The organism is Serratia nevei, from assembly GCF_024160145.1.
Lineage (GTDB): Bacteria > Pseudomonadota > Gammaproteobacteria > Enterobacterales > Enterobacteriaceae > Serratia > Serratia nevei_A.
Genome location: NZ_JAMYWQ010000021.1, coordinates 1 through 54,709, shown reverse-complemented (window position 1 = coordinate 54,709; position 54,709 = coordinate 1). Strand labels below are relative to the sequence as shown.

The following is a 54,709-nucleotide window of genomic DNA, read 5'->3' as shown; positions in this document are numbered from 1 at the left end:
TCACTTGCTCTACGCGCTGTTCGAAACGCGCTTCCGCCTGTTCGGCGCCGGTTTCATGGCCGGTGATCTCACCGAGCTCGCTGGCCAGCTGCTGCCAGCTTTTGTCGCCATAGTCGAGCACCAGCGTCGGCGCAATGGCCGACAGCTGATCGTACAGTTTCAATGCCGAATCACCGCCGGTTGCAGCGACGACGATCAAATCCGGCGCGGCGGCGGCGACGGCTTCGGCATTAGGTTCCACCTGATACAGCCGTTCGACGTGGCGCTGTTTGGCCACTTCGCTCCACTGGGTAAAGAAGCCTTGTTCATCGGCCACCAGGGGATTCGGGCTGGTGGCGGCGCTGGCGACTACCGGGGCGTCGATAGCCAGCAGCGTGCCGGTGATGGTGACGCTGGTGGACACGATGCGCTGCGGCGGTTTTTCCAGCGTAAATTTCCCTTTGGCGCTGTCGATGGTGCGTGGCCAACTGCTGTCGGCTGAGGGGGCGGACGGTTTCTGCCCGTCACTCTTGTCGTCCGGGCCGCAGCCGCTGAGCAGCAGGCTGGAAGTAGCGATAAATGCAATGAACAGCTGGCGTAAGGATAGGATCATGAGCGGGCTCTTTCTTTCCTTGAACTAAGGCGTATCAATCCGGCGGCGGATTGGCTGTGTGGTGGATGCCCGTTAATTTACCATTCAAGCCGCCAAAATGATAACCATTCGTATCTCAGCAAGTGGCGAATGAATAAAGAAGAAAGGGGAGGCGAACGGCAGATGCGAAAAAAGCGCCAAAAGGCGCTTTTTTCTGAATGGGTGGGTCGTGCAGGATTGATTCGGCCTGTGGCCTCACCCTGCGGGCAACGCTGCGCGTTGTCGTATCGCTGCGCGATGCTCGAACCTCTACGGTTCTTCATCCTGCACGACTCGGTGAACTCTGTCGGCAAGAAGATTAAGTCGGGTTTAGGTGGCGCAGAAACGAAAAAAGCGCCAAAAGGCGCTTTTCTCTGAATGGGTGGGTCGTGCAGGATTGATTCGGCCTGTGGCCTCACCCTGCGGGCAACGCTGCGCGTTGTCGTATCGCTGCGCGATGCTCGAACCTCTAAGGTTCTCATCCGGCACGACTCGGTAAATTATGTCGGCGAGAAGATAAAGTCGGGTTCTGGCGTGCAGATGCGAAAAAAGCGCCAAAAGGCGCTTTTTTCTGAATTGGTGGGTCGTGCAGGATTCGAACCTGCGACCAATTGATTAAAAGTCAACTGCTCTACCAACTGAGCTAACGACCCGCAGAAGTGGTGGGTGATGACGGGCTCGAACCGCCGACCCCCTCCGTGTAAAGGAGATGCTCTACCAACTGAGCTAATCACCCACTTCAGGACTTCCAGGTTACTGCTAAACGAGAGAATGATGGTGGGTGATGACGGGCTCGAACCGCCGACCCCCTCCGTGTAAAGGAGATGCTCTACCAACTGAGCTAATCACCCTCATTCGTTCTCATTTTTCTCAACAAGATGGTGGGCGATGACGGGCTCGAACCGCCGACCCCCTCCGTGTAAAGGAGATGCTCTACCAACTGAGCTAATCGCCCCGTCTTGTTGGAGTCGCATTATAGGGATAGTTCAAAGTGAGTCAACGGTTTTTAAAATGATTTCAATCGTTCGCCGCAAATTTAGGCAGGGCGCGATAATTATCGCCAACGGCGCTGATTCTTTGCGCAACGTTATGCGGAACTCGCCGCAAAACGCGCGAAATCGGCCGGTGCAATATCGTGTCGGCGTTGAGGAATTAGCGCGTGGTGATACAATGTCGTCCACTCTTTTTTCAATTCCGAGCAATCGTCGGCAACCGCCGACACGCGTTGCGTAATAAGGCAGTGAACCCAATGAAAATCAAAACCCGTTTTGCACCGAGCCCGACCGGCTATCTTCACGTCGGCGGCGCGCGTACCGCACTGTATTCCTGGTTGTTCAGCCGCCATGCGGGCGGTGAGTTCGTTCTGCGTATCGAAGATACTGATCTGGAACGCTCCACCCAGGACGCGATCGACGCAATTATGGATGGCATGAACTGGTTGAACCTGGATTGGGATGAAGGCCCGTATTTCCAGACCAAGCGTTTCGATCGCTACAACGCGGTCATCGACGAGATGCTGGAACAGGGCACCGCCTATAAATGCTATTGCTCCAAGGAACGCCTGGAAGCGCTGCGCGAGAAGCAGATGGAAAACGGCGAGAAGCCGCGTTACGACGGCCACTGCCGCGACAGCCAGTGCAGCCACGCCGACGACGAGCCGCACGTGGTGCGCTTCCGCAACCCGCAGGAAGGTTCGGTGATCTTCGACGACAAGATTCGCGGCCCGATCGAATTCAGCAACCAGGAGCTGGACGATCTGATCATCCGCCGCACCGACGGTTCGCCAACCTATAACTTCTGCGTCGTCGTCGATGACTGGGACATGGAAATCACCCATGTGATCCGCGGCGAAGACCACATCAACAACACCCCGCGCCAGATCAACATTCTCAAAGCGCTGGGCGCGCCGGTGCCGGAATACGCGCACGTGTCGATGATCCTCGGCGACGACGGCAAAAAGCTGTCCAAGCGCCACGGTGCGGTGGGCGTTATGCAGTACCGCGACGACGGCTATCTGCCGCAGGCGCTGCTGAACTACCTGGTGCGTCTGGGCTGGTCCCACGGCGATCAGGAGATCTTCTCCATCGAGGAGATGAAAGAGTTCTTCACGCTGGAAGCGATCAACAAATCCGCCAGCGCGTTCAATACCGAGAAGCTGCAGTGGCTGAACCACCACTACATCAACCATATGCCGGCGGAAGAAGTGGCGGTGCATCTGGCGTGGCACGTTGAGCAACTGGGCCTTGAAACCCGCAATGGCCCAGAGCTGAAGGACATCGTCAAGCTGCTGGGTGAACGTTGCAAAACGCTGAAAGAGATGGCGGAGTCTTGCCGTTACTTCTATGAAGACTTTAGCGAGTTCGACGCCGACGCGGCCAAGAAACACCTGCGCCCGGTGGCGCGTCAACCGCTGGAAGCGGTGCGCGCCAAGCTGGCCGCCATCACCGTCTGGACGCCGGAAAACGTGCACGACGCCATTCAGGGCACGGCGGATGAACTGGGTGTCGGCATGGGTAAAGTCGGCATGCCGCTGCGCGTCGCGGTGACCGGTGCCGGCCAGTCGCCGGGCATGGATGTAACCGTGCATGCGATCGGCCAGAAGCGATCTCTGCAGCGCATCGACATGGCGCTGGCCTACATCGCCGAGCGTGAGGCACAAGCCTGATTAGGCTGATACGCCATAAATGAAAAAGCCCCGTGGAGCGATCCCGGGGCTTTTTTCATGGCGGCTTGTCAGGCTTGCTCGCTGGCCGGCAGTCCCGGACGATAGGCGAGGAAATACATCAGCCCGACAAAGCCGGCGCCCCCCAGCGCGTTGCCGAGAAATACCGCGGCGAAATTGGGCAGATACTGCTCCCAGCCCATGCCGCCGGCAAAGATGGCCGCCGGAATGATGAACATATTTGCCACCACGTGCTGGAAGCCGATGGCGACAAAAGCCATGACCGGGAACCACATGCCGATCACTTTGCCCGGCACATCCTTGCTGGCGAAGGCTAACCACACCGCCAGGCACACCAGCCAGTTGCAGCCGACGCCGGAAATGAAGGCGTGCAGGAAGTCCGCATCCACTTTGGCCTGCGCGATCGCCAGCGTCTTATGCAAGAACGCGCCTTCGGTCAGGCCCAGCAGATGACCGAAGAAATAGGCGACGGCCAGGCTGCCGGCCAGGTTGGCCAGGGTGACCCAAAACCAATTGCGCAGCACGGCGATGGCGGGGATTTCGCGGGCGAACCAGGCCATCGGCAAGGTCATCATATTGCCGGTCAGCAGTTCGCCGCCGGCCAAAATAGTCAGGATCAAACCGATAGGAAAGACCGCGGCACCCAACAGGGCGCCGAAAGAGCCCCATTCGGCCGGCAGGGTGCCGATGACGTGAATATCCAGCAGAAAGCCGGTGGCGATAAAGGCGCCGGCGAGAAAGCCCAGAATCAACAGATTAGCGAGAGGGGCGCGGCTTTTGTTTACCCCGGCCTGAACGGCGAGGGCGGCGATTTCTTTTGGTGAATGCAAAGACATGACGGACTCGGTTTATAGTAATGAAATTTATGGCGCGGGCAGTCTATGCCGCTCGGGAGTCCGACTCAAGCGCATTTCGCTAACATTCCGTTAATTAAAAATCAACGTGATATGCAGGGTCTTTTGCCATTTTGAGATATAGCGCGCAAAATGGATGAACTCTGCGCGAAGTGATGATTTTTTGGCGCCAAACATGCTGATTTGGCGGCTTTTTCAACGCTTGATTCAGTAATTCAATTTAGCCGTTGACAGCTTAGAGCGGGTTTCATATTATGCGCCCCGTTCACAGCACAAAGTGATTGTGGAACGGGGCTATAGCTCAGCTGGGAGAGCGCTTGCATGGCATGCAAGAGGTCGACGGTTCGATCCCGTCTAGCTCCACCAACCTTCTTCTCAGAGAGGTTGGGGAATACCGTAACGCCGGTCAACGCGTACCACTTTTGTGGGGCTATAGCTCAGCTGGGAGAGCGCTTGCATGGCATGCAAGAGGTCGACGGTTCGATCCCGTCTAGCTCCACCACCATTTAAAAAGCCGACCTCAGGGTCGGCTTTTTGCTTTATGCGTGCGTCTAATGCTTGCCTGACGCTTGGAAAAATGACTCTGGCTTTCCGATAGATAGGAGTTATACCGCCAGTTCACCAAAACTAGCGATAGGATACGGTGAACTGCGCCACGGCATTGACTTCTCCTGGCGTAACTTTTTCTTCCGTTTGATAATATTGCACGCTGAGCGGGATTTCATTTATACCTACCAGCGTCTGGTTCAGCATGCCTACTTTAGCCCCCAACTCAAAGGGAATGCCGTTACGCAGTATCTGCAGACCAACGCCGGTGGCCGCCTCTTTTGATGGGATAACCGCCAATACCTGACGATTGCCATTAGCCATGTCACCGCGTATTTCCAGATCGACTTTAGTGTTGACATTGCAGTCCATCGCGATGTTAAAAGGAGTATTTCCCGCCGTGCCCCCTATACCAGAGAGCGTTCGCCGGTTGATTTTTGCCAGAAAAACCTGTTTCGACGGCGTGCTGAGGCGGCAACCTTCCACTGCGATATTGACGGCAGGAAAATAGGTTTCACCCAGCCGTCTGGCGTTGGTTGCTCTCAAGCAGGTATAGTTAAAGGAGAAAGGGGAAAATGCAGACATGGCACCAGGTTGTATGTCGCCGGTCTTGATCAGATAATATTTGAAGTTTCCGCCAACAACATAGTTCACGGGGGTATTACGCGGCGCATAAATATCCCAAAGCCCCGGCTGGTCATTGAGCGACATAGCAATGCCGACCCCATGCCAACCAGTCTGATAGACGGGAATACCGTGGTATTGTAATGCTGTCGCAGTCAAGTGGGTATAGGCTTGCAACACCAGATCGCCGGGTTCGCCAAAGGAGAACTGTATGGCATTCGCCAACAGCCTGACGGAAAAGTAAGATTCCCCACGACCGATAAGATCGCCGACCTTAGCGCCTGCCGGGACGGTAATGCCGGATTGCTCGATTTTTAGCGGATGATGCCATATCGCATAGCAATCGCCCTCACTTTGGGCTGAAAAGGAAAATAATAAGGCCAGGATGCCAGCGATCCTGGCTATAGCTGTTGTTTTAAATAGCGTTGGCATATTCACTTTTCCTATTAGATATTGCGCGAACTGTGCATAGTGTTATTTTTATCTATCAATTTTTTTATATAAACGATGGCCGCTCATCCTTCGGCTATCATGTAGTTTTCTAGCGTTAGTTGTATGAATATTTTTGATATGACTGATATTGCATACTGAAGCACTGGGCGCACGGAACAGAGGCGCCGTTTATGCGCCAATGTGGCTTGGAGCCCCTCTTGTTCCACAGAGGGCTATCGATATGAAACGGTGAATTGGGCGATGGCACTCACGTCTCCCGGCGTTATGTTCGCCTCCGTTTGGTAAAATCTTGCCAGAAAAGAAAGCGAATTCTGTCCGAGCAGCGTTGTATCTAATGCATTAATTTTGTTGCCTAAATCAAATGGAACGCCGTTGCGCAGAATCTGCAATCCGACGCCTTTGGCCGCTTCGTCAGTATGATTAATCGCCAATACCTGGCTGTTTCCACTCACCGTTTGCCCTTTGATTTCCAGGTCTACTTTGGTATTTGAGTTACACTCTAAAGTCATATCGAATGGCGTTTCGCCAGTGGTACTTCCAATGCCGGAGAAATCTTTTTTATTAACTTCTCCCAAATGGACGTATTTGGTTGGTGTGGTTAATCGACAACCTTCTACTGAGACGTTGGTAGCGGGAAACTTTGGATGCCCGAGTCTAAATGCTCTGCCGGCAATCCGCAAGCATGCATAGTTCATCAGAAATGGCTCAAACTGCGGCATCACACCCGATTTAATATCTCCGATTTTTACGAGGTAGTATTTAAAATTGGCCGAAAGTATATAATAAGGTGGCGTTGGATTAGGCCCAGAAAACTCTGGAATGCCGGCATGATTATTTAATGACATTGCAATGCCTATGCCTTCCCAAGAGGTTTTATAGACAGGGATACCATTGTGTTTAAAACCGGTTGAGGTCAGGTAGGTGAACGGTTGCACCACAAAATGGCCGTATCCCAGAATCGCTTCGCCATTTGACAGTACTTTAACGGAAAAATTGAATTCGCCTTGCCCCAGCACCGCCCCGTTTGGCGCATCTGCCGGAACAACGATCGGACTCTGGCTAATATATGGCGGTATATGATACATTGCCCGACAGTCTTCATCTCCGGCATAAGTCTTTTCTGAGTATAAAAAAACCAGAGCAATCGAGATACTTCCGTTCAATATTAACTTTGCTCTATTTAATAATTTTCTTCCTATCATTGTCTTTTCCCTTTCAACCGCTAATGAAGCGTTTACCATGCAGTGATGAAGATAACAACGGTTCGGCTGACATGGTGTCTCTATTGAACTCTTGTGGGGCATTTTTTTTGTCTTGAATGGGATTGCAAGATTGCTCACAAAACCAGTAAGTGTTTATATTTGATAATATCAACAGAACAGATGCGAACATCAGTATGTAAATAATCACGGCTGCTTTCATCATGTCGTTTCTCTACGCTATGCTTTTTGATTATAAACACGCCTTGGTTGCCTGACGTTTAGCTCATTGCGGGCTGCTCGAGTATTAGCCGGAAAAATCCTGCGATTTTTATCCTGCATGTGACACAATGTGCTTTTATCGATAATTCAAAGCTATTTACATATCATATTGAGCATTTTTATTTTTGATTCAGACTCTTTAGCTGTAATAGCATAACTGCCTTGGCAGCGTTGCTTCCCCTCCCAATGAACCAACACCTTTCCTGAGTCAGGCATGCCGCTCATATAAACGCTATTATCATTTCCTACGATCCCCGTCTTTTCATTTTCTCCTTGCAGCGTAGCGACGGCACCGAATGGGATTGCGTCGGTATTGTGTTGCAGCTTTAAGATGATTCTATTGCCGATGTTAGATTTAAAGTGGGCAGTTACAACAGCGCCTTTGGTCGGGATGACAATCTTGCTGTTCTTTGCTATTTCAATGTCATCGCCAAAGCTTTGCGGATTTAAGGAAATCCGATTCTTATGATAACTGCTGATGTAAGGTACTACCGCATAGCCACGAGAGTCAGTTTTGACGCCGACACTGTTAATCACTTCAATATTATGGGCATTGGGTACTTTAACTAAAGCAACAGTATCACCCAGCGATTGCGATAATGTAATGCCGTTGCTATGGACGATGGCGCCGCCGCGTAGGCTGTAATTAACCCGCTGCATATTTTGATCAAAGCTGTATCCGGCCCCGACTTCACCATACCCGCCGCGATAGTAAGCAGAGCCGTTGCCGGAGGGGCCGGATCTGGTGCTGCTTTGTGAGGCCGAGACGTTATAACTGAGCTGGTTATTTTCCAGGGCCGTTCCGCTCAAACCTAATTGCTGATTGAACTTGCCCTTGCTGTTCTTGCTGGCGGTATAGTTAGCCCAGCTGTTCGATTGCCATTTGTTCAGCGGGATCTGAACGTTAAGTGTGGCAATCTTGTCGGGTTTATCCGTATAAGGGCCGCTATTGTAACTCAACGCAAGATTGTAGCTAATGCCACGCTGACTGGTTGAGAACCCAAGCAGAAAATTCTTCTCAACGCTGCTGTTATGCCAGTAGTTCTGTTGATAACCGTTGAGGTAGAGACTACCGAAATCGCGAATGGGTTGGTTAATATTGAGTACCAGCTTGCTTCTTTTTATGTCACGCGCAAGCCACTTTTTCTCAAGGTTGGTATTCATGTCGCTAAATTCAGAAAAGTTTAAATAGCCCGATGTCGAGTATCGATATCCTGCAAGCGTGAAGTTAGTACCCGTGGTTTCAAGGTTTTTTGCGTACTGGATCCGATATTGTTGCCCCGAACGGGCAGTGCCCGTAATGAGCCGGCTTTTAGTATGGGTGACATCGGCTGAAAATGATCCGAGCTTTTTCAAGCTGCTGCCGATGCCGGAAGAGATTCCCTGGTGTTTTTCTGAGATGATTGCGCCCCCATAGAGCGTTTTATCGTCTCTAAGACCATAAATTAATGACTGCTGAAGAAATTTATATTTAGATTTATCGTGTTGTGCAGTGCGGTACTCGCCTAGCGTTAATTCATTTTTTTTCATGCCTTCTCGCAGCATGATGGGCACTGCGGAAAAGGGTTGAAAGAAACTGCGTTCTGAACCATCTGCCTCCTTGATGATTACTTGCAGCCCACCGCTGGAAGTGGTGGGGTAAATATCTGTTATTTCAAAACTTCCTGCGGGCACATGAGTTTGATAAATGATGTAGCCATTTTGCTTCACAATGACTTCGGCATTGCTTTGCGCGACGCCTCGCACCGTGGGGGCGAAGCCCCGTTGGCTGTCAGGGATCATTGAGGGGTCGCTCGCGAGTTTCAGGCCGCGAAATTGAAAACTGTCAAAGACGTCGCCAGAGGTTGAACTATCACCCACGGTCAAAGTGCTTTTACTGTCTCTAAACCCTCGCTCAGCATAGGAATTGATGCTTTTCCATTTGGTGCTGTTTTGGCTTGAGTAGGTGGAGTAGTTTCTCAATCGCCAGGCACCGAAGTTTGCACCGCTGCGCAGGTTCAAATATTGATTGTCACCGGTCTTTGCATTCCCATGCTGCCATGATTCGGTGCCGCTGAAGCTGTAATCCATCAGGAAGGCGTTTATGCCATCATCCCAAAGCGTCGGGTTTACCCAATCCCGCGGCTGGTTTTTAAGATAAGCCTGAGGAATGTTTAAGTCTAATCTTTGGCGATTGAAGTCAAATTTTGCATAGCTGCCCGGAATCATCTCATTGATAGGGTGAGAGGCTATACTGTTTTCACTCGTCGTTACTTTCAATGCGTCAAGTTGGATGCCGAAATTTTCAAGATCGTTTCGATGGATGCGAGGTTGCAAAGCACCGGCAACGCGAAAAAACGCCACTTTCTGATTAACAAAAAAAGCGTTGTTTAAATAGATATCCACCCAATACTCACCAGGCAATTGATCGCTCGGATTGTTGAAATGGGATAAGTCAGCAACTTTCTGATAATTTCTGTTTAATGCAGAAGGCTCAAAGTAGTCCTCTGCCAGTGCAACCGGTGAGGATAAAAAACAGAAAAACAGCACCGACTTTTTGTTGTTGGCGATACTTGGCATAATCATTTTTGCATCCCTTTACATGTTGTTATAACGATGCTTTTATTTCCTGGGTTACGCCTCCATAGTCGTTAATGGCTTGCCATTTTATTTCAGAGCTGCGTGTTCCGTTTGGTATGGCCCATTGTTTTTTACTTTTTGGTGCGACCATATCGGCTTCCTTAAGCTCTTTTTCGCCAACAACGAGAGAATAAAATGAGACATAAAACGGCGTTGGATTACTCACAATCAACATGTTTTTTTCTCGTGAGAATTTTATTTTTTTGTATGCGTCACTTGCCTCTTTGTTTGACAGGGCGCTGGGCCGGTAGATTATTTTTATTCTGTTTTGTACGGTGATGAGTAGTTTGTTTTCCTTGGTTTTTTTCGTTGATGGTATCGATCTTACGCTAAGCCAATATACAGTTTCTTCATGCTGTGGCAAGAGCTTGCCGGCATGGATGATTCTAATAATATTATCCTGTTCCGGTTCCAACCTGAATAATGGCGGAGTAACAATGAATGGGACTTCACTGTTGTCCCCGGGGAGATAATTTTCCGCCCAGGTTTGGATGAGTACCGGAGAGTTACTGTCTTGATTACTTACTGAAATATTCGATTCTTTTCTGTTTTCTTCATAAATAACTCGCGTTCCTCCCAGGGTTACGCTGGCGACAGTATTGAAAGAAAAAGAAAATAATAGCAGAAAGTAAAAGCTTCTTTTTTTTATCATAGTTATACCCGTGGCGATTTTAATTGTCTGGCCGGCGTTGTCACCGGCCAGATAAGAGAGTTTTATTAATTATATGAGATGCTGAATTGTGTCGTGGCATTTGCCGGGCCGACGGTAACCGTGCCGGATGTAGACATATATTTTGCGACATAAGTAAAGACGTTCCTGATGTCTTTTTGCACGCTTTGCGCATTAGAGAATGACGCCACTGGGATTTGCGTTGTGCCATCGGCCTCATAGAGCGCAACGCCGATGCCTGTCGCGGCGTTAGTTTCTTTATTGAGCGACAGCAGAGTTGTGTTGCCATCTGCGTAAATACCATCGAACTTGATAGACGCTTTTTTGACCGTATCCGGGCAGCTGACTAAGGCGATATTGAATTTTGTCGGTAGCGCTGTATCGCCAATGCTTCTAAACGCTTTGGCGCTGACATTGCCCATTGGGATTGTCTGGTTGGCGCTGCCCGCCTCAACCGTGCAGGTTTGGTCTGTCACCGTGCCGGTAAAGTTTATAGTACCGTCTGCGGCGTATGATGCAGATGATATGACTAGATAGGCTCCGGCTAACAGCATGGTTCTCTGGATGCGTAATTTCATATTTTCTATCCTTTTATAACTGTATGTAAATCATAGTTTTTTAAATCAGTCCCTATGGTTCTTGAATACGCGATAAAACTCCCTTTTTCAGGTGATTGATGCTTATAAATGTGTGTTAGTTTGAATTTGAAAACTGCAATTCTCGCTTTTATTGGTTTTTAATGCTGTCAGGTGATTTTTCTCCGGTCGCTATTTGTTAACGAAATTTAGTCTATATGAAAAAAAGTTATTCAGTGGTAAAGATCATAAAAAGTGCTTTTTTCAGAGTAAAATTCTATTATTGTAGTTTTTTATGCTATTGGTCTGAGTGTGTATCCTGAATTTAAGCAATCCTAATAGTTTGATCCTCTGATTAATCTTGTGATTGTTAATGTGCTAATTAATGTTGGTGATGGGTATGTGTTGACATTGATATTGTTTTCTTGATGAAACTATTGTCATTGTTTCACCATCGTTGGATGAGGTTATCCATGAAAAAAAATAAAAATATCGCAATTGTTGGTGGTGGCGGGGTAACGGCGGTGATGACGGCCTTGGCCTGTGCGAGGAAAGGGATCTCCGTTGATTTTTTTCTCGATGAGATGAATTACGACGAGTTCAAGACCTCTTTGGGCAACCATTGTCTATGGCGAAGCGTTCATGAAGATAATCTGCGCCTGAGTCGATTTGCGGCCCAGTCTCAATGGATATGGGAAAAATTTATTTTGGCTTCTAGCGGTGAGTTTGGCCGCAAAGAAAGAATGGTACGCGTGGTTGAGCGTGCGGAACTCAACCAGCTGATAAAATTGTATGAGCTGTATAATTTACCCTATGAAGTGAAAAACTGTGGTGATGATGAATCAATTGTATTACCGCCTTTCCTTGATTGTAAGAATAAATTTGTCTTCGTGAGTTATGATTCTATTTTACTTAACGTTGCTGAAATATTTTCATATTTTAGTGATGAATTGGCATTTTTCACGAGTGTGAATGTTTTCAGAAATAAAAATATTGGTGGATTAGGTAGCATTGAAGGCGGTGTGATTTTTGTTGACGAAAAGAAACATCTGTATGATATCGTGGTTAAGTTTACAAATGATTTTAAAATCAATGAGATGAGTTCTTTCGAGACCGTAGATGTCGAGGCTAAAACGATTTTTAAAGACTTTTATCTGTCAGACAACATCGGCCATTTCACACAGCCCATATGGATTTCTGAAAATGAGTTTAATATATGGCTCATACCCTCTGTCGATGGACGTGTTATCAGGGTTGGCATGGATGTTCACTTCCCTCAATCGGCAGAGGTATTGGCGCGAAATTTAAATATTGATGCTTATTTATCAAGAAGTAAAATTGACGTAATGTCCAGTTCGATATTTTCAATTAGCTCATGTGGCGTCTCTTCTGAAGATGCCAGGTCAGTGATTCCATGCTGGACAGTCAGTGATGACAATAAAAAGATAGTCGTCGTTGAAAGTGTGGACTCCTACTACAATGCCTCACCTGCTGTTGCGGAGGAGATCACTACGCTATTAACGCTGATTATCAACTGATTGTTTGTTTTATGGCGCGCGCAGTTAAATGCAGCGCCGTATGGCGTGTCAAAAGCGTTCTGTTGTAAGGACAAAAATCGACCTGTTCTGACTACGCAGATTGTTGCCACAACCATTCCATTTTATGCAGAAGCATTATTGTTGGGGGAAGTTTAGCCGAGTGGCTAATGCTTATTTTCTGTCAGCATGCGCCAGTGCAGGCGGCCAGGATACAGGCATAAAAAAGGCGCCCGCAGGCGCCTTGTTATCGCAGTCGGTTCGAGGCTTAGCCCAGTACCAGGCCCGCGATGGACGCGGACAGGATGCTGACCAGCGTAGAGCCGTACACCAGCTTCAGGCCAAAGCGCGACACCACGTTGCCCTGGTGTTCGTTCAGGCCCTTGATCGCACCGGCCACGATGCCGATGGAAGAGAAGTTGGCGAAGGACACCAGGAACACCGACAGGATCCCCAGGCTGCGCGGCGACAGTTCGGCCGACACTTTCTGCAGTTCCATCATTGCCACGAACTCGTTGGAAACCAGCTTGGTGGCCATGATGCTGCCAACCTGCAGGGCTTCGTGTTTAGGAATCCCCATGATCCAGGCGAACGGATAGAAGAAGTAGCCGAGGATTTCCTGGAAGCTCAGGCCGAAGATGGCGCTGAACACACCGTTGAGCGCAGCGATCAGGGCGATGAAGCCGATCAGCATCGCGGCAACGATAATCGCTACTTTGAAGCCGGCCAGGATATATTCACCCAACATTTCGAAGAAGCTCTGGCCCTCGTGCAGGTTGCCGAGGTGCAGCTCTTCTTCTTTATTGGTGTCGTACGGGTTGACCAGCGACAGCACGATAAAGGTGCTGAACATGTTCAACACCAGCGCCGCCACCACGAACTTGGCGTCCAGCATGGTCATGTAGGCGCCGACGATCGACATGGAAACCGTAGACATCGCGGTCGCCGCCATGGTGTACATGCGCTTTTCCGACATCTTGCCCAGGATATCCTTGTAGGCGATGAAGTTTTCGGATTGGCCCAGGATCAGCGAGCTGACGGCGTTGAACGACTCCAGCTTGCCCATGCCGTTCACTTTCGACAGCACGGTACCGATAATGCGGATGATGAACGGCAGCACCTTGATGTACTGCAGAATACCGATCAGCGCCGAAATGAAGACGATCGGGCACAGCACCTTCAGGAAGAAGAACGCCAGGCCTTTATCGCCCATGCCGCCGAATACGAAATCAGTCCCTTGTCCCGCAAACCCGAGCAGTTTGTCAAACAGCGCGGCAAATCCTTTTACGAAGCCCAAACCCGCTTCCGAATGCAGGAAAAAGTAGGCCAGCAGTACTTCGATAACCAATAGTTGAATAACATAGCGAATGCGGATGCTTTTGCGATCGCGGCACACCAACAGGGCCAGGATCGCCACCACCACTATCGCCAACGCAAAGTGCGCAATATGGGACATGTTTGCTCCAAATTTGAGGCAGGCTGAATTTCGGCTGTCATTTTATGTAACGCTACGTTTAAAAACGAGACTTCTATTGCAAATATGGAAAATCATAGTGGGAGTTCTCCTAAAGTGTTGCGTAAAAGCATAAAAAATCAAGATGTTAAAGCAGCAATAGGAAATTCGTATTCTTGTGCTAACCTGTCTTTCAGGGGTATTGCAGCCCAAATCCCATCAGAAAAGCACGGAAATCGGCAAGCTCCGCGCTGAACCCTTCGATAAAACCGTTAATGTTGGCTATTACAGAGATAAGTTTTACCGCTCTAAATGCGCTTGATAATTATTATCATTTATATAGAGTGGAGATAAACGTAATTTCAGTAAGGGTTCAACATATGCTGAACAGTCGCGTGGTTGAAACCACCTCCGGGCGCTCCGCCAGAAAAATCAAACTCTCGCTGATGGGGCCCGCCTTCATCGCTGCTATCGGTTATATCGATCCCGGTAACTTCGCCACCAACATCCAGGCCGGCGCCTCGTTCGGCTACAGCCTGCTGTGGGTGGTGGTTTGGGCCAACGTGATGGCGATGCTGATCCAGCTGTTGTCCGCCAAGCTGGGCATCGCCACCGGGAAAAACCTGGCCGAGCATATTCGCGATCGCTTTCCGCGGCCGGCGGTGTGGGCTTATTGGGTACAGGCGGAGATCATCGCCATGGCGACCGATCTGGCCGAGTTTATCGGCGCGGCGATCGGCTTCAAGCTGCTGCTCGGCGTTTCCCTGTTGCAGGGCGCAGTGCTGACCGGCATCGCCACCTTTTTAATCTTGATGCTGCAAAAGCGCGGGCAAAAACCGCTGGAGCTGGTGATTGGCGGCCTGCTGCTGTTCGTCGCCGCCGCTTATATCGTCGAGCTGGCGTTCTCCCAGCCGCAGCTCGCGCCGCTGCTGAAGGGCATGGCGCTGCCCGATCTGCCTAACGGCGATGCGGTATTTCTGGCCGCCGGGGTATTGGGCGCCACCATCATGCCGCATGTGATCTACCTGCATTCTTCGCTCACCCAAATCGGCGGCGAGCACGACAAGGCGGAGCGCTATGCCGCCACCAAAGTCGATGTCGCCGTGGCCATGACCATTGCCGGTTTCGTTAACCTGGCGATGATGGCCACCGCCGCCGCCGCGTTTCATTTCAGCGGCCACAGCGGCATCGCCGATCTCGACGTGGCTTACCTGACGCTGCAACCGCTGCTCGGGCAAGCTGCTGCCACCGTATTTGGCCTGAGCCTGGTGGCCGCCGGCCTCTCCTCTACCGTGGTGGGCACCCTGGCGGGGCAGGTGGTGATGCAAGGGTTCGTGCATTTCCATATCCCGCTGTGGCTGCGGCGCGCGGTGACCATGCTGCCGTCGTTTATCGTCATCATGCTGGGGATGGACGCGACGCGCATTCTGGTGCTGAGCCAGGTGCTGCTCAGCTTCGGCATTGCGCTGGCGCTGGTGCCGCTGCTGGCTTTCACCGGCAATCGGGCGCTGATGGGGGAGATGGTCAACGGCCCAGTGGTGCAAAACCTGGGCAAGCTGATCGTGCTGGTGGTGGTGGGATTGAACGGCTACCTGCTGATCGGTAGCGTGCTGTAAGGCAAAAAAAGCGCGGGCCGGCATGGCGCCGGCCCGTCGTCGTTAATCACGGTCGTCATCGCCGTGGCGGCGCCAGCGATCATGATCGTGGTGGTGTTTTTTCTCTTTCTTCCAGCCATGCTTGTCGCAACGGCGGTCGCATTTGTAATAACGGCCATCGCGAGAGTAGTAGTATTTGCGCCAATAGTCGCGGTCGCGCCAGCGATAGCCGTCCCAGTAATAGCCACGCGGGCTGCGATCGCCGAGATAGCGGCCCTGATGGCCTTGCCACCAGTCGCGATCGCGCCAGTCGTAACCGTCCCAGTAACGGCCGCGATTGTCCCGATCGCCGATGCGCAATGAAACGCCCGGCATCAGATCGATGCTAAGCCCTGCGGCGTGAGTCTGCTGTGCGGCGGGCAACGCCGTCGCCGCCAAGATGGCGGCCAAGAGCAGAGGTTTAAACATGACTTCTCCTTTCCGCTTGCGCGGCCTGGCCGTTAATCACTTTATGAAGCGCGTTCATCAGTTTAAAAAGCGGCCTTATCGTTATTTTTGCTGCAATATCGGCATCATAGCGCCGGCGCATTGGGTTGAATCTGAGAGGGAATCTGAAAACGGCAGCGGCATCGGGATTTGAGATTTTTCTGGGGCATCGCCGCTCGGTGGAGCGGCGGTATTGGTAAGCGATTACAGTAGGATTCGTTCGATCTGCACCAGCTCTTCTTCACTGAAATGACGATTGGCCAGCATGCCTACTGCGTCTTCTATCTGCGCATTCTTGCTGGCGCCGATCAGCACCGAGGTGACGCGATCGCCGCGCAGCACCCAGGCCAGCGCCATTTGCGACAGCTTCTGCCCGCGTTGCCGCGCCAGCGCATCGAGGCGGCGCACCTTGTCCAGCCGTTCGGCGGTCAGTTGCTCCGGCTGCAGGAAGCGGCTGCCGCTGGCGGCGCGGGAATCTTGCGGGATGCCGTGCAGATAGCGGTCGGTTAGCAGGCCGCCCGCCAGCGGCGAGAAGGCGATCGACCCGACGCCATGCTCCGCCAGCGTCTCCAGCAGCGCCGTCTCCGGCCCGCGTTCCAACATCGAATACTTCGGCTGGTGGATCACGCACGGCGTGCCAAGCCGTTGCAGAATGTCGAACGCCTGCCGCGCGCGCTCGGCCGGGTAGTTGGACAGGCCGACATACAGCGCTTTGCCCTGCCGCACCAGCAGATCCAGCGCCGCCATGGTTTCTTCCAGCGGCGTGTCCGGATCCGGCCGGTGGTGATAAAAGATATCCACATACTCCAGCCCCATACGCTTCAGGCTCTGATCGAGGCTGGCGACCAGGTACTTTTTCGAGCCCCAATCGCCGTAGGGGCCTGGCCACATGGTGTAACCGGCTTTGGACGAGACGATCAGCTCGTCGCGCCAGGCCCGCAGATCGCCGTTGAGAATGCGGCCAAAGTTTTCCTCGGCGGCGCCGGGCGGCGGGCCGTAGTTGTTGGCCAGATCGAAATGGGTAATGCCGCGATCGAAGGCGCAGCGGATCAGGCCGCGGGCGTTGTCGTACAGCGTGGCGTCGCCGAAGTTGTGCCACAGCCCGAGCGAGACGGCGGGCAGCTTCAGCCCGCTGCGGCCGCAGCGCCGGTATTCCATATCTTGATAACGCGTAGGGGAGGCTTGGTAGGACATAGTTACCCTTGTCGGCGCAGAGGTGAAATGCCTTGAGTGTATACGCTTTCACACCGTGCTGCCGGGGGAGCGATCACAGCGCCGGCATGTAACGCCAGGTTGCCGATCGAGGCAGGCGCGTTTGTTCGAAATTTGAACGGCATCTTCGATACTTAAGATAATCGCTCCAGCTGCAGGCAGGTGATGATCATGACTCAGACCTATACGGTGGCCGATTATCTGCTCGATCGTCTGGCCCAAATCGGCATTCGTCACTTCTTCGGCGTGCCGGGGGATTACAACCTGCAATTCCTCGATCACGTTCTCGCTCATCCGCAAATCACCTGGGTAGGCTGCGCCAACGAGCTGAACGCCGCCTACGCCGCCGATGGCTATGCGCGCTGCAAGCCGGCGGCGGCGCTGCTCACCACCTTTGGCGTCGGGGAGCTGAGTGCGCTGAATGGGGTGGCCGGTAGCTATGCCGAATATCTGCCGGTGATCCACGTGGTCGGCACGCCGGCGCAGCGCGCCCAGCGCGCCGGTGATTTGCTGCACCATTCGCTGGGGGATGGCGACTTTACCCACTTCGCCCGGATAGCCAAAGAGGTGACCGTCGCGCAGGCCAACCTGACCGCCGACAACGCCGCGGTGGAGATCGACCGTCTGATCGGTGCCGCCTTGCTGGAGCATCGCCCGGTTTACCTGATGTTGCCCAGCGAGGTCGCGGAGGCGCCGCTGGCGGCCAAACCGGCGCCGCTGATGTTGCGCCAGGCCAGGCTGTCGCGCAGCGCATTGCAGGCATTTATCGCCGCCGCGCGCGAAAAGTTGCTGTCGGCGCGGCGGGTATCGCTGCTGGCGGACTTCCTGGCCGATCGCTTCGGCGCCGAAGCGGCGCTGGACGAGTGGCTGCAGGAGGTCGATATCCCGCACGCGACGCTGCTGCTCGGCAAAGGCGTGCTGGATGAGAACCGAGCCGGGTTCGTCGGGATCTACTGCGGCGGCGCCAGCGATCCGGCGGTGAAACAGCTTATCGAAAACGCCGATGTGGTGATCAACGTCGGCGTGCGTTTGACCGACACCATTACCGCCGGTTTCACGCATCATTTGCCGGCGGAAAAATGCATCGACATTCAACCGTTCGAAGCCTGGGTCGGGCGGCAGCGCTTTAGCCGCATTCCGATGCGCGAGGCGGTGCAGGCGCTGCACCGTCTGAGCCTGTCGCTGGCGTCACGCTGGCCGTTGCCGCCGATCGTCCGCCCGACGCTGCCGGAAGCCGATGGGGAAGGGCTGGATCAGCACGCCTTCTGGCGGCAGATACAGGATTTCCTGCGGCCGGGGGATATCGTGCTGGCCGATCAGGGCACTGCCTGTTTCGGCGCGGCGGCGCTGACGTTGCCGCGTGGCTGCCGCCTGATCGTGCAGGCGCTCTGGGGATCGATCGGCTATACCCTGCCGGCGACGTTCGGCGTACAGACCGCTGAACCGCAGCGGCGGGCAATATTGCTGATCGGCGACGGCGCCGCGCAGCTGACCGTACAGGAACTGGGATCGATGCTGCGCGACGGGCTTAAGCCGGTGATCTTCGTGCTGAATAATCAGGGTTACACGATCGAGCGCGCGATCCACGGGCCGGAGCAAAGTTACAACGACATCGCGCGCTGGAACTGGACGCAGCTGCCGCCGGCGCTGGCCGGCGAGCGGCCGGTGAAGACGTTGCGGGTCAGCGATCCGGACGGACTGCGCCAGGCGCTGCGCGAGGTAGCGGACGACGATCGGCTGGCCTTCATCGAAGTGATGCTGCCGAAGATGGACATGCCGGAACTGCTCGATACCGTCTCACGCGCCATTCAGGCACGCAACGCTGCCGCTTAAGGCAGGCTATCGCCCAGCAGGCGATCCAGCATCCAGAACCCCGCCGGGCCTGGCGGGGTCAGTTTGGACCAGACCGCATCCACCGAAATCAGTTTTGGCCAACCGCGCGGCCGCAGCTGGGTGAGTTTGCCGTGGCCGTATTGTTGCACCAGCCAGTGCGGCAGCACCGCCCAACCGAACCCCTGTTCCGCCATCTCCAGCAACAGCAGATAGCTGGGCGCCGACCAGACCAGGCCACCCTGTCTGGCCGCTTCGGCGCCGGTGTAGGTATTCAGGATCAGCTGGCGGATGCTGGACAGCTGCTCCGGCGTCGGCGCGGCGACCTGGGCCAGCGGGTGCTGATGGGCGACGAACAGCCCCATTTCGGTCTGTTCTGGCAGCCGGGAGAAGGCGATATCCGGCGGATAACTTTTTTGCACTTCCACCATGCCCAAGTGCGCGCGGCCGCTTTGCAGCAGATCGATAACGTCGCCTTCCTCGGCGATCATCCATTCCAGCTCAATCTCCGGGTAGCGCTGTTCGAACAGCTGCATCAACCGATCGTGATGTTTGGGCTGGTAGGTATCGGAAAACACCATGCTCAGGCGAGGTTCAACCTCGCCCGCCAGCTGAATGCTCAGGGCGTCGAGCCGTTCGCTGGCCGCGAGGATCGCCTGCACATGCCCCAGTACCTTGCGGCCGGCGGCGGTGAGCACCGGTTGGCGTGCGCTGCGATCGAACAGCGTCAGCGCCAGGTCGGCCTCCAGATTGGCGATGGCGGTGCTGACGGTGGATTGGCTTTTGCGCAGCTTGCGCGCGGCGGCGGAAAACGAGCCGAGGGCGGCGGCTTCGACAAACGCATGCAGCGCTTCCGGAGAATAGTGCATAACCTATCTACTTTATCGATGAAATCTATTTTTAACCTACCCGAAAAAACGATGATAATCACCTGGCTTTCGCAACAACTGTTGAAAAAAGGTGATGTATGCAACTGCAAAACAAGTCTCTCATTGAACGTATCGTCCACGCCGTCGGTTTCGAGGCCATCGCCGTGATGGTTTGCGCCCCGCTGGGCGCGTGGCTGCTGAACCGCTCAATGGTGCAGGTCGGTGCGTTGGCGGTGATGCTCTCCACCGTCGCGATGCTGTGGAACATGGTTTACAACACGGTGTTCGACCGCCTGTGGCCGGTCAGCCGGGTGGTGCGTAACCTGAAAGTGCGTGCGCTGCACGCCGTCGGCTTTGAAGCCGGTTTTATCCTGATCGGCGTGCCGATCGCCGCCTGGATGCTGAGCATCTCCTGGGCACAGGCGTTTATGCTGGAAATCGGTTTCTTCCTGTTCTTCCTGCCGTACACCATGGCTTATAACTGGCTGTACGACACGCTGCGCCAGCGCTGGTTCGAAGCGCGCCAGCCGATCAATTCCGGCGTCAAATAAGGCGTCGTCAGCCCGGCGATTCTCCGGTAAGGTCAGAGGATCGTCGGAAATGCTGAGGAACGAATGATGAAAGTGTTGGGCTTGCTGGGTGGCATGAGCTGGGAATCCACCATTCCTTATTACCGCACTATTAACGAGCAGGTAAAGGCGCGCCTCGGCGGGCTGCACTCGGCCAAAATCGTGCTCTACAGCGTCGATTTTCAGGAGGTTGAACGCTTGCAGCACCAGGGCGATTGGGACGGCGCCGGCCGGCTGCTGGCCGCCGCCGCAGCGGCTTTGCGCGCCGCCGGCGCCGAAGCTATCGTGATCTGCACCAACACCATGCACAAGGTGGCAGAGGCGATCGAGCAGGCCAGCGGCCTGCCGCTGATTCACATCGCCGATGCCACGGCGCTGCAGGTGCGGGAAAAAAACATTCGCCGCGTCGGGCTGCTGGGCACGCGCTTTACCATGGAGCAGACCTTCTATCGCGGCCGCCTGCAGGCATTGCACGGCATCGACGTGGTGACGCCGGTCAGCGCCGATCGCGACATCGTACACCGCATCATCTATGACGAACTGTGCCTGGGTAAAATTCGCGACGCCTCGCGCGACGAGTATCGCCGGATCATCAGCGATCTGGAGCAGCAGGGCGCGCAGGGGATTATTTTTGGCTGCACCGAGATAGGCTTGCTGGTGAGCGAGCGGGATGCGTCGGTGCCGGTGTTCGACACCACCGCGATCCACGCCCGCGCCGCCGCGGCGTTCGCGCTGGCCTAATCGTCGTGCGGCGGCTGCCGGCGATTCACCAGCATCAGCGGTTTGCCCGCCAGCGCCAGCCAGGCGGGCAGCATCACGATGCACAGCACCGGCAGCAGGTGCAGATCCGGCACTACCGCCACCGCCATGAACAGGCTGAGCCAGCCGTCGCGCGTCACCACCAGCACCAGCCCCATGATGGCGCAGGAGACGGTGATCGCCGCCGGCACTGCGGGAACGTGCTGATGCAGCATCAGCCCCAGCGCCACGCCGACGAACACCGCCGGGAAGATACGCCCGCCGCGAAAGCCGCTGGCGGCGGCGATCACCAGCGCCGCCAGCTTGGTCAGGGTCATGGTCAACAGCGCCGGCACCGAATAGCCGTCGTCTTGCGCCAGGCGCTTCATTTCATCCAGCCCTTTGAACAGGGTAATCTCTCCGCCCACCAGCGCCAGCAGGCCCAGCACAAAGCCCCCCAGCCCTAACATCAACACCGGGTTCTTCATCGAGTGGAACAGGCGGTGAACGTGCGGGAAGCACCACAGCGCCACCATGCCGAGCGCGATGGCGATCAGCGCCACGATGGCGCCGCTGAAGATGTCCGGCAGCCGCGTCACGTCGTAGGCGTCGAGCTGCAGGGCGAAATTGGGCACGAAGAACATCTGGGTGGTGACCGCGCCGGCGGCGGCGGCAACCAGCGGGGCGAACAGCCGATCCCACAGCGGCGTTTCGTTATTGCCTGCCAGGGTTTGCGAGAAGATCAGCGCGGCGGCGACCGGTGTGCCGAACATCGCGCCGATGGTGCCCGCAGCCGCCAGGATGATCCAGTCCATGCGCGGCACCTTCGGCAGCAGGCGCGCACCGGCGGCCGCTACCAGCGCGATATTGATGGCGGTGATCGGGTTCTCCGGCCCCAGGCTGACGCCGCCGGCCAGGCCGACGATCAGCGCCAGCCCCAGCCCCGGCAGGGCGGAGAGCGGCAGCGGCATGCCGATCAGCGATTCCGTCGCCGGATCCGGCCCGGCGTGGCCCGGCATATAGCGCACGATAAGGCCGACCGTCACGCCGGTCAGCGTCAGAATACCGACCGACCACCAGGGTGCCTGGGCGTCCAGGCTCAGCGCATCGGGCAGCATCACCCACAGTAATTGCTGCAGTGCGGCGGCGATTTTCATCACCAGCAGCAGCACCAGACTGGAAGCGGAACCGATAATCAGCGCAGGCAAAGCAAAGGCCAACATGGCATTGGCGCGCGGATGCAGCATGGATAATCCCTTGTCGATGCCTCCCTGCAGGGCAGGGAGTGCGGGTGGTTGAGCAGTGGCCACAGCTTGCCAGACTATCGGCGCGCAGGCACGCATTGATATTGCCCGGCGTCGATGACGGTTAACAGTCGCCGGGGGGCGTTTTTTGCCGCAATTTGTTTCAAAGCGCGGCGTCGTGGGCAAGCTGAAACGTTTTTTGTGATCCGGATCGCTATTGAAGCGCCGATCCGAGGCGGGTGATTGTTGTTTTTGCAGCAGGATTTTACAGTGTGGGCAGCTTTTTATTTTTCATTTTGCGGAGACGAAATCAATGACCTATGCCCTCGTGGGTGATGTTGGCGGCACCAATGCCCGCCTGGCGTTGTGCACTGTTGCGACGGGTGAGATTACCCAGGCGAAAACCTATTCCGGCCTGGAGTTCGATAGCCTGGAGGCGGTGATCCGCCAATACCTGAAAGAGTGCGATATCGAGGTGCAGGACGCCTGTATCGCGATTGCCTGCCCGGTGACCGAAGATTGGGTGGCGATGACCAACCACAGCTGGGCGTTCTCGATTAAAGAAATGAAGGCCAGCCTGGGGCTGAGCCATCTGGAAGTGATCAACGATTTCACCGCCGTCTCGATGGCGATCCCGATGTTTTCGCCGGACGACGTGCTGCAGTTTGGCGGCGGCGCTGCGCAGCCGGGCAAACCGATCGCGGTGTACGGTGCCGGCACCGGGCTGGGCGTTGCCCACCTGGTACACGTCGATCGCCGTTGGGTCAGCCTGCCGGGCGAGGGCGGCCATGTCGATTTCGCGCCGAACAGCGAAGAAGAGGACAGCATTCTGGAGGTGCTGCGCGCGGAAGTGGGGCACGTTTCCGCCGAGCGCGTGCTGTCCGGGCCGGGCCTGGTCAATCTGTATCGCGCCATCGTCAAGGCGGACAACCGCCTGCCGGAGAAATGGGAGCCGAAGGACATCACCGAGCGGGCGCTGGCAGACAGCTGCATCGACTGCCGCCGCGCGCTGTCGCTGTTTTGCGTGATCATGGGGCGCTTCGGCGGCAACCTGGCGCTGAATCTGGGCACTTTCGGCGGCGTGTACATCGCCGGCGGCATCGTGCCGCGCTTTATGGAATTCTTCAAGGCCTCGGGCTTCCGCGCCGCTTTCGAAGACAAGGGGCGCTTCCGCGACTATGTGCGTGAAATCCCGGTGTTCATGATAACGCACGGCCAGCCGGGCCTGCTGGGTGCCGGCGCGCATCTGCGCCAGACGCTGGGCATGCACCTGTAAGCTCAGAAATGGGGCAATAAAAAAAAGGGCGCAACCCGCAGGTTGCGCCCCTTGTCGTTTTCGCGGTGTATCAGGCTTTCGCCAGCTCCGCCGTTTGGGTGGTTTCTGCCGTTTCCGCTTCCACCGCCTTCGGCGCCTTGATGAACAGCGTAATCAGCAAAGAGGCGGCGGACAGAACGCCAATCACCATGAAGGTGGCGTGGAAGCCGCCGAAGTATTTGGCGACGAACGAACCGGCCAGCGCGCCCAGGCCGAAGCCCTGGTAGATGATGCCGTAGTTCTTGCTGTGGTTCTTCAGGCCGAAGAAGTCGCCGACAATCGCCGGGAACACGGTGATGTTGCCGCCGAAGCAGAAGGCGACCGCGCCGACGCAGATAAAGAACAGCGTGTGGTTCAGGGTCATGAAGCTCAGCGCGACAATCGCCAGCACGGTAACCAGCATGGTGAAGCTGATGACGCGCATACGGCCCACTTTATCGGACAGCGTACCCAGGATGATGCGGCCGGCGGTGTTGAAGATGGCGACGGCGGACACGGTGTTGGCGGCGGTGGCCAAATCCATCCCGGCCAGCTGAACGCCCATGTCTTTCACGATGCCGATCAGGTACAGACCGCTCATGCAGGCAGCGAAGAAGATGGTGAACAGCAGATAGGCTTCTTTGGTGGCCAGCATCTGACGCACGCTGAAGTCGTTGCCCAGACCGTTGGCGCCTTGCTGCGCGGCGTTGGTCGCCAGCACCGGCTCTTTCAGCAGCAGGGAACCGACGACGATCAGGCCCATCACGATGGCGCCCCAGTAGAAGAAGGCGCCGGAAACGCCGACGTCGGCGATCAGGGCGGCGTTGACGTATTTGAACAGCAGGCTGCCGCTGCCGAAGGCGCCGACGGAGATGCCGGAGATCAGGCCTTTGTTGGCCGGGAACCACTTAATCAGGTTGGACAGGGTGGAGATGTAGGCGATACCGACCGCAAAGCCCACCACCACGCCGGCCAGCAGGTAGATCATGTCGAGCGAGCTGACGTGAGCGCTGGCGATAAGGCCCAGGCCGACCAGAATGCCGGAACACAGCGTCAGGTTGCGGATGCCGAAGCGCTCTTGCAGCTTGCCGGCGAACAGCGTGGCGAAGGCCAGGAAGAAACTGGTGATGGAGAAGGTGGTGGCGACGTCCGCCAGCCCCCAGTGGAACTTGTCGACCAGCGGCTGGTTGAACAGGCTCCAGGTGTAGATGGTGCCCAGACCCATCTGACAGATGATGGTGCCGAGAACGATTAAGCTGCGATTTGCCGGTTTGGTGTTCATGGCCGGTCTCCTTCCTGTGTGTGCGTTGCCGGGCGTGAGCCGCTGGCTGAAATTTGCGGGGTGAAGCTGTGTTCCCGCGGTATGGGCTTATTATAGGGTCGGCACCCCCGGCGGGCGGCGGATCGGGAATGAGTTGCACGACGGAAGGAATGAAATGCCTGTTATGCGGCGTGAGTTGCCGTTTTAGCGCCGAAAAGCGCGTGAAATGCCGTGGGTGACACGTGATCTACATCAAAGATATCAACGATTTATTGTTAATCGCCGGTGAATGATTGTGGTGAAATTGTGAAGGATGCGTCTGAAAGGCGTAAATCGGCATTGCGCCTATAGAGCGGCGATAAGCGCGGGATTATGTTATCTGCGATCGGACAAGGTCCGCTCTGCAGGAGTCCATGAAATGAAAAAAACGCTGTTGTTACTGGCCGCATTGCTGGCGCTGCCGCTGGCGAGCCAGGCCGACGTGTCCATCGGCGTGAACGTGCCGGGCCTGTCGTTGCATATCGGCGATCGCGACAATCGCGGCCACTACTGGGACGGCTATCGCTGGCGCGATCCGCGCTGGTGGGCCGATCACCACCGGTATGAACGCCCGCGCGGGTACTATTATGGCCCGCCGCCCCGGGTAATTTACTACGGGCCGCCGCCGCGCGACTGGCGCGACCGGCCGCATTACCGCATGCCGCCACCACCGCCGCCCGGCTATTACTACCGTCCGGGCCCGCGCTGGTAAGCGCCTACAGGCGCATCAGCTGGCGGAACTCTTTCACTTTGCTGCGGCTGACCGGCACTTCAAACTCAAGGTCGCTCAGCCGCAGAATGTAGGTGTTGTTGAACCAGGGCACGATCTCGCGGATCTTCGCCAGGTTAACGCAGTAAGAGCGATGGCAGCGGAAGAAATGCGCTTCCGGCAGCCGGCCGTAAAACTCGGTGATGTTCATCGGCATCACGAACTCTTCCCGGCGGGTATAGACCCGCGTCACCTTTTCATCGGCGGCGGCGTAGTAGATGTCGTTGATGTCGGTCACGATGATCCGCTCGTCTTTGATCAGGTTGATGCTGTGGCTGCCGCGGCTCGTCGCGCTGGCCGGCTCTGCCGCGCCGGCGGGGCGCTGATGCAGCGCTTCCAGCTTTTGCAGCATGGTGACGATGCGCGCCTCGTGATAGGGCTTGAGGATATAGTCGAACGCCTCGATTTCGAACGCTTCCACCGCATGCTCTTTATAGGCGGTGATGAACACGATCGACGGGCGATGCGCAAACTTGCTGATGTTTTGCGCCAGCAGTACGCCGTCCAGCGACGGGATGTTGATGTCGAGGAAAATGGCGTCGACCTGGTGGGTTTGCAGGTATTTCAGGACGTCGAGGCCGTCCTCGAAGGTGGCGACGATATCGATATGGCTGTGTTTCTTGATCAGGTAGCTGAGTTCTTCCTGCGCGAGGAATTCGTCTTCCACGATGATGGCTTTCATGAGGCCTCCCCGACCGGCGGCGCGCTCGGTTCCTGTTGCAGCTTGCCGCCGTTTTTGCTGATGTAGAACGCGATTTCGGTGCCTGGCTCCAGGCGGCGGATATGCAGCCCTTCACCGTACAGCAGCGACACGCGGTGGTGCACGTTGAGCAGGCCGATATTGTGGCCCGGCATCTCGTTGCGCGCCACCCGGCCGATGGTTTCCTGATTGATGCCGTGGCCGGTATCCTTCACCGAAATCTTCACCCGATCGCCCTGATCTTTCACCGCGATCACCACCACCCCTTTACCCTTGCAGGGCTGGATACCGTGCACGATGGCGTTCTCCACCAGCGGCTGGATCAACAGGCTCGGAATGCGTACCGAGACGTCGTCGTCGATGTCGTAGATCACCGTCAGCTTGGCGCCGAAGCGCGCCTGTTCGATGGCGATATAGTCCTGAATCTGATGCAGTTCCTTGCGGATATCGATCAGTTCGTCGTTCAGCTCCAGGTTGTAGCGCAGGTAGCGCGACAGGTTGATGATCAGCTGGCGCGCGGTGTCCGGATTCAGGCGGATAGAGGAAGAGATGGCGTTCAGCGCGTTGAACAGGAAGTGTGGGTTAATCTTGCTCTGCAGCGCGCGCATTTCGGCCTTGTCCGCCATCTGGCGCAGGTGCTCGATGCGGGACACTTCCATCTGCGTGGAGATGATTTGCGACAGCCCGACCGCCATCACCTTCAGCGTGTTGGTGATCTGGTGGGCGTGGCAGTAGTAGATTTTCAACGCGCCGGTCACTTCGCCTTTTTCCCACAGCGGCACCACCAGTTGCGAATGGATCTGCGGCGCTGCCGGGTTCTCCAGGTTGTTCTTGATGATGATTTTGCCGTGGCGAATGCTTTCGCGGGTGACGCGGCTCAGCCCTTCGCGGCCGATCGGGTAGGCTTCGCGCCCCACGCCGACGTAGGCCAGCACCTGATGGGTATCGGTGATCGCCACCGCGTCGGCGCGGATGTCCTGGCGGATGATATCGCAAATGGTGGCCAGCGATTCGCTGTTGATGTTGCGAAAATAGGGCAGCGTCTTGTGGGCGATATCCAGCGCCAGCTTGGCCTGGCGCGCGGCGATCACCTCTTTTTCATCCTCGACGCTCTGCACCAGCAGCACGATCAGGCCGATGCACACCGTGCCGAGGATCATCGGCAGGGCGATTTGCGACACGATGTCCAGCCCAAGCTCGGTCGGCTTGGCCCACAGCACGATCAACAGCATGGTGAGGGATTCGCACAGCATGCCGCCAACGATGCCGGCGCGCCAGCGCTGCTCTTTTTTCACCTTGAGGTTGATGTAACCGGCGCTGATGCCGGCGATGATGCTGGTGATAAGACAAGGCACCGAGGTGATGCCGCCGATATCGATCAGATAGCGGTGCACCCCGGCGACGATGCCGGTGACGATCCCTACCCAAGGGCCGAACAGGATGCCGCCGGCCATGATGGCGATGACGCGCACGTTAACCAGCGATCCTTCGACGTTGATGCCCGAGTAGGTGCTGAACAGCGCGAACAGCGAGAAGATCGCCGTGACGATGCCGAGCTCGAGCGGCGTATGGTCTTCTTTTTGCAGCAGTTGGCGGAACAGCCGGGTGCGGGTCAGGAAAAACAGACAGATCAACATCAGCGCGGCGCGATCAAACACCGCCAACAGCATTTCAAAAAAAGGGTGCACGACGGGTTCTCGCTGCGGCTTACGGATGGCGGCAGTATACCACAGCGAGAATGGCTCGGGGCGGCGGTCAGCCCATGCCGAGCTGCGCTTTGCCCAGCGGCGTCAGTAGCTCGGCGGTGGCACGGCCGTCGAAATCCACCTCGAAGTCGTCGGGGGCGAAGTCCGGCGGCGTTCTGCCGTCGATAAAGCTCGGCAGCTGGCGCTGCAGATAGGCGTCGTTTTTCGCGCAGCCCGGCGCGGCGGCGATATACATCACGTTGCTGTCGAACTCGCCGTTATGCTCGTTCTCCACCGCGTGGATCACGTCGCAGTGCCAAAATACCGTGTCGCCCGGCTCCAGATCGGGAATAGGGGAAATCCCACTCAATAAAAGGGGATGCCATTTTTCCGAAATTGACAGGGCGCGGCCCGGCGCCGCATCGCACAGATCGTCGTCGGCGACGTCGTCCTGCAGCGCGCGCAGCAGCACATAGGCCATGGCGTTGGCGATCGGCACCAGGTTCAGCGTGCCGGCGTTGGTGCGCTGCGGCGTCAGCGCCGTCCAGCCCTGAAAGGTACGGAACATCGAGCAGACCGCCGGGGAGGCTATCTCGCGCACCTCGGTGCGGCCGTCGGCGGCGAAGGGATCGTACTGCTGCCAGTCGCCGGAGAAAACGTGGCGATACACATAGCGGAAGTTTTCGTCCAGCCAGCGCTCGATGGTGCCGCTGTCGACGTGCGGCGATAGGCCCAGCGACGAGGAGTTCGGCGGGCGGCGACGGGTGCGATCGGCGTAGGTGGCGACGCGGGTCGGATCGAAATGCTGTTTGCCGTTGCTCTCGGTGGCCCACAGGCTGTTGAGGAACACCTGCACTGCATGCATGCGCGCATCCTGCCGCGCTTCGACCTGCGGTTTCGACCAATAGATGCCGTAGATCTGCGGTTTGCTGGCGGCCAGCTTGCCGAAATAGTTGTCTTCGGCGGCATTTTTCAATCGCTCGACGAAGTTGTTGCGCTCAAGGTAGTCGCCGATTTCCCGGTTCCAGCCCTCGGCCTTGGCGCGGGGAAACACGCCGCGAATGGCGCAGGCACCGCGCTGTTTGATCAGCGCTATCTGCTGTTCGCTGACGCGCTGCTGCAGGATATCTTCCGCGTCGATCTGCGGCACCGGATTGTGGCCGGCGGCCAGCTCGCGGCGGATCTGTTCGACCTGGCCGCGGATGTTCTCTTCCAGCGACAGAAATACGTCGCGGTAGTTCGGCAATGCCTGGCGCAGCTGGCGCTTGACGTTAACGATTGCCTGCGGAATATCGTCGATGACTAAAGAGGCCATGGTGTTCTCCTCGTGCCGCGTGAGTGACTGCGGCGAGCGGTTGTAGGGAATCGGACAAGACGTTATGGTTTTGTGGTTTTAACGTGAACGATTATCGGCAACCAATCGGGGAAAATAAAGAGATATCTTTCATTCGTAAGTTCCTATTTTTCGTTTTTCGGAGATTTTATGAAGCTGGTCACTGAACGTCTGAGCTTGCAGTCGATAACCGCCGAGGATTGGCCGCTGTTTCTGCGCCTGTACCAAGATCCCGAGGTGATCCGTTACATCTCCGATCCGCGCAGCGAAGCGGAGATCCGCGCCCGGTTCGAGGAGCGGCTGCCGGCCTGGGACAAACACGGCGAGCAGTGGCTGTGCCTGGTGATGCGTGAGAAGCACAGCGGAGAGGCGGTGGGCATTACCGGTTTTCGCCCGCAGTGGGTGCCGTATCGGCAGGCGGAAGTGGGATACGGGAGTCTGCCTGCCGGGCAGGGCAAGGGCTATGGCAAGGAGTCGCTGCGGGCGGTGCTGGATTTTGCGGTGAACGCCTGCGGCTTTCACAAGCTGACTGCCACCGTGACCGCGGGCAACCTCGCCTCGCGCGGCCTGCTGGAATCGTGCGGCTTTCAGCTGGAAGGCACGCTGCGCGACAACTACCGTCTGGCGGGACAGTGGTGCGACGACTGGCTGTTCGGGCTGCTGGCGGCGGAGTTTCAGGGCGGCCAATAAAAATATCGCGCCGGGTATCGACAAGCCCGTCGGCGCTGCGCTATGTTCGATATTCGGTCAGTTCGCTGGCCAGCGTCGCTCGGACGGTCCGGGCGCTAACGTCTATCGAGGAATCCCCTATGGCTGATAACAGTCCACAGCGCCGTTTCACGCGCATTGAACGCCTTCCCCCTTACGTATTCAACATCACCGCCGAACTGAAGATGGCCGCACGCCGTCGCGGCGAGGATATTATCGACTTCAGCATGGGTAACCCCGACGGCCCGACGCCGCCGCACATCGTGGAAAAACTGTGCGCCGTCGCCCAGCGCGACGACACCCACGGTTACTCTACCTCGCGCGGCATTCCGCGCCTGCGCCGCGCTATTTCGCGCTGGTATGCCGATCGTTATCAGGTGGATATCGATCCGGAAAGCGAAGCCATCGTCACCATCGGTTCGAAAGAGGGGCTGGCGCATCTGATGCTGGCGACCCTCGATCACGGCGATACCGTGCTGGTGCCGAACCCCAGCTACCCGATCCACATTTACGGCGCGGTGATCGCCGGCGCCCAGGTGCGTTCGGTGCCGCTGGTGGACGGCGTGGATTTCTTCGGTGAGCTGGAGCGCGCCATTCGGGAAACCATCCCGCGTCCGAAAATGATGATACTCGGCTTCCCGTCCAACCCGACCGCGCAGTGCGTGGAGCTGGATTTCTTCGAGCGGGTGGTGGCGCTGGCCAAGCAGTACAACGTGCTGGTGATCCACGATCTGGCCTATGCCGATATCGTCTATGACGGCTGGAAAGCGCCGTCGATCATGCAGGTGCCGGGGGCGAAAGACATTGCGGTGGAGTTCTTCACCCTGTCGAAAAGCTACAACATGGCCGGCTGGCGCATCGGTTTCATGGTCGGTAACCCTGAACTGGTCAGCGCGCTGGCGCGCATCAAGAGTTATCACGATTACGGCACCTTTACGCCGCTGCAGGTGGCGGCCATCGCCGCGCTGGAAGGCGATCAGCAGTGCGTGCGCGATATCGCCGAGCAGTATCGGCAGCGCCGCAACGTGTTGGTGAAGGGGCTGCACGAGGCCGGCTGGATGGTGGAAAATCCGAAGGCGTCGATGTACGTGTGGGCGAAAATTCCCGAGCCTTATGCCCACCTCGGTTCGCTGGAGTTCGCCAAACGCCTGCTGGCAGAGGCCAAGGTCTGCGTCTCGCCGGGCATTGGCTTCGGCGACTACGGCGATAGCCACGTGCGCTTTGCGCTGATCGAGAATCAGGATCGTATCCGTCAGGCGGTGCGCGGCATCAAGGCGATGTTCCGCGCGGACGGGCTGCTGAAACCGGCCAAAGCCGGCGGCGCCAAATAATCCTGTCAGGCCGGGCGTTCGTCCGGCCTTATTTTTTCCGCTCCGAGGTTTTCTTCATTATTTCCCCATGATGTGCGATTACGCTGAACTTTATTTTTTGGGCAGAGTGTATGAGCAACCGCTACGCGCGAGCGCAAATCGTTTTACATTGGCTGACGCTGCTGATGGTGATCCTCACCTATGCGGCGATGCTGCTGAAGGATGAGGTGCCGGACGGGTGGGGGCCGACGGTCAAAAACCTGCACTTTAATTTCGGGGCAACGGTCTTGGCGCTGATGCTTATCAGGCTGGCGGTGCGTTCTTTCCATGCGCCGCCGCCGATCGCGCCGCCGCTGGCGGAATGGCAGGAAGTGGGCGCCAAGATCTTTCACTGGCTGCTGTACGTGGTATTTCTGATGCTGCCGCTGCTGGGTATGTTAACCCTGGCCTACGGCGGCAAATCGTGGTCTTTGCTGGGCTGGCCGGTGCCGCAGTGGGCCGCGCCGGATCCGGTGATGCGCAGGTTGGTCAGAACGGTTCATGAGACGTTGGCCAACATCGGCTACTTTATCATTGGCGCACATGCGCTGGCCGCGTTGTATCACCATTACCTGCGCAAGGACGATACCCTGCGCCGCATGATGCCGGGCAAATGAACGCTGCGGCAGCAACGACAAAGGGACGCTTGCGCGTCCCTTTGGCTGTGTTCCTGGTCAGGCTGCTGTCAGGCAACCATCAACATGAAGGTGCCAACCCAGGCAACCAGCATGAATGACACGCCCATCAAAAAATATTTCACTGAACAACTCCTGTCTGGAGTCCTCGCCAGCAATGATCCCGATTGTTGTGCTGAGTATTTTATGGGCAACCTGCCTGTCGGGCGGGTTCTTCCAAGCGAAAGAACAACGGCCCCACCTACGGGTTGTCCGGTTGTCGCGCCTCATGCTCCGTGAGGTAAAATCCGAACCGCGACAGGATCGGCGCTAATGTACTCTCAATACTGGTCTGATTTCAATACTGTGTTTTTGATCACAATTTTCGGCTGTTTTTTAAACAGTGTGAGCTGTTTTATAACGCTTTTTATGGGCAAACGACATGAAGTCGCCCGCCGCGGCGGGCTTTAACATGGGGGCACTGCAATGCGGTGGCCGGCGCTCAGGCGACGGCGTTGATACCGGCCGCCAAACTGAGCAAAAACCAAACAAAACGGCAGAATAACGGCCCGGGTAAGACGGCGACTCCACGCCTTTTTTAGCCTTCGTTGCCGTGACAAGTGATGCCGTAATGCACGCAGGGAAAAATTTAGCCCCTGCCAATAATATTTCGCTACCTGTCGCTAATTTATTGACAAACTTCGCTCAGCGTCACGCGCACTTCGTAGCCCAGCAGATACAACGCCTGTTCCAGCGCTTCCACCTTTGAGGCGTAGCCGATATCCAGCAACCGCGCCATTTGCCCGCCGTTGAATCCCAGCTTGCGCGCCAGCGCCGCTTTGTCGGTATTTTTGCGCAGCAGGGCGTTGTGCAGTTCGATCTTCAGCGCCACCAGCGCCGGCAGGTGTACCCTCAAGTCATCGGTTTGCAGAGGGGAAGGTGCGGGCAAGGGCAACCCTTCATCCATGGCGGCGGCGATGGCGGCCAGCAGGTTTTCCTGCGCCTCCAGTTCGATATCTTCGCGTTTATAACTGGCGGCTTGCCACTCGGGGAAGTCGTGAAAACCGATCTGCCAGGCATCGCTGTCGCGATCGAAGGCGTAATGGGCGGGGTAGTGGCTGAACATGGCGATCCCTGATTGAAACCTGAATGAAGCGTTATTGTGACGGCATGGCGGATGGATAGCCATAGCCCCGGGCCAAATGGCCGTACTCATTCGGTATGTTTAGCCGGCTTGCGCCGCAGCCAGTCGGGCGGCAGCAGCAGGGCGCAGATCACGCCGGCCAGGCTGAACAGCGGCAGCCAGCGCGCCACCGGGCCGGGTGAGTAGTTGTTGAGCACCGAACACACATAGCACGCCACGGCCAGCGCCCAACCGGGCAGGCCGATATCGTTGAGCCGAAATGCGGTTTTGGCCATGAACCACGTCACCAGGCCGAAACAGAACAGCGCCCAGACCATAATGCACAGCAGGTACAGCAGTACCGAGACGAATTCCTCGGTATCGCCGTGCGCATGGGCGCGAAAATGGTTTCTATCCAGATAGGTCGATAAAAACGACAGCAGTGCGATGCCAATGGCGAAGATCGTCAGCGAGAAAACAAAGGGTTTGCGCGAGACGCGCCCGCGGTAGAGCGCTTTGGCAAGTTGTCCGAGAGATTCCATAACAGTCCATTGTTGCGATAATTGGCCGCCCGGCAGTGGCCGGATGGCAAACAGCCGGGCATTTTATCGGGGGAAAAGGGGACGTCAAGGTGATAACTTTTCTCATTGAGTTGCGGTTGAGATTCCGATCGGCCGCACCGGGCGTCCGTTCATCGTGCAAAACCTCACAATTTGGCACGTTTGGCCACCTGGTGTGGTAATTGGCAGCATAATCCTGTTTGTTCGCGCCGAACAATGCATTAACATAACTGCCACTTATCTCTTGCATGGCTATATGGATATCCGATGCGTCACCTGGTTGCGCTTTTACCGCTGATTACCTTGCTTGCTGCCTGTAGCAGCACGCCGAAACCCAGTACCACCGCTACGCCTCAGGGCACCCCGGTAAAGGGCGGCTTTTTGCTGAGCCCGGCGCACAGCGGCGCGGCGCCGTTGGGCGGGGATTTCGCCAATAACCCGAATACCGCACGCTTTATCGATAAGATGGTGCAGGAACACGGCTTTGATCGGCAGCAGTTGCACGACGTGCTGGCGCAGGCTCGACGCCTGGATTCGGTGCTGCGGCTGATGGAGCGGCAGGCGCCGACGCCGTCTACCCAGGGGCCAACCGGGCCGAACGGCGCCTGGCTGCGCTATCGCAACAAGTTCATCACGCCGGATAACGTGCAAAACGGCGTGGTGTTCTGGAATCAATATCAGGATGCGCTGCAGCGGGCCTGGCAGGTATACGGCGTGCCGCCGGAGATCATCGTGGGGATTATCGGCGTGGAGACCCGCTGGGGCCGCGTAATGGGCAAAACCCGCATTATCGATGCGCTGGCGACGCTGGCCTTCGACTATCCGCGCCGTGCCGATTACTTCGCCGGCGAGCTGGAAACCTTCCTGCTGATGTCGCGTACCGAAGGCGACGATCCGCTTGAGCTGCGTGGCTCCTTCGCCGGCGCGATGGGCTATGGTCAGTTCATGCCTTCTTCCTTCAAGAGCTATGCGGTCGACTTCAACGGCGACGGCCATATCAACCTGTGGGATCCGGTCGATGCCATCGGCAGCGTGGCCAATTACTTCAAGGCGCACGGTTGGTCCAAAGGCGAGCCGGTCGCCATTCAGGCTAACGGTCAGGCGCCGGGATTGGAAAACGGCTTCAAGACCCGCTACTCGGTCGCCGCGTTGGCGCAAGCCGGCCTGAGCCCGCAGGGTTCGCTCGGGGATAACCAGGAAGCCAGCCTGCTGCGGCTGGACGTCGGCACCGGCTACCAGTATTGGTACGGCCTGCCGAACTTCTACGTCATCACCCGCTATAACCACAGCACCCATTACGCCATGGCGGTATGGCAGCTGGGCGAAGCGGTAGGGCGCTCGGCGCGCGGCGGTTTCTGACGCTGCTCCCATAAACGAAAAAGGCCGCTTGCGCGGCCTTTTTTACGTTCTGAGCAATCAGAAATCGTAGCGCAGACGCACCACGGTCATATCGCCGAGGTTGTCGGTGCTCGATGTCAGCACGTGCTCTACGTCAACGCGGAAGCCGTAGTCAAACTGCACGGTAACCCCGAGGCCGTTGTCGATGCGCTGGTAGTTACGGCCGCTGACGTACTCCAGGCGATCGCCCATAAAGTACGGCATTACCGATTTCACCGCGTACTGGCCAACCGGCACGGTATAACCGGCCAGGTATTCGATACCCCATGCGTCGCCGGCGAAGTAATTGTTGATGTCGGCTTTCTTGGTGGTCAGGAAGTCGTGGTAGTAACCACCACCGAAGGTCAGCGTCCAGTTGTCCGGTTTCCAGCTGAGGGCGGTGCCGACGATGTTCTGATCGTAGCTCTTGCTGCCGCTGGTGGACGGGTTGCGCATTTCGGCGCGGGTGTAGTTCCAGGCGGTGCCCCAGGTCAGATCCTGCGTAATGTGGTAATCCACGCCCAGCGAGCCGCCACCCTTGCGCTTATAGCGCAGGCCGTTGCCCGGCAGGTAGTCGCTGTCGCTGAACAGGTAGGAGGCGTAAACGTCCGCATCGCCGAAGCGGTTCTTGTATTTCAGCATTTTGCGTGAACGGTAAGAGCCGTCGTAGTCGCCGTTGATGCCGTTGCCCGGCGCCTGGGCCAGCATGTCGTAGTCCCAGATATCGGTCTTGGCGCCCACCACGTCATAGTAAACGCTGTTCTGCTGGCCGAAGGTCATCTGGCCCCAGGTGTTGCTTTTCAGGCCGGTGTACAGCATGCGGCGGCTGGTGTTTCTCGCGCCGTCGGCATAGTGGTGATCCCAGTCGAACAGCGCCGGAATGTTCACCCCCAGCTCGTAGTAGCTGATCCAGCTGATATCGTCGAACAGATAGTAGTCCGCCGCGAAACGGAAGCGGGTGCCGCCGTCGAAGCCGTTACGCTTGTAGGAGCCCTTGTCGCCGTCGCCCGTCATGTTGTTGAACTGCGGACGGATGCTGCCGCCAACGGTGAAGTTCAGGCGGCTGAGCGGATCGCCGGCCTGCGGATCCTGCTTCAGCAGGGTGATTTCCGCCTGAGCGGCGAACGACGCGCTGCCGATCGCCAGACCCAGCGCCACCGCTTGAGTCACTACGCGCAATTTCATTGCCATGTGTTATCCCTGTTTTATCTGTAACCGCCCCATCAGTGCCGCCATGCCGATGTTTTGCGCAGAACGCTGCGTTTTTACGCATGTTGACGGTTTTTTTGGTGTTTTAGCGGCGGGCGGCATTTGTAACATAAACAGTGACATAAAGAATTACTTTTCTTGCTAATTATTGGCCGGTTTTTGAGCATCTCGTGCGGTGCCAAGGGCGCTGGTCATGTCTCTCGATTCGGATGAATTCAGTTAACCCTAAGGTTTATATTTTTCATTTGTCAGTCACCAGCGCCAGCCTGTAATTTCAGCCTTGCAAGAGATAATTAATTTGAGCCTGTCGCCGGCATATTAACGCCAGCCTTTGTCTGGCTTATCGGCCGGCATGAATAAGCGATTGGGAGGTCGCCATGAGAAATCCGTTAATGTTGTTAGTGGGGCTGTTTTCACTGCCGGCGATGGCGGCGGAGTCGCACGTTTGTCATTCTCAAGCTTATGATTATGCAGAGGTTAGTAAGCTCAGGCTGTCTGATGACACCCTGTTCACCTGCCGCGGCGTGGGGCGCCTGACGATCCCCGAATTGGCGCAAAAAGGATGGAAGGTGATTCATTTGGCGCAGCAAACGGAATATACCGATTCCCCCGACAGCGATGGTGAGGTTATTAAGCTTTATCAGGAAATCGTGGTTTATAAAGAATAACGCGACAGATCCCAGCGGCGGCGAGAACCCTAGGGTGACGCTGCCGTGCTGGGGCTAATCTCAGTGAGTTGTTCACCTCTTGTTTGTTTTTCGTTCAGGGTGGTGCAAAGAAATATAATTCATGGATGTTGATGTACAGAACTACCAAATAAGCTGCGAAAGCCAATTCATTATTCAGCTGCAAATATCCCGCTATGCCTGGGGCGTGCCGCTGATTACGCTCAGCGATAACGGTGATTTCACCGTAATTCAAAACCGAGGCTGGTCGAGGCTGGCGAACGGAATGCAGTTGGAGGTTTATTACTTTGCCAACAATGCCCTGCTGGCCTGGGATAAAAGCCGCAAATATATCTCTTATTCAAAGGCCGGTCGGCTTTACGCCTGCGCACTGCATTTTTCTTATTCCCCAAAAATAGAGCGCTAACCCTCTGGCCGTCAGACCAGAGGGGCGATTTTCATGATCCACTGCTTAAACGCGAGGATTTTCGGCCACTGCCGCTCGGAGATGGTCGAGGTAAAATAGCAGTGCTCGCAGGGCACGGTCATGTCGGTGAACGGAATGATCAGCTCGCCGCTTTTGATCCAGTCCTGCACCAGATTGAGCCGCCCCATGGCGACGCCAAGGTGCCGCGTGGCGGCCAGCACCGCGAGATCGGATCGGTCGAACTCCATGCTTTTGCTGTCGGTATCCAGCCCCAGCGCAAAGTGTTGCGACCAGGTTTGCCATTCGTCTTCGCCGGAGTTGTAGCGATCGTGCAGCAGCGTGCAGTGGGCCAGGTTTTCCGGCGCTTCGTACAGGCCATGCGCGGCGGCGTACTGCGGCGTGCAGATCGGCACCATCGATTCCTGCATAAAGGCCTCGTCCAGATGCCGCCCTGAGGGCAGTTTGCCGAAGTACATCGCCAAGTCCACGCCGCGGTTGGCCAGGTTGATGATCTCCTGCCCGGTCAGAATGTTGAGGTGAATGGTGGGGTGCTGGGCGATAAAGTCGCCGATGCGCGGCAGCAGCAGGCATTGTACCAGGGAGGGGTGCGAATAGAGGGTCAATGTCCCCGTCAGCTCGCGATTTTTGATGTCCAGAATTTCCTGATTCAGCGTGTTGAAGGAGCTGTCCAGCGCCCATTGCATGCGCTCGCCCTCCGGCGTCAGGGTTATTCTGCGATGAAAACGCTGAAATAGCAGAAAACCCAACTCCTTTTCGAGCAAATTAATGCGGTGGCTTACGGCGCTGGGGGTGATCGACAATTCTTGCGCCGCCAGCGCAAAAGATAAATGGCGGGCGACGCATTCGAAAGTATGCAGCCGGGAAAATTGATAGCTGGTCAGCGGGGTGGCCCGCTGTGAATGTTTTTTACTGGGGAACATGCTATTTCTCCGTGCGCATAATAGGCCAATGTTAACATCTAATGAGGTGGGGGATAAACTCAGGTTGACTGATAGGGGCGGTTTTTAAACTGACGGTTTTAGCTATGTTGATGGTAAGCCGATGGCGTGTATAAAAACCGGAAATAACAGCCGCCGGGTGCGTTGATTGAGAGGGGGGGGATAATCAGGAATAGGGTGAATATAATACGGTGAGTAAAGGCGGCATGCGACAACCTGAACGATAAATATACGTATCTAATAAGGGAGATAACGGCTTAGCCATAATAATCCGCCGTGGTGACGACGCGGAGTACCCGTTAATCATCATGGCCGGCGCAACGGATGAATAAATCGATAAGATTGCGTACTCGCTACGTTTGCTCTTTGGCCCAGAGGACCGCGCCCGGAGGTTACTCACCGGGCGCGGCATTCAGGGAAAGGCGGTTTGCTCGTCGGCGCGCATCAACGGCGGCGCAGCAGCAGGCCGGTCAACAGGCCTGCGCCGGCAATGAGGGCTAATGCGGCGAGGGGGTTTTTCTTGATCATGCTGCCGGCGCAGCTCAGGGCGTCGCCGTATTTTTCTTGCAGCACGCCTGCTGCATAGCGCGTGGTGCCTTCGGCCTGAAAACGTTCGTTGCCGGTGACGTCGCCCGCCAGTTCCTGCGCTTTTCCCGCCACTTTGTCTATCATGCCATTGGCTTTTTCGCTGTTCATTATGATGCACTCCTTAGGTTCGATCCGGTTGGTTTGCGCACAGGGCGAAAGCCTGCATTTGCACCCCCATGTTATGCACTTCACTCCGTGCCTATAAGGGGCGTTTGCATCGGTGCGGATAGTGCATTTGCAGGCTACTTGCCGTTCCTGGCGGCCGGCCCGCCGGTAAACAGCCCGCGCGCTCTGGCCCAGACGATGGTTTCGCTGCGGCTATGCACGCCAAGTTTGGAATAGACCGTCGCGACATGGTTGCGAATGGTGTTGAGCGCCAAATTGAGACGCGCCGCGATTTTCTTGTCCGGCAGCCCCTCGCAAATCAATTCCAGTACATCGCGCTCGCGCGGCGTGAGATCGCTGGCGTTAAATCCGGTCTGATCGGGCCGGTTGATGCTTTTCACGTTGGCCAGTTTTTCAATCAAGGTTTGACTGAACCAGGAGGCGTCCTGCATCACTTCTTCGATGGCGCTCACCAGCTCCAGCTCCGAGCGCTTGCGTTCGGTAATGTCCATAAGCACCAGCAGGTAGCAGGGCGCATTGTGAATGCTGACGGCATCCGCCGAGGCCACGCAGTCGATCAGCTCGTTCCCTTGCTTGCGCACCCGGATGTCCAGCCCTTCGACGTTGCCGCTTTTTTCCAGTGCGGCAAACAAACGGCGGTTAGCCTCGGGATCGTCAATAAATTGGATCTCGTCAACCGTCTTGCCGATCAAGGCTTCGGCGTCGAACTCGGTGGTACGGGCGAAAGCTTCGTTGACGTCCAGCACGCGTCGCTCGTGCGCGGTACACAACAACGTTGGCACCGGGCTGAGGCGAAATGCCTTGGCGAACCGCTCTTCGCTTTCCCGCAGCGCCGATTCCGCCTGACGCCGGGGTTCGAGATCGGTAAAAGTGAACAGCATGCAGTCGTCTTCATTGATCTCCAGCGGTTGGCCGGCAACCACTACCAGCTTGCTTCCGCCACCGGGCAGTTTCAGCTCGGCCTCCATCTGCGGAATGGTAGCGCCTTCCCCCAGGCGCTGAATCGCCAGCTCTTTGTGCTCAGCCTGTTCCAAAACGTCGAGTTCATAAACCGAACGCCCCATGACCTGTTCACGCGGGTAACCGGTCATATCGAGGAACCCCTGATTGACCTTGACGTAACGCAGGTCGCTTAGCCGACAAATGACCGCCGGCGCCGGATTGGCGTTGAAGGTTTTTTCAAAGCGCTGTTCGGCGCTGGCCCACTCCGTCGCGTCGCTCAGGATCAGCGCCAGCAGCTCCGGCTGCCCCTGCGCATCGGTGATAATCAGGCTGCGCAGGCGGTGCACCCAGAAGCTGTCCGGATCGTCGACCTGCCGAACCTCCACCACCACATCGGTGAAGGTTTCGCCATCGGCAATCCGGTTCAGCGGGTACTGTTCCAGCGCCAACGGGTGATGGTTGCGATAGCGCAGGGCAAACCGCGTCGCGTACTCGGCGGCATTGCCCCCCAGGGCTTTCTGGTGGCTCACGCCATGCATGGCCAACGCGGCTTCGTTGGCCCAGAGCAGCGTTTGATCGGTATCCGTCAGGATCACGCCGTCGGACAAGCTGGAGATGATTTGCTGCAGGTGGCCGCGGTGGGTTTCGCTGGCCAGGACGGATGGGTTCATGTGCTCTCCGCTAGACAGAAGGGGGAGCGGCCTCTGACGGGGGCCGCGGGTTACGCTACTCGCTGAGCAGCTTAGTGCATAACGTGCGTATTCGCAGGGTGTGAATGCACTAGTCATTCTGGCGCAAATGAACCGGGACGGCCGACGACGCCGCGCGGCAGACTGGATTCGTCTGCGCGGTTATCCGCCGTGCGTGCAATCACTTGTCCAGAAAATATAAGGAACAACGATGACCACTGTCTATGAATCAAATCGCTTGGCGTTTCAGGTGTCATGGGGCTCGATATTGGCCGGGAGTGCCGTGGCGCTGGTGACTTATCTGATCTTCAGCGTGCTGGGTACGGCTGTCGGTGCCCAGGCCGTGGATATGATGCAAAAGGGCAACCCGCTGAGCGGCTTTGGCACCGGCACCGGGATCTGGCTGCTGGTTTCAACGCTGGCCTCGCTGGCCGCAGGCGCGTTCGTCGCCGGCCGCACCGCACCGAATCGCGGCGGCTTGCATGGCCTGCTGAGCTGGGCGATCACCACCTTGCTGACCACCTGGCTGGTGGTTTCATTGGCGAGTGGCGTGGTGGGGCTGGCGGGCAGCGCGGTGGGCAAAGGGCTTTCGCTGGCGGGCAGCGGCCTGGCGGCGGCTGCGCCAAACGTGGGCGAAGGTCTCAAGCAACAGCTGGATAAAAAGGGCATCAGCCTTGACTGGGGAAGCTTGGAAAACCAGTTGAACGTCACGCTCAAGCAGACCGGCAAGCCGGAATTGGATCCGGCTCGGTTGGAACAGAAGGCCGATAGGGCGACCGCCGACGGCAAGCAATCGGCCATGGACGCGGCGGCCGATCCGGCGCGGGCCGCCTCCGAGCTCAAGCAGTGGTTCGACCGCGTCAAACAGTCCGGTGAGCCGACGTTGAGCGCGGCCGATAAGGATGCGCTGGTGAATATCGTTGCGGCGCGCACCGGCAAGAGCCGTGATGAAGCGAGCCAAATCGTCGATAACTACGCTCAGGCTTACCAGCAGGCGGTGCAGAAAGTGGAGAAACTCAAGGCTGAGGCCGAGCAGAAAGCGCGTGCAGCGGCCGATGAAGCGGCTAAACAGCTGTCGCGCGCCGCGTGGGGATCGCTGTTGGTACTGCTGTTGGGCGCCGCGCTGAGCGCCGGCGTGGGGCGGATTGCCGAATCAACCCGCCGCACCCTCGCGGTAAGTTGAGATGAAAAAAAACCTGTCGTGCATCTCGCTGAATTATCGAAAAGTCGCCGGGGCCTCTGCTCCCGTGCTCGTCATCGATTTTTGCAACGAGAACAACGAGCGCTATACCCTGCGCTACCACCTGCCGGCGGATACCCCGGAACGTACCGAACGGCGGGTGTCTTTGCTGCTGTATCTGTTGCGTAAGCACAGATCCGCAGAGATCGACAATCTGGCCGATTAATCAGCCCGTTGAATGAAAAGCCCGGCTTTGCGAGCCGGGCTTTTTGCTGCGCCTGGGCAATAAAGCGTGGCACAAGTGGCGCTCCAATTGACATGGAGGGAAAATAGGCCATCAAACAAGGTTTGTTGAAACGTCGATTTTTCACCGTGCGGGAAAAGATAAAACAGAAACTCTCTATGACGAACTGTGATTATCGGGCCCGAGGTTAAGGCCTTGCGCTTATCCACCGCATCTTCCTTCGCCATTGTTCATACTTTTTCGTATGCGGCTCAATCATTTTATCAATCGGCCAAGCAATAAAATACGATTTAATTTGTGATGATGAAATTCCTATTTGGCCATGTCAGTGGGGCGTAAAAAAACACTTTAAGATAAAACAATTAACATAAAGTGTGATTCACCCTGGCGGGGCAAGTGCATCTTTAATGGATGCACTTTGCATGGCGCATTTTTTATTCACGGATTTTTCGCAGGTGGATTTATATAACATGATCATTTTCAGTTATTTATACGACGGCTTTCCATACTTCATAAAAATTGAATTGGCAGGGTGATTTTTTTTAGGATTAGTCTTAATGACTTGGTTTGGTTGGTTAACGATTTTAATGAAAAGGACACGGATTTTATAAAGGGAAGGAGTGCGTATGGATTATAGAAAAGATATTCTTTTGCAAGTTCTGGAGTATATGGAGAAAAATATTATAGAGGGGCTTTCTGTTGAGAAAGTTTCCGTTATCTCTGGTTATTCAAAATGGCATTTGCAACGATTGTTTAAGCATTATTTTGGCATGACGCTCGGGACTTATATCAGGAACAGAAAGCTGAGCCGGTCTGCTGTCTTGCTCAAACAGCATCAAGGGAACATATTGGATGTCGCCCTGGCATCCGGGTTTGCTTCTCAGCAATGCTACACGCGGGCATTCAAACGTTTCTTTGGCGAAACGCCCAACAGCTTTAGGAACAGCCGGGGATGGGATTTCTCCACCCAGATTCCACCGTATGGCAGCGACAATAAACCTTATTTTTATCATACGGTCATGCCGGATGACATCGAGATGTTAAAGCAGTACAAGGCATTGATTTTCCACTCCGTCAGGAAGTACAGGGATGCCAGCGATATCGCACAGACTAATGACAGATGGCTAAACAAAAATAGGGCTGCTTATAATGTGGAAAAAAACAGAGGGAGCAAATGGCATTCTCATAGCAAGGAGCAAGAGGTTTTTCATTCCATATTTAACTTCTATATACCCATGGGGAAATACATTGTCATTCCCTTTATAGGGGAGCTGCCTGAGTATATTACCTTTTTTGAGGGCATCTATGACGCCCATCTGCCGGCCATTAATGTCAAAATGAGGGAAAGCTTTTTTATCGAGTTATATAGGTATGAGCATTTAAACAGCAAGGTTATCAATGTCGATATACTTATTCCCGTGGTGTAGTGTTGAGGAAAGGAGACATCATGAGTATAGATAAACCCTCTGGCTCGATTAATAAACACCGCCGCGCGCTCTTTATGCTACCTTTAACGTTGCCTGCCTTTGGTAGACTGAACGTTAAAGGTGTAGGCTGGCAGGCCATTCAATTAGCGCTGGCATTAACGCTCTTCATGTTTTCAGGAAATGCGATGGCAAATAATCGGGAACAGCATCAAATCGCGTTAGTCGGCACCTGGACCCATATTCCTGATGCGCCGGCCGTGCAAAAACGGATACGCCCCAGCGAAGGACTTTATCGTCTGGCGGTAAACGGCGACGGCACGTTAACCGCGCTCGACGTGATTAAAATGAAAAGCCCGTCGTGGATCGTAAAATCTCGCAATGGCCGTTTCGCCTATGTCACTAATGAAGAGGACGCGGGAAGGGTGACCGCCTTGGCCCTGGACCAAGCAGGTGCCGTACGGGTGCTGAATACGGTGAGCAGCGCGGGTAGGCAGCCGACGCATGCCACCCTCAGCCCGGACGGCAAGTTTCTGTTTGTCGCCAATTACTCCGTTGCCAAAGGCGGCGCGGGGGTGGCGGTATTGCCGATTCGCAGTGACGGCACGCTGGGAGAATGCGTGCAGCATTATCCGTTTAACCCCGGCTCCGGCGCCGTGCAGGGGCGTCAGGAAGGCGGCCATGCGCACTCAACCACCTTCAGTCGCGATGGCAACTACCTGTACGCGGCGGATCTCGGTGGCGATAAGCTGCACGCCTACCGCTATCGTTCGGATAACGCGCAGCCGTTGCAGGCGGATGCTTCGCGAGACGTGGCCTTTGCGCCTGGCACCGGCCCAAGGCACATGGTGTTCTCGCCGGCAGGCGACTATGCCTATGTCATCACCGAAATGGCGGGCGAGCTCGAGGCGTTTGCCGTTAACGACAATCGATTGACGCGGCAAGGGAAAGTGGAACTGAACGGCGGCCTCGATTCAGCGGAGGCGAAAAGCGGTGGGGCCATTATCCTGAGCCCGAGCGGCAGATATCTTATTGCCACCAATCGCGGTACCGATAACCACCTGCTGGTATTAAAAATAGGCAGGGACGGTCTGCCTGGCGTGCCGACGCGCTATGAGGCCGGCGGTATTGAGCCGCGTGCGCTCGCTTTCGATGCCGACGGCAACCATCTCTATGTGACGAATGTATTCACCAATAGCGTGACGCTGTTCGCTTTCGACGATGAGAAGGGCGAGTTGCAAGCAAGGGGAAAGGCCGCGACGGTGTCTACTCCGACGGATATTAAGTTTTTTAATTAATGCCAATTATAACGCTCGGCGACAATCGGACCTGAACAGGGGAAAGGGGCGGATTGCAGGTGCAGATGATGGGGAATGGCATGATAAGAAAGAATGGTGTCCCCGACTGGAATCGAACCAGTAACTAGCCCTTAGGAGGGGCTTGTTATATCCGTTTAACTACGGGGACGCTGCGGACCGACAACTGAAGCTGCCGGGGCATTATACCTTTTTTTACCCGCAGAATAAGCGCTTAGCGGCGCGTTTGCTCAATACCTCGCCATTTCACGCCGAAATTTCCTCGGCTAACCGATCGCGATCACGGTTTTCCCCCGCCGTGGCGCCGTTTTTCCTCTTGCCGACGCGCGGCCTGTTTTTTGGTGCTCAAATCGTTGCGGATCTGCGCGTGGCTTATCAGCGCAAAGATAAAGGTGCCGCCGATGATGTTGCCCGCTAGCGTCGGCAGAGCGAACGGGTAAATGAATGCTTGCCAGCCAATCGCGCCGTTGAACACCAGATACAGGATCTCGACCGAACCGACCACGATATGGGTCAAATCGCAAATTGCCACCAGGTAGGTCATCAGCACGATCACCCAGATTTTCGCCGCGCCGGCGGCCGGGAACATCCACACCATGGTGGCGATGATCCAGCCGGCCAGGATGCCGTTGGCGAACATTTCCCCCGGCGTATGGCGCATCACCTCTTCGCCCAGGCTGACGAAGGCGCCGCGCGTTTCGGCGTCGAACAGCGGCATATGGGTAAACGCCAGCGCCGCCAGCCCGGTGCCAATCAGGTTGCCGAGCAGCACCACGCCCCACAGGCGCAGCAGGATCAGCAGGTTGCGCGGCGTGGGCTTATGCATGATTGGCAATACCGCTGTGACGGTATTTTCGGTAAACAACTGCTGGCGCGCCATGATGACAATGATGAAACCGAAGGTGTAGCCGAGGTTCTCGATGAAAAAGCGGCTGGGATCGTCCGGCAGGCGGGCGTGGAAAATGCCTTTTGCCGCCAGCGAGGCGCCCATCGACAGCCCGGCGGCGATCGCCGACCACAGCAGCGCCAGCCCGTCGCGTTCCAGCTCTTTTTCGCCTTCCATCCGGATCTGTTCATGCACCGCCGCCGCGCGCGACGGCAGATTCTCTTCCCTGACTTCGATTTCGCGCTTGCCCTGTTCCTGCTCCTCGCTCTCTACCTGCATCGTCTCATCCGGATCGTGCTCCTGGCGTTGCTGTTCGGTCATGCTGTCGCTCCTGCTCAATAAGGGTGAGGTCACGTCATTAAGCGTAGTTGCCCGGCCTAAATGCGGCGAAAGACAGAAAAAGGTAACAAGAGTTAAAATCCGCCGATTTTTTCCACGCATTCTTGATCCTGCTCGCCATATTGGCCCGTCGGCGCGCCCGCCGCGGGCTGCGTGCGGGGAAAGGCTTATGCTATGATTCGCTATCCCAAAGAAAAATATGAGTTCCCCGATGCTGGAAGCCAAAAGTCTGAGTTGCGTGCGCGATGAGCGCATCCTGTTTAGCGAGCTAAGCTTCTCAGTTCAGCCGGGCGATATCATTCAGGTAGAAGGGCCGAACGGTGCGGGCAAGACCAGTTTGCTGCGTATTCTCGCCGGCCTGGCGCGGCCGGACGGCGGCGAGGTGTGCTGGCGCGGGCGCAACACGCTGCGCGATCGCGCGGCCTATCAGCAGGATTTGCTGTTTATCGGCCATCAACCCGGCATCAAAGCCGTATTGACGCCCTTCGAAAATCTGCAGTTTTATCAGGCGATGCGCGGTGCGGCCGATCATCCGGCCATCTGGCGCGCCCTGGAACAGGTCGGGCTGGTGGGTTACGAGGATCTGCCGGTGGCGCAGCTTTCCGCCGGGCAGCAGCGGCGCGTGGCGCTGGCGCGGCTGTGGCTCAGCGCGGCGCCGCTGTGGATCCTCGATGAGCCGCTAACGGCGATCGACAAACAGGGCGTCGCCGAGTTGATTAGCCTTTTTGAACAACATGCGCAGCGGGGCGGCATGGTATTGTTGACCACCCATCAGGATTTGGCCGGCGTCAGCCAAGCGGTGGGTAAAGTTCGTTTGGCGGAACACGACGCGGGGAGCCTGTGATGTTTTTGACCCTGGTGCGCCGCGAACTGAAGATCGCCTGCCGTAAAGGTTCGGAGATCGTCAACCCGCTGTGGTTTTTCCTGATTGTGATCACGCTGTTTCCGTTGGGGATTGGCCCGGAGCCACAGCTGCTGGCGCGCATTGCGCCGGGCATCGTGTGGGTGGCGGCGCTGCTGGCCGCGCTGCTGTCGCTGGAGCGGCTGTTTCGCGACGATTTCCTCGACGGCTCGCTGGAGCAGCTGTTGCTGCTGCCGACGCCGCTGCCGATGACGGTGCTGGGCAAAGTGTGTGCTCACTGGGTGGTGACGGGGCTGCCGCTGCTGATCCTGTCGCCGCTGGTGGCGCTGCTGCTGTCGCTCGATATGCAGACCTGGCTGGCGGTGGCGGGGACGCTGCTGCTCGGCACGCCGACGCTGAGCCTGATCGGCGCTATTGGCGTGGGGTTGACCGTCGGTCTGCGCAAAGGGGGCGTGCTGCTCAGCCTGCTGGTGCTGCCGCTGTATATCCCGGTGCTGATCTTCGCCACCGGCGCGATCGACGCCGCCTCGATGGGCATGCCGATCGACGGGTACCTGGCGATACTGGGCGCGATGCTGGCGGGCAGCGTGACATTGGCACCGTTTGCCACCGCGGCGGCGCTGCGGGTGAGCGTGCACTAGCTAACTGATTGAATGAACAGACGGGGCAAGGCCGACAAGAGCGTACCCCGCAGAAGATTTTCGCCGTTTCGATCGCTCGTGGCGGCCGACGCATAAAAATTACCGTGAGCACTGACGACAATGTGGAAATGGTTACATCAACTGGCGCGGCCTGAGCGGCTGTATCACGTCTGCGGCCGCTTTGTCCCCTGGCTGGGGCTGGCGGCGGCGGCCTGTCTGCTGCTTGGCTGGGCATGGGGCTTTGGTTTCGCGCCGAAGGATTATCAGCAGGGCGACAGCTTCCGCATCATTTATATTCACGTGCCGGCGGCCATGTGGTCGATGGGCATCTACGCCTCGATGGCGGTGGCGGCGTTTATCGGCCTGGTGTGGCAGATGAAAATGTCCGATACCGTGGTGGCGGCGATGGCGCCGATCGGCGCGGTGTTCACCTTTATCGCGCTGGTGACCGGCTCCGCCTGGGGCAAGCCGATGTGGGGCACCTGGTGGGTGTGGGATGCGCGTCTGACCTCCGAGCTGGTGCTGCTGTTCCTTTATATGGGCGTCATCGCGCTGTACCACGCCTTTGAAGACCGCCGCCTGGCGGGCCGTGCCGCCGGCATTCTGGTGCTGGTGGGTGTGGTGAATATCCCTATCATCCATTTTTCGGTCGAATGGTGGAATACGCTGCATCAGGGCTCGACCAATATGCAGCAGTCGATCGCGCCAAGCATGCGCACCCCGCTGCGCTGGGCGATCCTCGGTTACCTGCTGCTGTTCGTCACGCTGACGCTGATGCGCCTGCGCAATCTGATCCTGTTCCAGGAGCGCCAGCGCCCGTGGGTCGCCGGGCTGGTGAATAAGGAGCGTCAGTCATGAATGCCGCGTTCGATTCCTGGTCGGCGTTTTTCGCCATGGGCGGTTACGCCTTCTATGTTTGGCTGGCGGTCGCCGCCACGCTGATTTCGCTGTTGGGGCTGGTGGCGCACACCGTCTGGCAACGGCGGCAGTTGCTCGCCGAGATCGGCCGCCGTCAGGCGCGCGAGCGGCGCATTCGCCATGCGCAACAATCAAAACAAAAATCCGCCGCACCGCGGGAGAAATCATTGTGAATCCACGTCGTAAAAGCCGCCTTTATCTGGCGATCGTCGTGCTGATCGGCATCGCGCTGACCGCGACCCTGATGCTGTACGCGCTGCGCTCCAACATCGATCTGTTCTATACCCCGGGTGAAATCCTGCAGGGCAAAGGCGAAAATCATGAGAAGCCCGAGGTCGGCCAGCGGCTGCGCATCGGCGGCATGGTGATGCCCGGCTCGGTGAAACGCGATCCCAACACGCTGCAGGTCAGCTTCAAGATTTACGACGCGCGCGGCGCGATCGGCGTGACCTACACCGGCATTCTGCCGGACCTGTTCCGCGAAGGGCAGGGCGTGGTGGCGCAGGGCGTGCTGGGCGAGGGCAACGTGGTCAATGCGCGCGAAGTGCTGGCCAAACACGACGAGAAATACACGCCGCCGGAAGTGGCCGACGCGATGAAAGAGAACCACAAAGGCCCGGCGCAGGCGTATAGCGCGCCGCAGGCGGAGGGCGCCAAGTCATGATGCCGGAACTGGGCAGTTTTCTGCTGTGCCTGGCGCTGGCGATCGCGCTGTTGCTGAGCATTTACCCGCAGTGGGGCGCGGCGCGGCAAGACAGCCGCATGATGGCGGTAGCCCGCCCACTGACCTACGGCATGTTCGCCGCGATTGCGCTGGCGTTCCTGTGCCTGGTGCACGCCTTCGTGGTCAACGATTTTACCGTCGCCTACGTGGCCACCAACTCCAATACCCAACTGCCGGTGTATTACCGCATCGCCGCCACCTGGGGGGCGCATGAGGGGTCGCTGCTGCTGTGGGTGCTGCTGCTGAGCTGTTGGTCGCTGGCGGTGGCGTTGTGCAGCCGGGCGATGCCGCAGGACGCGGTGGCGCGGGTGCTGTCGGTGATGGGGATGATCACCGCCGGTTTCCTGCTGTTCATTATCATGACCTCCAACCCGTTCACCCGCACGCTGCCGAATTTTCCGATCGACGGCAGCGATCTCAATCCGCTGCTGCAGGATATCGGCCTGATTTTCCACCCGCCGCTGCTGTATATGGGCTATGTCGGCTTCTCGGTGGCCTTTGCCTTCGCCATCGCCTCGCTGATGGCCGGCCGGCTCGATACCGCCTGGGCGCGCTGGTCGCGCCCCTGGACCACCGCCGCCTGGGTGTTCCTCACGCTCGGCATCGTGCTCGGATCGGCCTGGGCCTACTATGAGCTGGGCTGGGGCGGCTGGTGGTTCTGGGATCCGGTGGAAAACGCCTCCTTTATGCCGTGGCTGGCCGGCACCGCGCTGATGCATTCGCTGGCGGTGACCGAGAAACGCGGCACGTTCAAAGCCTGGACGGTGTTGCTGGCGATCACCGCCTTCTCGCTGTGCCTGCTGGGCACCTTCCTGGTGCGTTCCGGCGTGCTGGTCTCGGTGCACTCCTTCGCCTCCGATCCGGCGCGCGGCATGTTTATCCTCGCCTATCTGGTGATCGTGATCGGCGGTTCGCTGCTGCTGTACGCGGTCAAGGGCGGCCAGGTGCGCAGCCGGGTGCAGCACGAGACCTTCTCGCGCGAGACCTTCCTGCTGGGCAACAACGTGCTGCTGATCGCCGCCATGCTGGTGGTGCTGTTGGGCACGCTGCTGCCGCTGGTACACAAACAGCTGGGGCTGGGCAGCATCTCGATCGGCGAGCCGTTCTTCAACACCATGTTCACCTGGCTGATGGCACCGCTGGCGCTGCTGTTGGGCATCGGCCCGCTGGTGCGCTGGCGCCGCGATGAGCCGAGCAAGCTGTGGCGCCGCCTCGGCGTGGCGCTGCTGGCGACGCTGGTGCTGTCAATCCTGCTGCCGTGGCTGCTGCAGGACAGCATCGCCGGCATGACGGTGGTGGGCCTGATCATGGCGCTGTGGGTGATCATCCTGACGCTGATGGAGCTGCATGAGCGCGCTACCCACCGTCACGGTTTCTGGCGCGGCCTGCGCCAGCTGTCCCGCAGCCACTGGGGCATGGTGCTCGGCCACCTCGGCGTGGCGGTGACGGTGATCGGCATCGCCTTCAGCCAGAACTACAGCGTGGAGCGCGACGTGCGGATGAAAGCCGGCGACAGCGTGGATATCCACAACTATCATTTCGTGTTCCGCGACGTGCACGACATTCGCGGCCCGAACTACAGCGGCGGCGTCGGCATCATCGACGTCACGCGCAACGGCAAGCCGGAGGCGACGCTGCACGCGGAGAAACGCTACTACAGCGTGGCGCGCAGCATGATGACCGAAGCGGCGATCGACGGCGGTTTCAGCCGCGATCTGTACGCGGCGCTGGGCGAGGAGCTGGAGGACGGCTCCTGGGCGGTGCGCCTGTATTACAAACCCTTCGTACGCTGGATTTGGTTCGGCGGGGTCTTTATGGCGATCGGCGGCCTGCTGTGCATTCTCGATCCGCGTTATCGCATGAGCAAAAAACTCAAGCGCGAAGGCAAACTGGAGGCGCAACCATGAAGCGTAAGCTGCTGTTTATCCCATTGGTCCTCTTCCTGCTGCTGGTGGCGGCGCTGATGGTGCAGCTGACGCGCAACGCCGGCGGCGAAGATCCGACCATGCTGGAGTCGGCGCTGATCGGCAAACCGGTGCCGACCTTCAGGCTGGAATCGCTGGATCAGCCCGGCAAAACCTACGATCAGGCGGTGCTGCGCGACGGCAAGCCAATCTTGCTCAACGTCTGGGCCACCTGGTGCCCGACCTGCCGCGCGGAACATCAGTATCTTAATACGCTGGCGGCGCGCGGCGTGCGGGTAGTCGGCCTGAACTACAAAGACGATCGCGCCAAGGCGGTGACCTGGCTCAATTCCCTCGGCAATCCCTATGCCCTCAGCCTGTACGACGGCGACGGCATGCTGGGGTTGGATCTCGGGGTGTACGGTGCGCCTGAAACCTTCCTTATCGACGGCCAGGGGATTATTCGCTATCGCCACGCCGGCGACATGAATGAGCGCGTCTGGCAGCAGGAAGTGTTGCCGCTGTACAAAAAATACGGGGGTGAAGCATGAGGCTGATTGTCCTGCTGTTCGGCGCGCTGCTGTGCTGGAGCGCCGCTGCGGCGATCGATACCTATCGCTTCAACTCCGTCGAGCAGGAGCAGCAGTATCGCGAGTTGACCGAACAGCTGCGCTGCCCGAAATGCCAAAACAACAGCATTGCCGATTCCAACGCCATCATCGCCGCCGACATGCGCACCAAGGTGTACGAGCTGATGATGCAGGGGCAAAGCAAGCAGCAGATCATCGACTACATGGTGGCGCGCTACGGCAACTTCGTCACCTACGAACCGCCGGTAACGCCGGCGACGCTGATCTTGTGGGTCGGCCCGCTGCTGTTCGTGCTGATCGGCGGGGCGGTGGTGATCCTGCGCACCCGGCGCCGGCCTGGCGCGGCGGTGGACGATGAATTCTCCGAACGGGAGCGGCAGCGCCTGGCGGCGCTGTTGCACGAGACTGACAGGAAGAAACCCTAATGGCTTTTTGGCTGATTATTTGCGTATTGCTGGCCGGCGCCGCCGCGCTGCTGGTAGTGCCGGCGATGCGCCACGGCAAGCAGAGCGCCGCCACGCGCGATGCGTTGAACAAGGCGTTTTATCAGGATCGCCTCAGCGAGCTGGAGCAGGACGAGCAGCAGGGCGTGGTGGCCGAGCGCCCTGAACTGGTGAAAGAACTGCAACAAAACCTGTTGAACGACATCCCGGCCGAGCAGGCGGCGCAGGCGAAGCCGATCAATCGCTGGGCGCTGGTGCCGGGCGTGCTGTTATTGCTGGCGGTGACCGTTGGCTTTTATCTGAAAACCGGCGGGCTGGCGCAGGTGCTGGACTGGCGTCTGGTGCAGGCGCAAATGCCGGAATTGCGTGAGCGAGTCGCCAATGAGCGCGCCAAACCGCTGAGCATGGAAGAGATTGCCCGCCTCGGGCTGGGGCTGCGCACCGCGCTGCAGCAGGACGATCGCAACGTCAACGACTGGATGATGCTGGGGCGCGTTGGCATGGCGCTCAACAACGCCACCACCGCTACGCAGGCATTTGCCCATGCTTATCAATTGGATCCGAATAGTCTGGAAGTGCGGCTCGGCTATGCCGAGGTCTTGACGCGCTCCAACGATCCGGAGGATAACAAGCAGGCGACGCAGCTGCTGCGGCGCATGATCGCGGAAAATCACGGCGATCCGCGGGTGCTGAGCCTGCTGGCGTTCAATGCCTTCGAACAGGGAGATTTCAAGCAGGCGATCGGCGCCTGGCAGGTGATGCTACAGCTGTTGCCGGCCAACGATCCGCGCGCGGAAGTGATAAAGCGCAGTATTGCACAAGCAAAAATTCAGGCGGGCGAAGAAACTGTTAAACTGAATGTGACCGTATCGCTGTCTCCGCTCGCGGCGAAAGCCATGCCGCCGCAGGGGACGCTGGTCATTTCGGTCACCGACGGCGTCAGCCCGGTGCCGGTCGCGGTAAAGCAATTGCCGCTGAGCCGTTTCCCGCTGTCTTTCTCTTTGGATGACAGCAACGCCATGATGCCCGAGCGCTTACTCTCGGCGCAGCATCAGGTGCAGGTGCGTGTGCGCCTCTCGCAGGACGGATTGGCCACGCCGCAGCCAGGGGACTGGTTCGGCGAAAGCTCGCTGCAGCGATTCAGCGGTAAAGAGCAGGTTAGCGTTCAGATAAACAAGCAGGTCGCTGAAAAATAAGACCGAACGTGTTTTTATGGAGAAAAATATGAATTTTCGCCTGACTGGGGTGGCATTCGCAACGGTATTACTGGTGGGCTGTGCCAGCGCGCCAGACAATGAGCCGCAAGGGCGTTCCGATCCGCTGGAAGGGTTTAACCGGACGATGTTCGATTTCAACTACAACGTCCTGGATCCTTATATCCTGCGTCCGGTTGCGGTGGCCTGGCGCGACTATGTGCCGATGCCGGCGCGTAACGGCATCAGTAACTTCACCTCCAACCTGGAAGAGCCGGCCAGCATGGTCAACGCCTTCCTGAAGGGCGATCCTTACCGCGGGATGATTCACTTCAACCGTTTCTTCCTGAATACCCTGCTCGGGATGGGGGGCCTGATCGACGTGGCCGGCATGGCCAACCCGAAACTGGCGCGTGAAGAACCGAACCGTTTCGGCAGCACGCTGGGCCATTACGATGTGGGTTACGGCCCGTATGTGATGCTGCCGGGCTACGGCAGCTTTACCCTGCGTGACGAAGGCGGCGATTTTGCGGATACGCTGTATCCGATGCTGAGCTACCTGACCTTCTGGATGTCGGCGGGCAAATGGGTGGTCGAGGGGATCGAAACCCGCGCCCAGCTGCTGGATTCCGACGGCCTGCTGCGCAATTCCTCCGATCCTTACGTCATGGTGCGCGAGGCTTACTTCCAGCGCCACGATTTCATTGCCAACGGCGGCTCGCTCAAGCCGGAAGAGAACCCGAACGCCAAAGCGATTCAGGGCGAGTTGGACGAAATCGACTCGCAGTAATCTCTGGCTGTATCTCGTGCAAGCCCGCCGTCAGGCGGGTTTTTTTATGCCGGCGGCAAACGGTGGGCAAAAAAAAAATCTATGGTCACCCCCGTTTTTGCAACACCGATTTTGATTTATGATGGGCTTGCTTAAATCTATACGGCGTCTGATGGGTAACACTGCGTTACCCGCGCCACGATGAAGTCCGCA

General features: G+C 57.2%; 54 protein-coding genes, 7 tRNA genes and 2 other RNA genes (1 of these 63 cut by a window edge). 31 read left to right on the top strand and 32 right to left on the bottom strand.

Translation table 11 applies throughout. The annotated features are described in order from the left end of the window. The 7 genes from fepB to M6G53_RS15545 form a co-directional block, all read right to left on the bottom strand. Positions 1–592 carry the 5' portion of a Fe2+-enterobactin ABC transporter substrate-binding protein gene (gene fepB, locus M6G53_RS15575; RefSeq protein WP_253332802.1) on the bottom strand. The gene continues 416 nt to the left of window position 1, outside the view, so the window shows 592 of its 1,008 coding nt (coding positions 1–592); the start codon lies at positions 590–592; its stop codon lies off the left edge, out of view. Positions 593–791: 199 nt separating this feature from the next. Further along, positions 792–915, bottom strand: a non-coding RNA gene (locus tag M6G53_RS15570) — RtT sRNA. A gap of 75 nt (positions 916–990) precedes the next feature. Beyond that, positions 991–1,113, bottom strand: a non-coding RNA gene (locus M6G53_RS15565) — RtT sRNA. Between the two features lie 74 nt (positions 1,114–1,187). Continuing rightward, positions 1,188–1,263 (bottom strand) — tRNA-Lys (locus M6G53_RS15560). Between the two features lie 7 nt (positions 1,264–1,270). Next, a tRNA-Val gene (locus M6G53_RS15555) sits at positions 1,271–1,346 on the bottom strand. A gap of 39 nt (positions 1,347–1,385) precedes the next feature. Further along, positions 1,386–1,461, bottom strand: a tRNA-Val gene (locus tag M6G53_RS15550). 28 nt (positions 1,462–1,489) lie between these two features. Then, positions 1,490–1,565 (bottom strand) — tRNA-Val (locus M6G53_RS15545). 294 nt (positions 1,566–1,859) lie between these two features. Here M6G53_RS15545 and gltX point away from each other — a divergent pair. Continuing rightward, positions 1,860–3,275 (top strand): glutamate--tRNA ligase, encoded by a 1,416-nt coding sequence (gene gltX / locus M6G53_RS15540; protein ID WP_253332800.1) that lies wholly within the window; start codon positions 1,860–1,862, stop codon positions 3,273–3,275. 68 nt (positions 3,276–3,343) lie between these two features. Here gltX and M6G53_RS15535 read toward each other — a convergent pair whose 3' ends face one another. Continuing rightward, entirely contained in the window at positions 3,344–4,129 is a 786-nt protein-coding gene (locus tag M6G53_RS15535) for a formate/nitrite transporter family protein (RefSeq protein ID WP_253332798.1), read from the bottom strand. Between the two features lie 308 nt (positions 4,130–4,437). On the opposite strand from M6G53_RS15535, the gene M6G53_RS15530 reads away from it, so the two are divergent. Then, positions 4,438–4,513: transfer RNA gene (locus tag M6G53_RS15530), tRNA-Ala, on the top strand. Positions 4,514–4,573: 60 nt separating this feature from the next. Further along, positions 4,574–4,649, top strand: a tRNA-Ala gene (locus tag M6G53_RS15525). A 125-nt stretch (positions 4,650–4,774) separates the two neighbouring features. Here the strand turns inward: M6G53_RS15525 and M6G53_RS15520 are convergent. From M6G53_RS15520 to M6G53_RS15500, 5 genes are all read right to left on the bottom strand, one after another. Continuing rightward, on the bottom strand, positions 4,775–5,749 hold the full coding sequence (locus M6G53_RS15520) for a fimbrial protein (RefSeq protein ID WP_253332796.1): 975 nt from the start codon (positions 5,747–5,749) through the stop codon (positions 4,775–4,777). A gap of 233 nt (positions 5,750–5,982) precedes the next feature. Further along, positions 5,983–6,972 (bottom strand): fimbrial protein, encoded by a 990-nt coding sequence (locus M6G53_RS15515; RefSeq protein ID WP_253332794.1) that lies wholly within the window; start codon positions 6,970–6,972, stop codon positions 5,983–5,985. A gap of 372 nt (positions 6,973–7,344) precedes the next feature. After that, positions 7,345–9,816 (bottom strand): fimbria/pilus outer membrane usher protein, encoded by a 2,472-nt coding sequence (locus M6G53_RS15510; protein ID WP_253332793.1) that lies wholly within the window; start codon positions 9,814–9,816, stop codon positions 7,345–7,347. 22 nt (positions 9,817–9,838) lie between these two features. Continuing rightward, on the bottom strand, positions 9,839–10,522 hold the full coding sequence (locus tag M6G53_RS15505) for a fimbrial biogenesis chaperone (RefSeq protein WP_253332791.1): 684 nt from the start codon (positions 10,520–10,522) through the stop codon (positions 9,839–9,841). Between the two features lie 65 nt (positions 10,523–10,587). Continuing rightward, the gene (locus tag M6G53_RS15500) at positions 10,588–11,118 is read right to left on the bottom strand and encodes a fimbrial protein (RefSeq protein ID WP_253332789.1); all 531 of its coding nucleotides are present in this window, start codon (positions 11,116–11,118) and stop codon (positions 10,588–10,590) included. Positions 11,119–11,588: 470 nt separating this feature from the next. Between M6G53_RS15500 and M6G53_RS15495 the strand changes: the two genes are divergently transcribed. Then, entirely contained in the window at positions 11,589–12,653 is a 1,065-nt protein-coding gene (locus M6G53_RS15495; RefSeq protein ID WP_253332787.1) for a hypothetical protein, read from the top strand. Between the two features lie 265 nt (positions 12,654–12,918). On the opposite strand, the gene M6G53_RS15490 is transcribed toward M6G53_RS15495, so the two are convergent. Next, on the bottom strand, positions 12,919–14,106 hold the full coding sequence (locus tag M6G53_RS15490; RefSeq protein ID WP_004936373.1) for a NupC/NupG family nucleoside CNT transporter: 1,188 nt from the start codon (positions 14,104–14,106) through the stop codon (positions 12,919–12,921). Positions 14,107–14,483: 377 nt separating this feature from the next. Between M6G53_RS15490 and M6G53_RS15485 the strand changes: the two genes are divergently transcribed. Next, entirely contained in the window at positions 14,484–15,719 is a 1,236-nt protein-coding gene (locus M6G53_RS15485) for an Nramp family divalent metal transporter (protein ID WP_033635427.1), read from the top strand. A gap of 42 nt (positions 15,720–15,761) precedes the next feature. Here the strand turns inward: M6G53_RS15485 and M6G53_RS15480 are convergent, their stop codons facing one another. Further along, on the bottom strand, positions 15,762–16,166 hold the full coding sequence (locus tag M6G53_RS15480) for a DUF2502 domain-containing protein (protein ID WP_253332785.1): 405 nt from the start codon (positions 16,164–16,166) through the stop codon (positions 15,762–15,764). Here M6G53_RS15480 and M6G53_RS15475 point away from each other — a divergent pair. Next, positions 16,165–16,338 (top strand): hypothetical protein, encoded by a 174-nt coding sequence (locus M6G53_RS15475; RefSeq protein WP_253332783.1) that lies wholly within the window; start codon positions 16,165–16,167, stop codon positions 16,336–16,338. The genes M6G53_RS15480 and M6G53_RS15475 overlap by 2 nt on opposite strands. Before the next feature lie 50 nt (positions 16,339–16,388). On the opposite strand, the gene mgrA is transcribed toward M6G53_RS15475, so the two are convergent. Continuing rightward, positions 16,389–17,378, bottom strand: coding sequence for an L-glyceraldehyde 3-phosphate reductase (mgrA, locus tag M6G53_RS15470; protein ID WP_253332781.1), 990 nt, complete (start codon positions 17,376–17,378; stop codon positions 16,389–16,391). Positions 17,379–17,567: 189 nt separating this feature from the next. Here mgrA and M6G53_RS15465 point away from each other — a divergent pair, with 189 nt between their 5' ends. Next, positions 17,568–19,229 carry an alpha-keto acid decarboxylase family protein gene (locus M6G53_RS15465; protein ID WP_253332779.1) on the top strand — a complete coding sequence of 554 codons (1,662 nt, stop codon included), beginning with the start codon at positions 17,568–17,570 and terminating at the stop codon, positions 19,227–19,229. Here the strand turns inward: M6G53_RS15465 and M6G53_RS15460 are convergent. Next, positions 19,226–20,095, bottom strand: coding sequence for a LysR family transcriptional regulator (locus M6G53_RS15460; RefSeq protein ID WP_253332777.1), 870 nt, complete (start codon positions 20,093–20,095; stop codon positions 19,226–19,228). The genes M6G53_RS15465 and M6G53_RS15460 overlap by 4 nt on opposite strands. A gap of 98 nt (positions 20,096–20,193) precedes the next feature. Between M6G53_RS15460 and M6G53_RS15455 the strand changes: the two genes are divergently transcribed. Together M6G53_RS15455 and M6G53_RS15450 are read left to right on the top strand one after the other, a co-directional pair. Next, positions 20,194–20,646: a multidrug/biocide efflux PACE transporter gene (locus tag M6G53_RS15455; RefSeq protein WP_089196133.1), complete on the top strand. Its 453-nt coding sequence runs from the start codon at positions 20,194–20,196 to the stop codon at positions 20,644–20,646. A 66-nt stretch (positions 20,647–20,712) separates the two neighbouring features. Further along, positions 20,713–21,405 (top strand): aspartate/glutamate racemase family protein, encoded by a 693-nt coding sequence (locus M6G53_RS15450; RefSeq protein WP_253332859.1) that lies wholly within the window; start codon positions 20,713–20,715, stop codon positions 21,403–21,405. On the opposite strand, the gene M6G53_RS15445 is transcribed toward M6G53_RS15450, so the two are convergent. After that, positions 21,402–22,649, bottom strand: coding sequence for an ion channel protein (locus tag M6G53_RS15445; RefSeq protein ID WP_253332775.1), 1,248 nt, complete (start codon positions 22,647–22,649; stop codon positions 21,402–21,404). The two genes, M6G53_RS15450 and M6G53_RS15445, sit on opposite strands and share 4 nt — an antisense overlap. Positions 22,650–22,959: 310 nt before the next feature. Here M6G53_RS15445 and glk point away from each other — a divergent pair, with 310 nt between their 5' ends. Beyond that, positions 22,960–23,922 (top strand): glucokinase, encoded by a 963-nt coding sequence (gene glk / locus M6G53_RS15440; protein WP_253332773.1) that lies wholly within the window; start codon positions 22,960–22,962, stop codon positions 23,920–23,922. 70 nt (positions 23,923–23,992) lie between these two features. Here glk and M6G53_RS15435 read toward each other — a convergent pair whose 3' ends face one another. Next, positions 23,993–25,222, bottom strand: coding sequence for an L-lactate MFS transporter (locus tag M6G53_RS15435; protein WP_033635420.1), 1,230 nt, complete (start codon positions 25,220–25,222; stop codon positions 23,993–23,995). Positions 25,223–25,619: 397 nt separating this feature from the next. On the opposite strand from M6G53_RS15435, the gene M6G53_RS15430 reads away from it, so the two are divergent. Then, positions 25,620–25,952: a DUF2502 domain-containing protein gene (locus tag M6G53_RS15430; protein ID WP_019453817.1), complete on the top strand. Its 333-nt coding sequence runs from the start codon at positions 25,620–25,622 to the stop codon at positions 25,950–25,952. A gap of 4 nt (positions 25,953–25,956) precedes the next feature. On the opposite strand, the gene M6G53_RS15425 is transcribed toward M6G53_RS15430, so the two are convergent. The 3 genes from M6G53_RS15425 to M6G53_RS15415 form a co-directional block, all read right to left on the bottom strand. Beyond that, the gene (locus M6G53_RS15425; protein ID WP_253332771.1) at positions 25,957–26,691 is read right to left on the bottom strand and encodes a LytR/AlgR family response regulator transcription factor; all 735 of its coding nucleotides are present in this window, start codon (positions 26,689–26,691) and stop codon (positions 25,957–25,959) included. After that, on the bottom strand, positions 26,688–28,379 hold the full coding sequence (locus M6G53_RS15420) for a sensor histidine kinase (RefSeq protein ID WP_301286225.1): 1,692 nt from the start codon (positions 28,377–28,379) through the stop codon (positions 26,688–26,690). Before M6G53_RS15420 ends, M6G53_RS15425 begins: the two co-directional genes overlap by 4 nt. A gap of 85 nt (positions 28,380–28,464) precedes the next feature. Beyond that, the gene (locus M6G53_RS15415) at positions 28,465–29,709 is read right to left on the bottom strand and encodes a DUF1479 domain-containing protein (protein ID WP_253332764.1); all 1,245 of its coding nucleotides are present in this window, start codon (positions 29,707–29,709) and stop codon (positions 28,465–28,467) included. A gap of 168 nt (positions 29,710–29,877) precedes the next feature. On the opposite strand from M6G53_RS15415, the gene M6G53_RS15410 reads away from it, so the two are divergent. From M6G53_RS15410 to M6G53_RS15400, 3 genes are all read left to right on the top strand, one after another. Next, on the top strand, positions 29,878–30,417 hold the full coding sequence (locus M6G53_RS15410; protein WP_253332761.1) for a GNAT family N-acetyltransferase: 540 nt from the start codon (positions 29,878–29,880) through the stop codon (positions 30,415–30,417). 119 nt (positions 30,418–30,536) lie between these two features. Then, positions 30,537–31,766 carry an alanine transaminase gene (gene alaC / locus M6G53_RS15405; RefSeq protein WP_253332758.1) on the top strand — a complete coding sequence of 410 codons (1,230 nt, stop codon included), beginning with the start codon at positions 30,537–30,539 and terminating at the stop codon, positions 31,764–31,766. A gap of 110 nt (positions 31,767–31,876) precedes the next feature. Beyond that, positions 31,877–32,401, top strand: a complete 525-nt coding sequence (locus tag M6G53_RS15400) for a cytochrome b (protein ID WP_253332756.1) — start codon at positions 31,877–31,879, stop codon at positions 32,399–32,401. Positions 32,402–32,469: 68 nt separating this feature from the next. Here the strand turns inward: M6G53_RS15400 and ypdK are convergent, their stop codons facing one another. The 3 genes from ypdK to M6G53_RS15385 form a co-directional block, all read right to left on the bottom strand. Beyond that, on the bottom strand, positions 32,470–32,544 hold the full coding sequence (gene ypdK, locus M6G53_RS15395; protein WP_099782600.1) for a membrane protein YpdK: 75 nt from the start codon (positions 32,542–32,544) through the stop codon (positions 32,470–32,472). A gap of 542 nt (positions 32,545–33,086) precedes the next feature. Next, positions 33,087–33,524 carry a type II toxin-antitoxin system HicB family antitoxin gene (locus M6G53_RS15390; RefSeq protein WP_253332754.1) on the bottom strand — a complete coding sequence of 146 codons (438 nt, stop codon included), beginning with the start codon at positions 33,522–33,524 and terminating at the stop codon, positions 33,087–33,089. 86 nt (positions 33,525–33,610) lie between these two features. Further along, positions 33,611–34,063, bottom strand: a complete 453-nt coding sequence (locus tag M6G53_RS15385) for a DUF805 domain-containing protein (RefSeq protein WP_253332752.1) — start codon at positions 34,061–34,063, stop codon at positions 33,611–33,613. A gap of 285 nt (positions 34,064–34,348) precedes the next feature. Between M6G53_RS15385 and mltB the strand changes: the two genes are divergently transcribed. Next, positions 34,349–35,440, top strand: coding sequence for a lytic murein transglycosylase B (mltB, locus tag M6G53_RS15380; RefSeq protein WP_253332750.1), 1,092 nt, complete (start codon positions 34,349–34,351; stop codon positions 35,438–35,440). Between the two features lie 57 nt (positions 35,441–35,497). On the opposite strand, the gene M6G53_RS15375 is transcribed toward mltB, so the two are convergent. Further along, entirely contained in the window at positions 35,498–36,643 is a 1,146-nt protein-coding gene (locus M6G53_RS15375; protein WP_436286526.1) for a porin, read from the bottom strand. 401 nt (positions 36,644–37,044) lie between these two features. On the opposite strand from M6G53_RS15375, the gene M6G53_RS15370 reads away from it, so the two are divergent. Next, positions 37,045–37,335 (top strand): hypothetical protein, encoded by a 291-nt coding sequence (locus tag M6G53_RS15370; protein ID WP_253332745.1) that lies wholly within the window; start codon positions 37,045–37,047, stop codon positions 37,333–37,335. 121 nt (positions 37,336–37,456) lie between these two features. Then, entirely contained in the window at positions 37,457–37,759 is a 303-nt protein-coding gene (locus M6G53_RS15365; RefSeq protein ID WP_253332743.1) for a hypothetical protein, read from the top strand. A gap of 11 nt (positions 37,760–37,770) precedes the next feature. Here the strand turns inward: M6G53_RS15365 and dsdC are convergent, their stop codons facing one another. The 3 genes from dsdC to M6G53_RS15350 all read right to left on the bottom strand — a co-directional run bounded on the left by dsdC (position 37,771) and on the right by M6G53_RS15350 (position 41,045). Then, entirely contained in the window at positions 37,771–38,700 is a 930-nt protein-coding gene (gene dsdC, locus M6G53_RS15360; protein ID WP_253332741.1) for a DNA-binding transcriptional regulator DsdC, read from the bottom strand. Positions 38,701–39,162: 462 nt separating this feature from the next. Further along, positions 39,163–39,414 (bottom strand): CsbD family protein, encoded by a 252-nt coding sequence (locus M6G53_RS15355; RefSeq protein WP_253332739.1) that lies wholly within the window; start codon positions 39,412–39,414, stop codon positions 39,163–39,165. A 134-nt stretch (positions 39,415–39,548) separates the two neighbouring features. Then, positions 39,549–41,045, bottom strand: coding sequence for a helix-turn-helix transcriptional regulator (locus M6G53_RS15350; protein ID WP_253332737.1), 1,497 nt, complete (start codon positions 41,043–41,045; stop codon positions 39,549–39,551). A gap of 229 nt (positions 41,046–41,274) precedes the next feature. Here M6G53_RS15350 and M6G53_RS15345 point away from each other — a divergent pair, with 229 nt between their 5' ends. Both M6G53_RS15345 and M6G53_RS15340 read left to right on the top strand, forming a co-directional pair. Continuing rightward, a complete protein-coding gene (locus M6G53_RS15345; protein WP_253332735.1) occupies positions 41,275–42,246 on the top strand; it encodes a hypothetical protein in 972 nt (323 codons plus the stop codon). Position 42,247: 1 nt separating this feature from the next. After that, the gene (locus tag M6G53_RS15340) at positions 42,248–42,469 is read left to right on the top strand and encodes a hypothetical protein (RefSeq protein ID WP_253332733.1); all 222 of its coding nucleotides are present in this window, start codon (positions 42,248–42,250) and stop codon (positions 42,467–42,469) included. On the opposite strand, the gene M6G53_RS15335 is transcribed toward M6G53_RS15340, so the two are convergent. Continuing rightward, on the bottom strand, positions 42,466–42,714 hold the full coding sequence (locus M6G53_RS15335; protein WP_253332729.1) for a hypothetical protein: 249 nt from the start codon (positions 42,712–42,714) through the stop codon (positions 42,466–42,468). The genes M6G53_RS15340 and M6G53_RS15335 overlap by 4 nt on opposite strands. A 399-nt stretch (positions 42,715–43,113) precedes the next feature. Here M6G53_RS15335 and M6G53_RS15330 point away from each other — a divergent pair, with 399 nt between their 5' ends. Beyond that, a complete protein-coding gene (locus M6G53_RS15330) occupies positions 43,114–43,914 on the top strand; it encodes a helix-turn-helix domain-containing protein (protein ID WP_253332727.1) in 801 nt (266 codons plus the stop codon). Positions 43,915–43,934: 20 nt separating this feature from the next. Beyond that, the gene (locus M6G53_RS15325) at positions 43,935–45,209 is read left to right on the top strand and encodes a lactonase family protein (RefSeq protein WP_253332725.1); all 1,275 of its coding nucleotides are present in this window, start codon (positions 43,935–43,937) and stop codon (positions 45,207–45,209) included. A gap of 94 nt (positions 45,210–45,303) precedes the next feature. Here the strand turns inward: M6G53_RS15325 and M6G53_RS15320 are convergent. Both M6G53_RS15320 and M6G53_RS15315 read right to left on the bottom strand, forming a co-directional pair. Beyond that, a tRNA-Arg gene (locus M6G53_RS15320) sits at positions 45,304–45,378 on the bottom strand. Between the two features lie 129 nt (positions 45,379–45,507). Next, positions 45,508–46,434 carry a formate/nitrite transporter family protein gene (locus tag M6G53_RS15315; RefSeq protein WP_253332723.1) on the bottom strand — a complete coding sequence of 309 codons (927 nt, stop codon included), beginning with the start codon at positions 46,432–46,434 and terminating at the stop codon, positions 45,508–45,510. Between the two features lie 229 nt (positions 46,435–46,663). Between M6G53_RS15315 and ccmA the strand changes: the two genes are divergently transcribed. The 10 genes from ccmA (at position 46,664) to mlaA (ending at position 54,517) form a co-directional block, all read left to right on the top strand. Further along, a complete protein-coding gene (gene ccmA / locus M6G53_RS15310; protein WP_253332857.1) occupies positions 46,664–47,296 on the top strand; it encodes a cytochrome c biogenesis heme-transporting ATPase CcmA in 633 nt (210 codons plus the stop codon). Then, a complete protein-coding gene (gene ccmB / locus M6G53_RS15305) occupies positions 47,296–47,955 on the top strand; it encodes a heme exporter protein CcmB (protein WP_253332721.1) in 660 nt (219 codons plus the stop codon). Before ccmA ends, ccmB begins: the two co-directional genes overlap by 1 nt. A gap of 120 nt (positions 47,956–48,075) precedes the next feature. Next, positions 48,076–48,813 carry a heme ABC transporter permease gene (locus M6G53_RS15300; RefSeq protein ID WP_253332719.1) on the top strand — a complete coding sequence of 246 codons (738 nt, stop codon included), beginning with the start codon at positions 48,076–48,078 and terminating at the stop codon, positions 48,811–48,813. Next, positions 48,810–49,046 (top strand): heme exporter protein CcmD, encoded by a 237-nt coding sequence (gene ccmD / locus M6G53_RS15295; protein ID WP_004936267.1) that lies wholly within the window; start codon positions 48,810–48,812, stop codon positions 49,044–49,046. Before M6G53_RS15300 ends, ccmD begins: the two co-directional genes overlap by 4 nt. Continuing rightward, a complete protein-coding gene (ccmE, locus tag M6G53_RS15290) occupies positions 49,043–49,537 on the top strand; it encodes a cytochrome c maturation protein CcmE (protein ID WP_253332717.1) in 495 nt (164 codons plus the stop codon). Before ccmD ends, ccmE begins: the two co-directional genes overlap by 4 nt. Beyond that, positions 49,534–51,504: a heme lyase CcmF/NrfE family subunit gene (locus tag M6G53_RS15285; protein ID WP_039564915.1), complete on the top strand. Its 1,971-nt coding sequence runs from the start codon at positions 49,534–49,536 to the stop codon at positions 51,502–51,504. The genes ccmE and M6G53_RS15285 overlap by 4 nt, the downstream gene beginning before the upstream one ends. After that, positions 51,501–52,052: a DsbE family thiol:disulfide interchange protein gene (locus M6G53_RS15280; protein ID WP_015378623.1), complete on the top strand. Its 552-nt coding sequence runs from the start codon at positions 51,501–51,503 to the stop codon at positions 52,050–52,052. Before M6G53_RS15285 ends, M6G53_RS15280 begins: the two co-directional genes overlap by 4 nt. Further along, positions 52,049–52,516, top strand: coding sequence for a cytochrome c-type biogenesis protein (locus tag M6G53_RS15275; protein ID WP_253332715.1), 468 nt, complete (start codon positions 52,049–52,051; stop codon positions 52,514–52,516). Before M6G53_RS15280 ends, M6G53_RS15275 begins: the two co-directional genes overlap by 4 nt. Continuing rightward, the gene (gene ccmI / locus M6G53_RS15270; RefSeq protein WP_253332711.1) at positions 52,516–53,730 is read left to right on the top strand and encodes a c-type cytochrome biogenesis protein CcmI; all 1,215 of its coding nucleotides are present in this window, start codon (positions 52,516–52,518) and stop codon (positions 53,728–53,730) included. The genes M6G53_RS15275 and ccmI overlap by 1 nt, the downstream gene beginning before the upstream one ends. Before the next feature lie 28 nt (positions 53,731–53,758). Then, complete coding sequence (gene mlaA / locus M6G53_RS15265) at positions 53,759–54,517, top strand: phospholipid-binding lipoprotein MlaA (RefSeq protein ID WP_253332709.1); 759 nt, start codon at positions 53,759–53,761, stop codon at positions 54,515–54,517. Positions 54,518–54,709 lie beyond the last annotated feature (192 nt).

What these genes read in the sequence shown, in the direction of transcription:
- gltX (WP_253332800.1), top strand. Translation starts at nt 1,860, where the DNA reads ATGAAAATCAAAACCCGTTTTGCACCGAGCCCGACCGGCTATCTTCAC.
- M6G53_RS15535 (WP_253332798.1), bottom strand. Translation starts at nt 4,129, where the DNA reads ATGTCTTTGCATTCACCAAAAGAAATCGCCGCCCTCGCCGTTCAGGCC.
- M6G53_RS15520 (WP_253332796.1), bottom strand. Translation starts at nt 5,749, where the DNA reads ATGCCAACGCTATTTAAAACAACAGCTATAGCCAGGATCGCTGGCATC.
- M6G53_RS15515 (WP_253332794.1), bottom strand. Translation starts at nt 6,972, where the DNA reads ATGATAGGAAGAAAATTATTAAATAGAGCAAAGTTAATATTGAACGGA.
- M6G53_RS15510 (WP_253332793.1), bottom strand. Translation starts at nt 9,816, where the DNA reads ATGATTATGCCAAGTATCGCCAACAACAAAAAGTCGGTGCTGTTTTTC.
- M6G53_RS15505 (WP_253332791.1), bottom strand. Translation starts at nt 10,522, where the DNA reads ATGATAAAAAAAAGAAGCTTTTACTTTCTGCTATTATTTTCTTTTTCT.
- M6G53_RS15500 (WP_253332789.1), bottom strand. Translation starts at nt 11,118, where the DNA reads ATGAAATTACGCATCCAGAGAACCATGCTGTTAGCCGGAGCCTATCTA.
- M6G53_RS15495 (WP_253332787.1), top strand. Translation starts at nt 11,589, where the DNA reads ATGAAAAAAAATAAAAATATCGCAATTGTTGGTGGTGGCGGGGTAACG.
- M6G53_RS15490 (WP_004936373.1), bottom strand. Translation starts at nt 14,106, where the DNA reads ATGTCCCATATTGCGCACTTTGCGTTGGCGATAGTGGTGGTGGCGATC.
- M6G53_RS15485 (WP_033635427.1), top strand. Translation starts at nt 14,484, where the DNA reads ATGCTGAACAGTCGCGTGGTTGAAACCACCTCCGGGCGCTCCGCCAGA.
- M6G53_RS15475 (WP_253332783.1), top strand. Translation starts at nt 16,165, where the DNA reads ATGACTTCTCCTTTCCGCTTGCGCGGCCTGGCCGTTAATCACTTTATG.
- M6G53_RS15480 (WP_253332785.1), bottom strand. Translation starts at nt 16,166, where the DNA reads ATGTTTAAACCTCTGCTCTTGGCCGCCATCTTGGCGGCGACGGCGTTG.
- mgrA (WP_253332781.1), bottom strand. Translation starts at nt 17,378, where the DNA reads ATGTCCTACCAAGCCTCCCCTACGCGTTATCAAGATATGGAATACCGG.
- M6G53_RS15465 (WP_253332779.1), top strand. Translation starts at nt 17,568, where the DNA reads ATGACTCAGACCTATACGGTGGCCGATTATCTGCTCGATCGTCTGGCC.
- M6G53_RS15460 (WP_253332777.1), bottom strand. Translation starts at nt 20,095, where the DNA reads ATGCACTATTCTCCGGAAGCGCTGCATGCGTTTGTCGAAGCCGCCGCC.
- M6G53_RS15455 (WP_089196133.1), top strand. Translation starts at nt 20,194, where the DNA reads ATGCAACTGCAAAACAAGTCTCTCATTGAACGTATCGTCCACGCCGTC.
- M6G53_RS15450 (WP_253332859.1), top strand. Translation starts at nt 20,713, where the DNA reads ATGAAAGTGTTGGGCTTGCTGGGTGGCATGAGCTGGGAATCCACCATT.
- M6G53_RS15445 (WP_253332775.1), bottom strand. Translation starts at nt 22,649, where the DNA reads ATGCTGCATCCGCGCGCCAATGCCATGTTGGCCTTTGCTTTGCCTGCG.
- glk (WP_253332773.1), top strand. Translation starts at nt 22,960, where the DNA reads ATGACCTATGCCCTCGTGGGTGATGTTGGCGGCACCAATGCCCGCCTG.
- M6G53_RS15435 (WP_033635420.1), bottom strand. Translation starts at nt 25,222, where the DNA reads ATGAACACCAAACCGGCAAATCGCAGCTTAATCGTTCTCGGCACCATC.
- M6G53_RS15430 (WP_019453817.1), top strand. Translation starts at nt 25,620, where the DNA reads ATGAAAAAAACGCTGTTGTTACTGGCCGCATTGCTGGCGCTGCCGCTG.
- M6G53_RS15425 (WP_253332771.1), bottom strand. Translation starts at nt 26,691, where the DNA reads ATGAAAGCCATCATCGTGGAAGACGAATTCCTCGCGCAGGAAGAACTC.
- M6G53_RS15420 (WP_301286225.1), bottom strand. Translation starts at nt 28,379, where the DNA reads ATGCTGTTGGCGGTGTTTGATCGCGCCGCGCTGATGTTGATCTGTCTG.
- M6G53_RS15415 (WP_253332764.1), bottom strand. Translation starts at nt 29,709, where the DNA reads ATGGCCTCTTTAGTCATCGACGATATTCCGCAGGCAATCGTTAACGTC.
- M6G53_RS15410 (WP_253332761.1), top strand. Translation starts at nt 29,878, where the DNA reads ATGAAGCTGGTCACTGAACGTCTGAGCTTGCAGTCGATAACCGCCGAG.
- alaC (WP_253332758.1), top strand. Translation starts at nt 30,537, where the DNA reads ATGGCTGATAACAGTCCACAGCGCCGTTTCACGCGCATTGAACGCCTT.
- M6G53_RS15400 (WP_253332756.1), top strand. Translation starts at nt 31,877, where the DNA reads ATGAGCAACCGCTACGCGCGAGCGCAAATCGTTTTACATTGGCTGACG.
- M6G53_RS15390 (WP_253332754.1), bottom strand. Translation starts at nt 33,524, where the DNA reads ATGTTCAGCCACTACCCCGCCCATTACGCCTTCGATCGCGACAGCGAT.
- M6G53_RS15385 (WP_253332752.1), bottom strand. Translation starts at nt 34,063, where the DNA reads ATGGAATCTCTCGGACAACTTGCCAAAGCGCTCTACCGCGGGCGCGTC.
- mltB (WP_253332750.1), top strand. Translation starts at nt 34,349, where the DNA reads ATGCGTCACCTGGTTGCGCTTTTACCGCTGATTACCTTGCTTGCTGCC.
- M6G53_RS15375 (WP_436286526.1), bottom strand. Translation starts at nt 36,643, where the DNA reads ATGAAATTGCGCGTAGTGACTCAAGCGGTGGCGCTGGGTCTGGCGATC.
- M6G53_RS15370 (WP_253332745.1), top strand. Translation starts at nt 37,045, where the DNA reads ATGAGAAATCCGTTAATGTTGTTAGTGGGGCTGTTTTCACTGCCGGCG.
- M6G53_RS15365 (WP_253332743.1), top strand. Translation starts at nt 37,457, where the DNA reads ATGGATGTTGATGTACAGAACTACCAAATAAGCTGCGAAAGCCAATTC.
- dsdC (WP_253332741.1), bottom strand. Translation starts at nt 38,700, where the DNA reads ATGTTCCCCAGTAAAAAACATTCACAGCGGGCCACCCCGCTGACCAGC.
- M6G53_RS15355 (WP_253332739.1), bottom strand. Translation starts at nt 39,414, where the DNA reads ATGAACAGCGAAAAAGCCAATGGCATGATAGACAAAGTGGCGGGAAAA.
- M6G53_RS15350 (WP_253332737.1), bottom strand. Translation starts at nt 41,045, where the DNA reads ATGAACCCATCCGTCCTGGCCAGCGAAACCCACCGCGGCCACCTGCAG.
- M6G53_RS15345 (WP_253332735.1), top strand. Translation starts at nt 41,275, where the DNA reads ATGACCACTGTCTATGAATCAAATCGCTTGGCGTTTCAGGTGTCATGG.
- M6G53_RS15340 (WP_253332733.1), top strand. Translation starts at nt 42,248, where the DNA reads ATGAAAAAAAACCTGTCGTGCATCTCGCTGAATTATCGAAAAGTCGCC.
- M6G53_RS15335 (WP_253332729.1), bottom strand. Translation starts at nt 42,714, where the DNA reads ATGGCGAAGGAAGATGCGGTGGATAAGCGCAAGGCCTTAACCTCGGGC.
- M6G53_RS15330 (WP_253332727.1), top strand. Translation starts at nt 43,114, where the DNA reads ATGGATTATAGAAAAGATATTCTTTTGCAAGTTCTGGAGTATATGGAG.
- M6G53_RS15325 (WP_253332725.1), top strand. Translation starts at nt 43,935, where the DNA reads ATGAGTATAGATAAACCCTCTGGCTCGATTAATAAACACCGCCGCGCG.
- M6G53_RS15315 (WP_253332723.1), bottom strand. Translation starts at nt 46,434, where the DNA reads ATGACCGAACAGCAACGCCAGGAGCACGATCCGGATGAGACGATGCAG.
- ccmA (WP_253332857.1), top strand. Translation starts at nt 46,664, where the DNA reads ATGCTGGAAGCCAAAAGTCTGAGTTGCGTGCGCGATGAGCGCATCCTG.
- ccmB (WP_253332721.1), top strand. Translation starts at nt 47,296, where the DNA reads ATGTTTTTGACCCTGGTGCGCCGCGAACTGAAGATCGCCTGCCGTAAA.
- M6G53_RS15300 (WP_253332719.1), top strand. Translation starts at nt 48,076, where the DNA reads ATGTGGAAATGGTTACATCAACTGGCGCGGCCTGAGCGGCTGTATCAC.
- ccmD (WP_004936267.1), top strand. Translation starts at nt 48,810, where the DNA reads ATGAATGCCGCGTTCGATTCCTGGTCGGCGTTTTTCGCCATGGGCGGT.
- M6G53_RS15285 (WP_039564915.1), top strand. Translation starts at nt 49,534, where the DNA reads ATGATGCCGGAACTGGGCAGTTTTCTGCTGTGCCTGGCGCTGGCGATC.
- M6G53_RS15280 (WP_015378623.1), top strand. Translation starts at nt 51,501, where the DNA reads ATGAAGCGTAAGCTGCTGTTTATCCCATTGGTCCTCTTCCTGCTGCTG.
- M6G53_RS15275 (WP_253332715.1), top strand. Translation starts at nt 52,049, where the DNA reads ATGAGGCTGATTGTCCTGCTGTTCGGCGCGCTGCTGTGCTGGAGCGCC.
- ccmI (WP_253332711.1), top strand. Translation starts at nt 52,516, where the DNA reads ATGGCTTTTTGGCTGATTATTTGCGTATTGCTGGCCGGCGCCGCCGCG.
- mlaA (WP_253332709.1), top strand. Translation starts at nt 53,759, where the DNA reads ATGAATTTTCGCCTGACTGGGGTGGCATTCGCAACGGTATTACTGGTG.